This window comes from Chitinophaga sedimenti, assembly GCF_023156195.1.
Taxonomy (GTDB): Bacteria; Bacteroidota; Bacteroidia; order Chitinophagales; family Chitinophagaceae; genus Chitinophaga; species Chitinophaga sedimenti.
On sequence record NZ_JAKUKA010000001.1, the window covers coordinates 2,656,119 to 2,713,789 of the forward strand.

Annotated in this window: 63 protein-coding genes and 2 pseudogenes (2 of these 65 cut by a window edge); 51 read left to right on the forward strand and 14 right to left on the reverse strand. The window is 51.5% G+C overall.

The features are described 5' to 3' along the window. Window positions 1-322, reverse strand: partial view of a MocR-like pyridoxine biosynthesis transcription factor PdxR gene (pdxR, locus tag MKQ70_RS15155; protein ID WP_248072310.1) — the 5' end (the start) only. Its footprint begins 1,145 nt before the window's first position; the window shows 322 of its 1,467 coding nt (coding positions 1-322); the start codon lies at window positions 320-322; its stop codon lies beyond the left edge, outside the window. 292 nt (window positions 323-614) lie between these two features. On the opposite strand from pdxR, the gene MKQ70_RS15160 reads away from it, so the two are divergent. The 3 genes from MKQ70_RS15160 to MKQ70_RS15170 are packed head-to-tail and all read left to right on the forward strand — an operon-like array spanning window position 615 to window position 2,130. Next, window positions 615-1,106, forward strand: a complete 492-nt coding sequence (locus tag MKQ70_RS15160; protein ID WP_248072311.1) for a protoglobin domain-containing protein — start codon at window positions 615-617, stop codon at window positions 1,104-1,106. A gap of 51 nt (window positions 1,107-1,157) precedes the next feature. Continuing rightward, on the forward strand, window positions 1,158-1,370 hold the full coding sequence (locus MKQ70_RS15165; RefSeq protein WP_248072312.1) for a DUF2024 family protein: 213 nt from the start codon (window positions 1,158-1,160) through the stop codon (window positions 1,368-1,370). Window positions 1,371-1,422: 52 nt separating this feature from the next. Then, on the forward strand, window positions 1,423-2,130 hold the full coding sequence (locus MKQ70_RS15170) for a YggS family pyridoxal phosphate-dependent enzyme (protein WP_248081389.1): 708 nt from the start codon (window positions 1,423-1,425) through the stop codon (window positions 2,128-2,130). Here the strand turns inward: MKQ70_RS15170 and MKQ70_RS15175 are convergent. Then, window positions 2,127-2,444: a hypothetical protein gene (locus tag MKQ70_RS15175; RefSeq protein WP_248072313.1), complete on the reverse strand. Its 318-nt coding sequence runs from the start codon at window positions 2,442-2,444 to the stop codon at window positions 2,127-2,129. The genes MKQ70_RS15170 and MKQ70_RS15175 overlap by 4 nt on opposite strands. A gap of 92 nt (window positions 2,445-2,536) precedes the next feature. On the opposite strand from MKQ70_RS15175, the gene MKQ70_RS15180 reads away from it, so the two are divergent. From MKQ70_RS15180 to MKQ70_RS15225, 10 genes are all read left to right on the forward strand, one after another. Beyond that, window positions 2,537-3,118, forward strand: coding sequence for an RNA polymerase sigma factor (locus tag MKQ70_RS15180; RefSeq protein ID WP_248072314.1), 582 nt, complete (start codon window positions 2,537-2,539; stop codon window positions 3,116-3,118). Between the two features lie 104 nt (window positions 3,119-3,222). After that, entirely contained in the window at window positions 3,223-3,507 is a 285-nt protein-coding gene (locus MKQ70_RS15185; protein WP_248072315.1) for a hypothetical protein, read from the forward strand. A 17-nt stretch (window positions 3,508-3,524) separates the two neighbouring features. Further along, window positions 3,525-4,382 carry a FecR family protein gene (locus MKQ70_RS15190; RefSeq protein WP_248072316.1) on the forward strand — a complete coding sequence of 286 codons (858 nt, stop codon included), beginning with the start codon at window positions 3,525-3,527 and terminating at the stop codon, window positions 4,380-4,382. 306 nt (window positions 4,383-4,688) lie between these two features. Beyond that, the gene (locus MKQ70_RS15195) at window positions 4,689-6,359 is read left to right on the forward strand and encodes a SusC/RagA family TonB-linked outer membrane protein (RefSeq protein ID WP_248072317.1); all 1,671 of its coding nucleotides are present in this window, start codon (window positions 4,689-4,691) and stop codon (window positions 6,357-6,359) included. After that, complete coding sequence (locus MKQ70_RS15200) at window positions 6,316-7,101, forward strand: hypothetical protein (protein WP_248072318.1); 786 nt, start codon at window positions 6,316-6,318, stop codon at window positions 7,099-7,101. Before MKQ70_RS15195 ends, MKQ70_RS15200 begins: the two co-directional genes overlap by 44 nt. Then, window positions 7,029-7,571, forward strand: coding sequence for a TonB-dependent receptor domain-containing protein (locus tag MKQ70_RS15205; RefSeq protein ID WP_248072319.1), 543 nt, complete (start codon window positions 7,029-7,031; stop codon window positions 7,569-7,571). Before MKQ70_RS15200 ends, MKQ70_RS15205 begins: the two co-directional genes overlap by 73 nt. Further along, entirely contained in the window at window positions 7,568-8,230 is a 663-nt protein-coding gene (locus MKQ70_RS15210; RefSeq protein ID WP_248072320.1) for a hypothetical protein, read from the forward strand. Before MKQ70_RS15205 ends, MKQ70_RS15210 begins: the two co-directional genes overlap by 4 nt. Window positions 8,231-8,241: 11 nt before the next feature. After that, the gene (locus tag MKQ70_RS15215; RefSeq protein WP_248072321.1) at window positions 8,242-9,612 is read left to right on the forward strand and encodes a RagB/SusD family nutrient uptake outer membrane protein; all 1,371 of its coding nucleotides are present in this window, start codon (window positions 8,242-8,244) and stop codon (window positions 9,610-9,612) included. A 16-nt stretch (window positions 9,613-9,628) separates the two neighbouring features. Further along, window positions 9,629-10,570, forward strand: a complete 942-nt coding sequence (locus MKQ70_RS15220) for a discoidin domain-containing protein (protein ID WP_248072322.1) — start codon at window positions 9,629-9,631, stop codon at window positions 10,568-10,570. Window positions 10,571-10,595: 25 nt separating this feature from the next. Next, window positions 10,596-11,732, forward strand: coding sequence for a TlpA disulfide reductase family protein (locus MKQ70_RS15225; protein ID WP_248072323.1), 1,137 nt, complete (start codon window positions 10,596-10,598; stop codon window positions 11,730-11,732). Between the two features lie 62 nt (window positions 11,733-11,794). On the opposite strand, the gene MKQ70_RS15230 is transcribed toward MKQ70_RS15225, so the two are convergent. Next, complete coding sequence (locus MKQ70_RS15230; RefSeq protein ID WP_308199472.1) at window positions 11,795-12,190, reverse strand: substrate-binding domain-containing protein; 396 nt, start codon at window positions 12,188-12,190, stop codon at window positions 11,795-11,797. After that, entirely contained in the window at window positions 12,148-12,801 is a 654-nt protein-coding gene (locus tag MKQ70_RS15235; RefSeq protein WP_248072324.1) for a LacI family DNA-binding transcriptional regulator, read from the reverse strand. The genes MKQ70_RS15230 and MKQ70_RS15235 overlap by 43 nt, the downstream gene beginning before the upstream one ends. A 446-nt stretch (window positions 12,802-13,247) precedes the next feature. Here MKQ70_RS15235 and MKQ70_RS15240 point away from each other — a divergent pair, with 446 nt between their 5' ends. The 9 genes from MKQ70_RS15240 to MKQ70_RS15270 all read left to right on the forward strand — a co-directional run bounded on the left by MKQ70_RS15240 (window position 13,248) and on the right by MKQ70_RS15270 (window position 23,300). Then, complete coding sequence (locus MKQ70_RS15240) at window positions 13,248-16,112, forward strand: SusC/RagA family TonB-linked outer membrane protein (RefSeq protein WP_248072325.1); 2,865 nt, start codon at window positions 13,248-13,250, stop codon at window positions 16,110-16,112. A gap of 11 nt (window positions 16,113-16,123) precedes the next feature. Next, window positions 16,124-17,578, forward strand: a complete 1,455-nt coding sequence (locus MKQ70_RS15245) for a RagB/SusD family nutrient uptake outer membrane protein (RefSeq protein ID WP_282456545.1) — start codon at window positions 16,124-16,126, stop codon at window positions 17,576-17,578. Beyond that, window positions 17,557-17,919 (forward strand): RagB/SusD family nutrient uptake outer membrane protein, encoded by a 363-nt coding sequence (locus MKQ70_RS38530; RefSeq protein WP_308199034.1) that lies wholly within the window; start codon window positions 17,557-17,559, stop codon window positions 17,917-17,919. Before MKQ70_RS15245 ends, MKQ70_RS38530 begins: the two co-directional genes overlap by 22 nt. Window positions 17,920-17,983: 64 nt before the next feature. Continuing rightward, entirely contained in the window at window positions 17,984-20,245 is a 2,262-nt protein-coding gene (locus MKQ70_RS15250; RefSeq protein ID WP_248072326.1) for a SusC/RagA family TonB-linked outer membrane protein, read from the forward strand. Then, window positions 20,167-21,015, forward strand: a complete 849-nt coding sequence (locus MKQ70_RS15255) for a SusC/RagA family TonB-linked outer membrane protein (protein ID WP_248072327.1) — start codon at window positions 20,167-20,169, stop codon at window positions 21,013-21,015. The genes MKQ70_RS15250 and MKQ70_RS15255 overlap by 79 nt, the downstream gene beginning before the upstream one ends. Before the next feature lie 11 nt (window positions 21,016-21,026). After that, window positions 21,027-21,407: a hypothetical protein gene (locus MKQ70_RS15260; protein WP_248072328.1), complete on the forward strand. Its 381-nt coding sequence runs from the start codon at window positions 21,027-21,029 to the stop codon at window positions 21,405-21,407. 14 nt (window positions 21,408-21,421) lie between these two features. Then, window positions 21,422-22,534 carry a RagB/SusD family nutrient uptake outer membrane protein gene (locus MKQ70_RS15265; RefSeq protein WP_282456546.1) on the forward strand — a complete coding sequence of 371 codons (1,113 nt, stop codon included), beginning with the start codon at window positions 21,422-21,424 and terminating at the stop codon, window positions 22,532-22,534. Next, window positions 22,531-22,881, forward strand: a complete 351-nt coding sequence (locus MKQ70_RS38535; RefSeq protein WP_282456547.1) for a RagB/SusD family nutrient uptake outer membrane protein — start codon at window positions 22,531-22,533, stop codon at window positions 22,879-22,881. Before MKQ70_RS15265 ends, MKQ70_RS38535 begins: the two co-directional genes overlap by 4 nt. An 11-nt stretch (window positions 22,882-22,892) precedes the next feature. Then, window positions 22,893-23,300 (forward strand): hypothetical protein, encoded by a 408-nt coding sequence (locus MKQ70_RS15270; protein WP_248072329.1) that lies wholly within the window; start codon window positions 22,893-22,895, stop codon window positions 23,298-23,300. A 34-nt stretch (window positions 23,301-23,334) separates the two neighbouring features. Here the strand turns inward: MKQ70_RS15270 and MKQ70_RS15275 are convergent, their stop codons facing one another. Both MKQ70_RS15275 and MKQ70_RS15280 read right to left on the reverse strand, forming a co-directional pair. Next, a complete protein-coding gene (locus tag MKQ70_RS15275; RefSeq protein ID WP_248072330.1) occupies window positions 23,335-23,826 on the reverse strand; it encodes a cupin domain-containing protein in 492 nt (163 codons plus the stop codon). A gap of 25 nt (window positions 23,827-23,851) precedes the next feature. Further along, on the reverse strand, window positions 23,852-24,532 hold the full coding sequence (locus MKQ70_RS15280) for a hypothetical protein (RefSeq protein ID WP_248072331.1): 681 nt from the start codon (window positions 24,530-24,532) through the stop codon (window positions 23,852-23,854). Window positions 24,533-24,579: 47 nt separating this feature from the next. On the opposite strand from MKQ70_RS15280, the gene MKQ70_RS15285 reads away from it, so the two are divergent. The 12 genes from MKQ70_RS15285 to MKQ70_RS15335 all read left to right on the forward strand — a co-directional run bounded on the left by MKQ70_RS15285 (window position 24,580) and on the right by MKQ70_RS15335 (window position 32,024). After that, window positions 24,580-24,879, forward strand: coding sequence for a hypothetical protein (locus MKQ70_RS15285; RefSeq protein ID WP_248072332.1), 300 nt, complete (start codon window positions 24,580-24,582; stop codon window positions 24,877-24,879). Next, complete coding sequence (locus MKQ70_RS15290) at window positions 24,800-25,141, forward strand: penicillin-binding transpeptidase domain-containing protein (RefSeq protein WP_248081394.1); 342 nt, start codon at window positions 24,800-24,802, stop codon at window positions 25,139-25,141. The genes MKQ70_RS15285 and MKQ70_RS15290 overlap by 80 nt, the downstream gene beginning before the upstream one ends. Further along, a complete protein-coding gene (locus MKQ70_RS15295) occupies window positions 25,141-25,371 on the forward strand; it encodes a penicillin-binding transpeptidase domain-containing protein (protein WP_248081397.1) in 231 nt (76 codons plus the stop codon). The genes MKQ70_RS15290 and MKQ70_RS15295 overlap by 1 nt, the downstream gene beginning before the upstream one ends. 63 nt (window positions 25,372-25,434) lie before the next feature. After that, complete coding sequence (locus tag MKQ70_RS15300) at window positions 25,435-25,851, forward strand: RNA polymerase sigma factor (RefSeq protein WP_248072333.1); 417 nt, start codon at window positions 25,435-25,437, stop codon at window positions 25,849-25,851. Beyond that, window positions 25,848-25,991, forward strand: coding sequence for a hypothetical protein (locus MKQ70_RS42260; RefSeq protein WP_372490117.1), 144 nt, complete (start codon window positions 25,848-25,850; stop codon window positions 25,989-25,991). The genes MKQ70_RS15300 and MKQ70_RS42260 overlap by 4 nt, the downstream gene beginning before the upstream one ends. 46 nt (window positions 25,992-26,037) lie before the next feature. Further along, entirely contained in the window at window positions 26,038-26,550 is a 513-nt protein-coding gene (locus tag MKQ70_RS15305; protein ID WP_248072334.1) for a FecR family protein, read from the forward strand. Next, complete coding sequence (locus MKQ70_RS15310) at window positions 26,547-26,954, forward strand: FecR family protein (RefSeq protein ID WP_248072335.1); 408 nt, start codon at window positions 26,547-26,549, stop codon at window positions 26,952-26,954. The genes MKQ70_RS15305 and MKQ70_RS15310 overlap by 4 nt, the downstream gene beginning before the upstream one ends. An 87-nt stretch (window positions 26,955-27,041) precedes the next feature. Continuing rightward, the gene (locus MKQ70_RS15315; protein ID WP_248072336.1) at window positions 27,042-30,170 is read left to right on the forward strand and encodes a SusC/RagA family TonB-linked outer membrane protein; all 3,129 of its coding nucleotides are present in this window, start codon (window positions 27,042-27,044) and stop codon (window positions 30,168-30,170) included. Continuing rightward, on the forward strand, window positions 30,067-30,420 hold the full coding sequence (locus MKQ70_RS15320) for a hypothetical protein (RefSeq protein ID WP_248072337.1): 354 nt from the start codon (window positions 30,067-30,069) through the stop codon (window positions 30,418-30,420). Before MKQ70_RS15315 ends, MKQ70_RS15320 begins: the two co-directional genes overlap by 104 nt. Before the next feature lie 20 nt (window positions 30,421-30,440). Next, complete coding sequence (locus MKQ70_RS15325; protein WP_248072338.1) at window positions 30,441-30,665, forward strand: hypothetical protein; 225 nt, start codon at window positions 30,441-30,443, stop codon at window positions 30,663-30,665. Next, window positions 30,665-30,952 carry a RagB/SusD family nutrient uptake outer membrane protein gene (locus tag MKQ70_RS15330; protein ID WP_248072339.1) on the forward strand — a complete coding sequence of 96 codons (288 nt, stop codon included), beginning with the start codon at window positions 30,665-30,667 and terminating at the stop codon, window positions 30,950-30,952. The genes MKQ70_RS15325 and MKQ70_RS15330 overlap by 1 nt, the downstream gene beginning before the upstream one ends. Window positions 30,953-30,977: 25 nt before the next feature. After that, entirely contained in the window at window positions 30,978-32,024 is a 1,047-nt protein-coding gene (locus tag MKQ70_RS15335) for a RagB/SusD family nutrient uptake outer membrane protein (RefSeq protein ID WP_248072340.1), read from the forward strand. Window positions 32,025-32,342: 318 nt separating this feature from the next. Here the strand turns inward: MKQ70_RS15335 and MKQ70_RS41265 are convergent, their stop codons facing one another. Then, window positions 32,343-33,989: an alkaline phosphatase gene (locus tag MKQ70_RS41265; protein WP_248072341.1), complete on the reverse strand. Its 1,647-nt coding sequence runs from the start codon at window positions 33,987-33,989 to the stop codon at window positions 32,343-32,345. 2 nt (window positions 33,990-33,991) lie between these two features. Further along, a complete protein-coding gene (locus tag MKQ70_RS15345) occupies window positions 33,992-34,165 on the reverse strand; it encodes a hypothetical protein (RefSeq protein WP_248072342.1) in 174 nt (57 codons plus the stop codon). A 344-nt stretch (window positions 34,166-34,509) separates the two neighbouring features. Here MKQ70_RS15345 and MKQ70_RS15350 point away from each other — a divergent pair, with 344 nt between their 5' ends. The 16 genes and pseudogenes from MKQ70_RS15350 (at window position 34,510) to MKQ70_RS15420 (ending at window position 51,467) form a co-directional block, all read left to right on the forward strand. Further along, a complete protein-coding gene (locus tag MKQ70_RS15350) occupies window positions 34,510-35,706 on the forward strand; it encodes a serine hydrolase domain-containing protein (RefSeq protein ID WP_248072343.1) in 1,197 nt (398 codons plus the stop codon). Window positions 35,707-35,893: 187 nt separating this feature from the next. Further along, window positions 35,894-37,672, forward strand: a complete 1,779-nt coding sequence (locus tag MKQ70_RS15355) for a phosphoenolpyruvate carboxylase (RefSeq protein ID WP_282456548.1) — start codon at window positions 35,894-35,896, stop codon at window positions 37,670-37,672. Next, window positions 37,636-38,505 (forward strand): phosphoenolpyruvate carboxylase, encoded by an 870-nt coding sequence (locus tag MKQ70_RS38545; RefSeq protein ID WP_282456549.1) that lies wholly within the window; start codon window positions 37,636-37,638, stop codon window positions 38,503-38,505. The genes MKQ70_RS15355 and MKQ70_RS38545 overlap by 37 nt, the downstream gene beginning before the upstream one ends. A 133-nt stretch (window positions 38,506-38,638) precedes the next feature. Further along, window positions 38,639-39,085, forward strand: a complete 447-nt coding sequence (locus tag MKQ70_RS15360) for an RNA polymerase sigma factor (protein WP_248072344.1) — start codon at window positions 38,639-38,641, stop codon at window positions 39,083-39,085. Then, window positions 39,055-39,225 (forward strand): sigma factor-like helix-turn-helix DNA-binding protein, encoded by a 171-nt coding sequence (locus MKQ70_RS15365; RefSeq protein ID WP_248072345.1) that lies wholly within the window; start codon window positions 39,055-39,057, stop codon window positions 39,223-39,225. The genes MKQ70_RS15360 and MKQ70_RS15365 overlap by 31 nt, the downstream gene beginning before the upstream one ends. Before the next feature lie 68 nt (window positions 39,226-39,293). Beyond that, window positions 39,294-40,502: a FecR family protein gene (locus MKQ70_RS15370; protein ID WP_248072346.1), complete on the forward strand. Its 1,209-nt coding sequence runs from the start codon at window positions 39,294-39,296 to the stop codon at window positions 40,500-40,502. Between the two features lie 433 nt (window positions 40,503-40,935). Beyond that, window positions 40,936-42,513 carry a SusC/RagA family TonB-linked outer membrane protein gene (locus tag MKQ70_RS15375; protein WP_248072347.1) on the forward strand — a complete coding sequence of 526 codons (1,578 nt, stop codon included), beginning with the start codon at window positions 40,936-40,938 and terminating at the stop codon, window positions 42,511-42,513. Further along, window positions 42,444-44,198, forward strand: a complete 1,755-nt coding sequence (locus MKQ70_RS15380; protein ID WP_248072348.1) for a SusC/RagA family TonB-linked outer membrane protein — start codon at window positions 42,444-42,446, stop codon at window positions 44,196-44,198. The genes MKQ70_RS15375 and MKQ70_RS15380 overlap by 70 nt, the downstream gene beginning before the upstream one ends. Further along, window positions 44,195-45,709: a RagB/SusD family nutrient uptake outer membrane protein gene (locus tag MKQ70_RS15385; RefSeq protein WP_248072349.1), complete on the forward strand. Its 1,515-nt coding sequence runs from the start codon at window positions 44,195-44,197 to the stop codon at window positions 45,707-45,709. Before MKQ70_RS15380 ends, MKQ70_RS15385 begins: the two co-directional genes overlap by 4 nt. Before the next feature lie 6 nt (window positions 45,710-45,715). Then, window positions 45,716-46,435 carry a DUF4843 domain-containing protein gene (locus MKQ70_RS15390; protein WP_248072350.1) on the forward strand — a complete coding sequence of 240 codons (720 nt, stop codon included), beginning with the start codon at window positions 45,716-45,718 and terminating at the stop codon, window positions 46,433-46,435. Window positions 46,436-46,557: 122 nt separating this feature from the next. Beyond that, window positions 46,558-46,851 carry a hypothetical protein gene (locus MKQ70_RS15395; protein WP_248072351.1) on the forward strand — a complete coding sequence of 98 codons (294 nt, stop codon included), beginning with the start codon at window positions 46,558-46,560 and terminating at the stop codon, window positions 46,849-46,851. Continuing rightward, the gene (locus tag MKQ70_RS15400) at window positions 46,842-47,279 is read left to right on the forward strand and encodes a hypothetical protein (protein WP_248072352.1); all 438 of its coding nucleotides are present in this window, start codon (window positions 46,842-46,844) and stop codon (window positions 47,277-47,279) included. The genes MKQ70_RS15395 and MKQ70_RS15400 overlap by 10 nt, the downstream gene beginning before the upstream one ends. After that, a complete protein-coding gene (locus tag MKQ70_RS15405) occupies window positions 47,240-48,025 on the forward strand; it encodes a hypothetical protein (RefSeq protein ID WP_248072353.1) in 786 nt (261 codons plus the stop codon). The genes MKQ70_RS15400 and MKQ70_RS15405 overlap by 40 nt, the downstream gene beginning before the upstream one ends. An 83-nt stretch (window positions 48,026-48,108) precedes the next feature. Further along, the gene (locus MKQ70_RS15410; protein ID WP_248072354.1) at window positions 48,109-48,969 is read left to right on the forward strand and encodes a peroxiredoxin family protein; all 861 of its coding nucleotides are present in this window, start codon (window positions 48,109-48,111) and stop codon (window positions 48,967-48,969) included. A 173-nt stretch (window positions 48,970-49,142) separates the two neighbouring features. Then, a complete protein-coding gene (locus MKQ70_RS15415; protein ID WP_248072355.1) occupies window positions 49,143-49,862 on the forward strand; it encodes a DUF5117 domain-containing protein in 720 nt (239 codons plus the stop codon). A 404-nt stretch (window positions 49,863-50,266) separates the two neighbouring features. Further along, a pseudogene (locus MKQ70_RS15420) lies at window positions 50,267-51,467 on the forward strand (zinc-dependent metalloprotease). Between the two features lie 68 nt (window positions 51,468-51,535). Here MKQ70_RS15420 and MKQ70_RS15425 read toward each other — a convergent pair. The 6 genes and pseudogenes from MKQ70_RS15425 to MKQ70_RS15450 form a co-directional block, all read right to left on the reverse strand. Further along, entirely contained in the window at window positions 51,536-52,399 is an 864-nt protein-coding gene (locus MKQ70_RS15425) for a helix-hairpin-helix domain-containing protein (RefSeq protein WP_248072356.1), read from the reverse strand. Next, window positions 52,359-53,902: pseudogene (locus MKQ70_RS15430) on the reverse strand (error-prone DNA polymerase family protein). The gene MKQ70_RS15425 and the pseudogene MKQ70_RS15430 overlap by 41 nt, the downstream one beginning before the upstream one ends. Further along, complete coding sequence (locus MKQ70_RS15435; RefSeq protein ID WP_248081880.1) at window positions 53,806-54,312, reverse strand: PHP domain-containing protein; 507 nt, start codon at window positions 54,310-54,312, stop codon at window positions 53,806-53,808. The pseudogene MKQ70_RS15430 and the gene MKQ70_RS15435 overlap by 97 nt, the downstream one beginning before the upstream one ends. Further along, window positions 54,309-54,713 (reverse strand): PHP domain-containing protein, encoded by a 405-nt coding sequence (locus tag MKQ70_RS15440; protein ID WP_248072357.1) that lies wholly within the window; start codon window positions 54,711-54,713, stop codon window positions 54,309-54,311. The genes MKQ70_RS15435 and MKQ70_RS15440 overlap by 4 nt, the downstream gene beginning before the upstream one ends. Window positions 54,714-54,737: 24 nt before the next feature. Then, entirely contained in the window at window positions 54,738-56,240 is a 1,503-nt protein-coding gene (locus MKQ70_RS15445; protein ID WP_248072358.1) for a Y-family DNA polymerase, read from the reverse strand. A 1-nt stretch (window position 56,241) separates the two neighbouring features. Then, complete coding sequence (locus tag MKQ70_RS15450) at window positions 56,242-56,973, reverse strand: ImuA family protein (RefSeq protein ID WP_248081400.1); 732 nt, start codon at window positions 56,971-56,973, stop codon at window positions 56,242-56,244. Between the two features lie 109 nt (window positions 56,974-57,082). Between MKQ70_RS15450 and MKQ70_RS15455 the strand changes: the two genes are divergently transcribed. Beyond that, window positions 57,083-57,671, forward strand: the 5' portion of a protein-coding gene (locus MKQ70_RS15455; protein WP_248072359.1) for a DUF2625 domain-containing protein. 86 nt of this gene lie beyond the right edge of the window; 589 of the gene's 675 nt are visible here — the first part of the coding sequence; its start codon is at window positions 57,083-57,085; its stop codon lies beyond the right edge, outside the window.

Below are 57,671 nucleotides of genomic sequence, written 5' to 3' on the forward strand. Positions count from 1 at the left end.
AGCCCGGCCTGACCGCTTCGCGTGTATGATCGCGGTAGGACGCTGTTTCCTGCGGCAGTTTACCGGATACAAATGTGCCCTTCTTATATACACTGGTCAGCCAGCCTTCCGCCAGCAAATCTTCATAAGCCAGTACAATGGTCTTACGGTTCACTGTAAGGCTCTCCGCCAGCTGCCGCGTACTGGGCAAGGGCGTGCCGGGTTTGAAACGTCCCCGTTTGATCTCCGCAATAATCCCTTCGGCAATCTGCCGGTACACGGGTTTATCACTGTGCACTTCTATGGAAAGGATCGTTTTCCACGGCCGCAACTTCTGGACCATATGTTTTTATCTTTTCTGGATGAACTGATGGGTCCAAATATACGCCACTTTTGTGATGTCATTTAATCACATCAACAACTAAATATATTGCATGCACCCGTTACAGTTTATCGTGAACAACAGATTACCAGGGGCCACCAAAGCAGGTTAACACCAGCCGGTTACGAGGCATCCTGAATGAACGAAAGCATCTAACTACCTAAATCAATACAACTCACATGAAAGGTTACACGTACGGCCAGGCTGGCCCCTCCCCCGTTACTTTACAGGACCTGGCGCTGTTAAAAAGACAGTGCTCTTTTCCGAAGAAGATGAAAAGAACCTCCGTCTTGCCGGGGAAGTGTTAAAAGATCAGACTGATGCAGTGCTCGATCTGTGGTATGGTTACGTTGGCAGCAACGAGCACCTCCTTTATTACTTCTCCAAAGATCAGCAGCCGGATACTGCTTACCTCGCCGCCGTACGCGCCCGCTTCGGGCAGTGGATACTGGACCTGTGCAACCGTCCGTACGACCAGGAATGGCTGAACTATCAACATGAGATCGCACTGCGCCATCACAGTACAAAGAAGAATAAAACCGACGATGCGAAGGCGGTACCGATTATCCACTACCGTTATATGGTGGCCTTCATCTTCCCGATTACCGCCACCATCAAATCGTTCCTGGCGAATAAAGGGCATGATGCGGCCACGGTGGAGGCCATGCACGCTGCCTGGTTTAAAGCCGTCACGCTCACCGTTATTCTGTGGACACATCCTTACATTAATAAAAATGAATTTTAAGATGAAAATAGCAGTCTGGGATACCTACGTAGTAAAAAAGATGGCGCTGTAATGCACTTCGACATCCCGGTGCCCGATAATATCGGGGCGACCGATACCGTATTCTCGTACGGCCGCCAATACCTGGCCAGTAAAGGACAAGACGGGCAACCGCTGTCCGCCAGGGAATGCCGGTTCTGTCATATTGAACAGGGTACGCCGGACATGATCGCTTCCATCGAAGCGCAGGGTTACCATATTATAGAAATGCAGGGGTGTAATTAAACAACCGCGATGGGCCGCGAACGGCGGTCCATCGTTTTTAATTTTTGTGCAGATGAACATAGCCGCCAATCTTGAACAGGTACGTCACCGCATTGCCCGTGTGGCAACGCGGGAGGTAAAGTTATTACTCGCCACCAAAACGGTAAGCGCCGAACATATCCGCACCGCGATTGACCTTGGCGCCACCCTCACCGGGGAAAACAAGATACAGGAACTGAGCGCAAAATGGCCCCTGTTGCAGGATACCGGCGCGGAATTCCACTTCATCGGGCACCTGCAAAGCAACAAGATCAAGGAAGCCGTCAAATACGCGTCCTGCATCCAGAGCGTGGACCGCATCGACTTAATTCATCAGCTCGACCGCCGCCTGCAGGCCGAAGGAAAGCGCATCGATATCTTTCTACAGGTAAATACTTCTTTTGAACCGAGTAAGTTCGGCGTTGCGCCGGAAGCCGCCATGCAACTCGCGCAGGAAGCAGCGAAGTACGATACGCTGAAAGTAAAGGGACTGATGACGATCGGGCTATTCAGTGCGGAACAGGAAAAGGTCAGGCGATGTTTCCGGCTATTAAAAACCACCGCCGGGCAGTTGCAGCAACTGGGCCTGCCCAATGCCGATTTCGGGGAATTGTCCATGGGCATGTCGGGCGACCTGGAAACGGCCATTGAAGAAGGAGCGACCATGGTACGGGTGGGTACTGCCATATTCGGGCAGCGGCAGTACGCCGACAGTTATTACTGGAATGAAAAAGGGGCTTAAAACCCCTTCTTCACTTCGTAATATTTTGTGCTCATATAAGTGAACACCTCGTTGCGCGTCGCCACATATTGCTTATTCACTGCACGGGTAATCATAATCCCAAGCATGCCGAACGCAGCGGCCAGTCCTTTTGGGTTATAGGTATTTACCAGCACCTTTTCTCCCTTTTTAAGAATGATGGCGCCATAAGTGCCTTTCTTCGCCAGCAGGAATTGTTTGCCCAGTAATGGTTTTTCAATTTTGTAAGTCAGGTGTGGAAGATTGGCTTCCAGGTCTGTTTTAATTTCTTCGATGGTACCGGGTTGAGTAAACATTGTTTTTGATGATTTTGCTGTCCAAGATATAAAAAGACCGCAAAATTTGAATTATGTTTACAGTACGATAACTCAACCGGACTAACCAAATCTTGGAGAAAAATGATATAAATAGAGACCGGGCGCTATTTTCCCGGATAGCTGAAGCAGATGAACAGGCATTCGAAGAATTGTTCCATCTCTACATGCCGCAACTCTATAAAATCATTTTTAACCTTGTTCCCATTGAACCCACGGTAAAAGATCTGGTGCAGGAGGTATTCCTGTATCTCTGGCTGGGCCGTGACAAACTCGCCGCCGTGGAAGAGCCGCAACATTGGATTTTCCGCATTGCCTACAACCGCACCTTTAAACACCTTAAACAACGGCAATTACAGCTGGGCGTTACCGGCGACGTTCCGCTTCAGACCAATGAAACGGAAGAGGCAGTTCATTTATCGGAAACGGTTCGTCTCATCCGCGAAGCCATTGCCGAACTGCCGCAACAGCAGCAGCGTATTTATCGCCTTAATCGCCTCACCGGCAAAAAGCCCGCGGAAATAGCCGCCGAACTGGACATTTCCGTACAGGCTGTCCGCAATTCCCTCACCCGCTCCGCCAAAGTCATCCGTGGATATCTCGTTAACCGGGGTATCGATATTCCCCTGATCCTGCTCCTTTTATACCGCTTCTAATTTTTTTCGGGGGATGTGTATATTTTCTGTTCCCGGGGTACTATATCATATAACATTGCTACAAAGGCCAACCAAATCAGTTGATATTATTTTAATTATAGATATTGAACAGGGAGATGATTGAAAGAGCCAACCAGCTACTGGAGCTTATCCGCACCGAAAAAGCCGGACCAGAACACTACGACGAGTTACTGCAGCTGATGCATGCCGACACGTCGCCTGAGCTTATTGCGCACATCCAGTCCTATTTTTCCCGCCATCCGAAACATGTTCCGGAGTCCGTTCCCTCATCCGGCAGCGCCGCCTGGCAACAGGTACTCCATAACGTAATAGAAGTCGATAAACCGCTGAGGACGCCTGTCCGCCCCTCCGCACCTGGCTGCGCATAGCCGCGGCAGCTGTCATCGTGGTCACGGCGGGCAGCATTTATTATCTGCAGCCCAGGACGCCCGACACCGGCGGGACAACAGCTGTGGTACGAACCACGCCTATCGAACCCGGAAAAGAAGGCGCCACACTAACACTGGAAGACGGTACAGTGGTAGCGCTCGACAGCCTTGGTAACGGCATGATCGCCGGCGCCAACGCTACGCTGCAAAACGGGCAGCTGGCTTACGCACCTGATGGTAAAAGCACGGCCTGGAATACCATCACCACACCCAAGGCCCGGCAGTTCCGCATCGTACTGCCGGATGGCACCACGGTATGGCTGAATGCCGCTACTTCCCTCCGTTTTCCCACCGCCTTCCCTGGCGGCGAACGGAAAGTAGCGTTACAGGGCGAGGCCTATTTTGAAGTAGCGAAAAACACAAAACAGCCCTTCCGCGTGAATTTAGGCGATACCGCCAGCGTGGAAGTACTCGGCACCGATTTTAATATCAATGCCTATACAGATGAACCCGCGGTCCGCACCACGCTGCTGAGCGGCAGTGTACGTGTGCGGCAAAAGCAGGAAGCCATACAGCTGCAACCGGGCCAGCAGGCCGTTATGCAAAAGCAATTATCGGTGGATAAAAATGCCAACATCGAAGGAGTCACTGCCTGGAAAAGTGGGAAATTCTATTTCGAAGGTGTTTCGCTGGAAGAGTTTATGCGGCAGGTAACGCGTTGGTATGATATTGAAGTGGAATATAAAGGCAGCACACCACAAATGCGGTTAAAAGGTAAACCTGGCCGCGACCTGGACCTGCAGGACCTGCTGGACGGGTTGGCCGAACTCGGTATCCGCTACAAAATGGAAGGAAGGAAACTAATCATTTTATAATGATCAGCATAACAGCACAATCATAACTATTAGTCCAACATGAGAGAAACGTAATGCAAAGGGGAAAGGCAGAAAAAAGCCGGAAGGTGCTTGGAACCACTATCCGGCGGGATTCAGCTAATCTGTAACAAGTCATCTCGCGAAAGAATCATTTGTTCATTCAATCAACCAAACTGTTACAAAAGTATGAAATTAATCGCTTTTTGTAACGGAAGGGGCGCCGCATGCTCGTCCCTCCCGACATCAACCAAATCTGGGATCGCCGCATTATTACAGTGCGATCCGGCAATTAAAAGGAAAGTTCTGATGCAGGTTAAACTGATCGCCATCCTGTTAACGGGTTTTATCTGTCACGTTTCCGCGAAGTCTTTTTCGCAAACGGTGACGGTCTCAGGCAACCATCTGAAACTCGAACATTTGCTGGCAGCCATCGAAAAGCAAACGGGGTACACTGCGCTTTATAATGAAGCGGACCTGAAGAATGCCGCGCCGGTATCGGTGTCGGTGAGAGACTTATCTTTAAAGTCTTTCCTGGACCTTGTTTTCACCGACCAGCCGCTTGATTACACCATCAGGCGTACCACTATTTTTATTCACAACAAGCCGGTACAGTCCACCAGGCAGGCCGACGAGCCAACAGCCGCGCTGCCGCCCGTGAAGGGCCGCGTAACCGACTCCACCGGCCGCAACCTGGCCGGTGTAAGCATCACTGTAATGCGTGGTACCGCTCCAATTGGGGTAGCGCTTACCGATGCAAAAGGTGAATTCACCATCGCAGTGGAAATGCAGGCCGGTGACCGCCTGTACTTCTCCTCCGTTGGCTTCGAAAGCCAGATGGTGACCGTTGGCAACAACGGCGCTACGATCAACGTAGTGTTGAAACATATTGTAAAGGCATTGACCGCTTTCGAGGTAACCACGGTGAACACCGGTTACCAGCGCATCCGTCCCGAGCAAAGCACCGGCGCGGTATCGCAGATGAACACCAAAGAATATGAATCCCGCATCAGCACCAACTTCCTGGATGGCCTGGTGAACAGGCTGCCGGGTCTGATGATCAACAATAACGTGAACTTCACCAGTAACGGCAACTCAAGACCGCTGTTCAACATCCGTGGTATCTCTACCATGTCGGCTAACGAAAGCCCCCTCATCGTGGTAGACGGCTATCCGACGGAACTGACCCTCGGCATGATCGACCCGAATGAAATTAAGTCGGTAACGATCCTGAAAGATGCTGCCGCAGCCACTGTGTATGGGGTACGGGCCTCCAATGGTGTAATTGTGATCGAAAGAAAACAGGCCGTTATCGGTAAGCCGAAGTTCGCTTTCCGCGCTACCGCCGGCATTACACCTAAAGAAGATTACAGCCGTTATCGCTGGGAAGACAATGCTTCCGAAATTGTAAGCAACTATCAGAAGAACCTGACATCCCTGAGCGTAGCTCCCGGCACCTGGCAGCAACTGGCTACCGGCACTGCGGGCAGCGTAACGCGCACCCGGCCGTTTTTCATCGAAGCCCAGCTGGCCGCCAATATGATTACGCGGGAGCAGGCCGATAAGGCTTACGCAGATCTTGCCGGTTACGATAATCTCAAAGATTACAGCCGTTTGTTCCAGCGCGCCGCCGTTACCCAGCAATACAACCTGAACGTATCGGGTGGTAATCCTAACGCGCTGTATTACATCACGGCTAACTATACTAACAACGCAGCCAATAATATTAAAAACTCTGACGACCGCCTGCTGCTCTCCGCGCGTACCACGCTGAAGTTCACGCAAAAACTCGGACTGGAATTAACCACCGACTACCCGGGAGTTCAACAACCGGAACGCCCCGGTACCGGGTATTACAGGCATTGCGCCGTACGAGCGTTTCCTGGATCAGAATGGCCAGTCACTCGCCGTGATGAACAGCGGCACACCGGCTCCTTTGTACAACGACATCCTCATCGCCAACGGCCTGTACGACCATAATTACTATCCACTGGTAGATGCTAACGAAATCACGGACAAAACGCATACGGTGAACAACCGCATCACCGCTAATTTTACTTATGACTTCGGCGGTGGATTTGATGTACAGTTTGGCGGCATTTACGAAACATCTACTTCAGATCTGGATTACTATGCATCCGAAGCATCTTCTGTAGCAAGAAGATATATGAACGCTTATGCCGCCCGCAATACCGACGGCTCGCTGAAGTTCAACATTCCGAAAGGCGGTTATCTGCGCCAGATGGGTACCAGCACTTCCAGCTACACCGCGCGCGCGCAGTTAAACTATAACCGCAGGTTCGCCGGCGTACACTCCATCAACGGCATCATCGGCGCCGAAGTGCGCAACCTGGTGAACAAAAGCAAGCTCGCGAGCTACTTTGGTTATAATGATGAAACCCTGCTGCAACAGCCTGTTGACTATGCCTCCATTGTCACCGGCGCACTCAGGGGCACCTTTAACCTTGGCGCTCCGCTCCAGAACAACATGACCGGGTTGTTTAACCAGCAGTACTCACAGGATCGCTTCCTCTCCGGTTACGCCAACCTGGTATATGCCTACAAAAGCACTTACTCTTTAACCGGCAGTATCCGTATCGACCAGTCGAACCTGTTCGGCACCAACCCGAAATATAAATACAAACCGCTGTGGTCTACCGGCGCCGCCTGGAACATCCACAACGAGGAGTTTATGCAGGACGTGACTGGATCAGGCAGCTGAAACTGCGTGCGGCATATGGCTTCAACGGTAACGTGGCTAAGATGTCGCTGCCGCAGGTGATTGCGGAAGCCAAATTCAATACCTACACCACACCTTCCGCCCCTTCATTGGTATTGTCGTCCATGGCTAACAGCAGCCTGCGCTGGGAACAAACCCGCAACTTTAACATTGGCCTGGATTACGCCGTGTTTAAACACGTGTACGGTACGCTGGATTACTATAACAAACGCAGCACCGACCTGTTAGGTAACGCGCAGATCGATCCGACCATCGGTACAAGTCCGTCCCTGATTAACCGTGCCACGATCGACAACCAGGGCGTGGAATTTGCCCTGCATGCCGATTGGATAGCCAACGATAAAATGAACTGGAACACAGGCCTGGTCCTGGCCCGCAACAAAAGCAAGGTATTGGAAGTTTACCAGCGCGGCAACTTCAACCCGCAAACGCTGAACACACGGGCTTCGTGAAAGGCTACCCGGTAGGCGCCCTGTTCGCTTATCGTTATGCCGGACTGGACACCGCTGGTTTCCCGCTGGTAATCGATCCGAAAGGAACTACTTACCGCACCAACGTAAACACGCTCGGCAACCCGGTAACGGCGCTGATGTCGAGCGATACTTCGGGGCTGACTTACTACATGGGCACCTCCATTCCTACGATTAACGCAGGTTTGAGCAACCGTGTCGACTTCGGCAACTTCTACGTGTTTTGCATGATCAACTATTATGGCGGATTTAAAGTAAGGGTACCAAGACCTAACCCATCGGCCAACCGCCCGCTCGAAGGCGCCGGCAACTACTGGAAAACAAAAGGTGACGAAGCAACCACCGATGTACAGGGGCTGGCGGCGTACAACAGCGCTAACTCGAACAACGCTTATAACTATGCGGACAAATACGTGGTAAACGGTGATTACATCACGCTGGCCGACTTAACACTGTCGTACAGTTTAGATAATACCGCGTTTATTAAACGCGCCGGTTTCAGCCACTTTGAAGTAAAGGGACAGGCGTCGAACATATTTACGGTGGGACTGAATAAGTATAATTACAGTGCGGCGACGAACGGCTATCAGAAGGCCTACCTGACACCGACATATACCATCGGCATATTTACCAACTTCTAAACCGTACACAAGTGAAACTCAATAAATATAATATTACCGCGCTGCTGCTGGGTTTCCTGGCACTGACCGGTTGCGATAAATACCTCGATGTTACGCCAAAGGGTAAACGATTATTATCGACCGTGGCGGATTATGACCAGTGGCTGAATGATGAGGCGCTGATTTACGGTCCCGGTATACCTTACGGGACCCTGAACTTCCTGGGCGATAATGTGGATGTACCCAACATTACCAATCCGCCGACACTGGCCGCAGAACTGGTATACACCTGGGGCGAACAGTTTTCGACCGATATTAATGTAGCGCCGTATTTCTGGGGCGAGCATTACTCCAGGATCAACAAATACAACACGTTGCTCATCGGCATCGATAAGGCCGTGGCAGGTACGCTCAGCCAGAAAAGATCACTGCGGGCAGAAGCGCTGTTAGGCCGTGCCTGGGAGTATTTTTACCTCGTAAATGAATATGGAAAAGCGTTTGATTCAACCACTGCCGCTAAAGATCCCGGCGTGCCCTTCGTAACCTCGAACGATGTGTCGCAGGTGGTACCGGACAGGAGCACCGTGGCGGAAATCTACAAACACATCATCGACGATACCAACGCCGCTGTCGACGACTTACCGGAAGATAACAGCGCCAACCGTTTCCGTGGTTCTAAAGCATCGGCATATAGTCTGCTGGCGCGGGTGTTCTTTTACGCCCGGAATTATACGGAAGCGAAGAAATATGCGGAAATGGCTTTAACCAGCACCAAAGCCATCATGCTGGACTACAACGGCGCCAATCCTGCATCTAACTTTTTAAGTATTCGCCAGGATGTGATTTATGGTAAGATGATCATCGGTAACAACACGGTAACGCTGGACTACATGCGTACTTTCGCCAAGACCGACCTCCGTGTGCGTAAATTCTACTACAACACAGACGGATATAACTTCACCACACGCGGCGCTACCCTGTATTTCCCTGCGCAGATGACACCGGTGTTTACTTATGAAAACGCAGGTACGTCCGTACAGGAAATGAAACTGATCATCGCCGAAAGCGCCGCCCGCGCCAACGACTTAACCGTGGCCCTGCAGCAATTGGACGAGGTGCGTAAAAACCGCTTTCCCACTGCTTCTTATGTACGTTTCGAATCTACCGACAAGGAAGCTGTGATCCAGGAAATACTGATGGAAAGATATCATGAAATGGGCTTCAATTGTACCCGCTGGTTCGAAATGCGCCGTCTCGACAAGGAAGGCCGCATGCCTGCTGTAACGCGTTATAACGCGCAGGGCACGGCTATATCCACCCTGGAGCCGCACAGCAACCGTTATACGTTACAGATCCCGGTACAGGCCATCGCCTTCAACCCAGGTATGCAACAGAATCCCTAATCACAAAACAGACATCATGCGTAAGATATTAATAGCAATAATCCTCCCGCTGATAGCCCTGGTAGCGGCTTGCAGTAAAGACGACAAACCTGCGATGCTGCCTGCGGGCAGTATTGCCTTTACCCGCGCGGCGGATAAAGACACCATTGAAATGCCGATCTCGATTTTAAAAGATTCGCTCATGGTACTGCGCCTGAACGCCGCTATTACCGGCGGCGCGGCGAAGTCGAACCACTGGATCAGCTTTGCCGTGGATTCGACCAAAATAAACGCGTACCGTGCGAAATATGGTGCGGCTGCACTGAACCTGCCCACCACCTCCTATATCTTTTTTAAGTCGATGACGCAGCTGCGTGCCGGTGAAACCCTGTCCGATTCCGCAGAGCTGAATATCGGCCAGCAAACGAAATTGATAGAGTACAGCACGTATGTACTGCCGGTGGTGATTAAATCGGTAGACGGTAACCCGGACGGCATTGCGACCAGCCGCGTATTGTACTTCGTGTTTAAAACCGGTAAACCCGCCGTGATCAACAAAACTGGCTGGACGATCGCCGGCTTCTCCTCCCAGAACGGCACCTCCGCTCCTGCCAACCTGCTGGACGCCGATAACCTCACCACCTTCTGGGCGAGCCTGATTACGCAAACCATGCCGCAATGGGTGAGCATCAACTTTAATAAAGAGGTGACATTTACCGCGGTGAATTACTACGTACCCACTGCATTAAGATACCCAACCCTGGGCGGTTACCCGACCACATTCCGGATCGAGACCAGCATGAACGGTACTACCTGGACGGACAAAGGTGTATTCAACGGCAACATCGTCAATAATATGCAGTCGGTAGACCTCGGTGTGACCACCGCACGCTACCTGCGCTTCACCGCATTGTCCTGCGTAAAATACTCAAACGCCTACGAAGCGGTGTTTATCAGCGGTATTGGACTGGTGCCTTAATTTAAAACCAACGTAAAAAAGATACATGAAAAAACAATTCATCCTCGCAGCCAGCTGCTTACTGCCATTAGCCACCATGGCACAGCAGGGCTTTACCATCAAGGGGAAGATAGGCAAGCTGAACGCACCCGCGAAGGCTTACCTGAATTACACGGACGACGGCCGGAAAGTTGCAGATTCCGCCTTGTTGAAAAACGGGCAGTTTACCTTCAAAGGACAACTGAAGAATCCGACATCGGCGTCTATCGTAATCAGGCACGATACCGGGTCGTTGGCTAAAAATGGTTATATGGATTACCTGCAGTTCTACATCGAGAACGCTAACATCACCGTAACCTCGCCCGACTCCGTGTTTCGCGCAGCAGTAAAAGGTTCCAAAACGAATGATGAAGACAGGCTGCTCGCCCAGTGGCGCCACCCTTACAAAAGAAGCGCCGACTCGCTCACGAAAGTATATTGGTCGCTCACGGCGGAACAGCGCAAAGACACCCTGGCCTGGCTGAAACCGGCGGGTATCATCATGCGCCAGACGCAGGCGGGTTATGACAGCGTAAGCAAAGTGTTTCTCGCGAAATACCCAACTTCTTATATCGCCCTGCGTGTATTCCAGGAGGTAGAGCTGTCGTATAACTTTAACCCGGACACCGCGGCTGTTAAGTTCGCGCGTTTCCCGGCCAGCATGCGTAATTCGGCCCTCGGTAAACAACTGCAAAAGGCCATCGAAACCGGTAAAAAAACCAACACCGGCGTAATGGCGATGGACTTCGAACAGAAAGATTCTACCGGCAAATCGGTGAAACTGTCGGATTTCCGCGGTCAGTATGTACTGGTTGATTTCTGGGCATCATGGTGTAAACCCTGTCGTGCAGAGAACCCTAATCTGCTGGCGGCATACAATAAATTTAAAGACAAAAAATTCACCATCCTGGGTGTATCCCTCGATGAGGAAAATGGTCGTAAAGCATGGCTGGGCGCTGTGAAACAGGACAACATGCCCTGGACGCAGATCTCTGACCTGAAAGGTTTTAACAGCGAAGCGGCGGTGCTGTATGGCATCAAAGCAATTCCTTCGAACTTCCTGATCGACCCGAGTGGAAAAATTATTGCGCGCAACCTGCGTGGCGATGATCTCTCGGCGGAACTGGCGAAGATTCTAAAATAAATAAACCATAGCAAAAGGGCTGACCAATGTATTGGTCAGCCCCCTTTTGCTATATATCTTTATCACTTCTCTCCTCCTGTCGACCTCCGCTCTATTAACCGCGACTTCAATACCACATCTGCCTTTGCACTGCCTTTCTTCTTAATAATCCGCAGCAGCTCCCTGGCAGCCGTTTCTCCTATTTCGAAAGCGGGTTGTGTAATGGTGGTGAGTGAAGGATTGAGCAATGCAGCTGTTTGCAGATTAGAGAAGCTGATGATCTTAATATCTTCCGGGATTCTTAATTGCATTTGCTCGCACACGCGATAAGCGACCACCGCGAGTTTTTCCACAGAAGCAAAAATACCGTCGGGCCTTTCGGCGAGCAGCATTTTATGAATAGCGGCAAACGCTTCATCATTATCAGTAGGACACTCTAAAACCAGCGGCGTTTTTGCTTCGCATATTTTTTGAGCGATTCCAGATAACCGTTCATGCGGATGGTGCCCACGGGGATGTTGCGATGCACTTTTAAATAGGCAATCTTTTTACAACCCTTATCCGTAAGGAGTTTGGTGGCAGTGACGGCGCTTTCATAATTGTCGGACGTTACTTTTACATTTTCCATTTTTTCGCTCACCCGATCGAACAGCACAAGCGGAATACCGTTGCGGTTCAACTGTTCGAGGTGTTCATTCTTATTATGTTCGTCGGTGATAGACAGCAATACACCATCTACCCTGCCATTGACCAACGTATTAATAAAAGATACCTCCAGCGCATGATCGCCATGCGTGAAGTATAAAAGAATGTGGTAGCCCTGTTCCTGTGTTACCTTTTCGATCCCGCTGATCACCAGCGAGAAAAAGTCGTTCACCATGTCGGGGATCACTACCGCGATTATTTTGCTTTCCTGTGCGCGTAAACCACTGGCGTTTGCATTCGGCTGGTAATTTAAACGCTTCGCCAGGGCAAACACCTTTTCTTTGGTTTTCGCGCTGATTTCGTGACTGTCTCTCAGCGCACGCGAAACCGTGGAAATGGCAAGGTTTAACTCCTTTGCCAGGTATTTAATGTCGATCTTGTTCATGAATCTGCTCCGGAAGCGTTAAAATACTACTATTCCACTGATTTATAAGGAGAAAAATGATGAGATTCACGGAAACGTTTCCGTAAAAAAAAGGTAAAAAGAACGCTTAATTTGCCTAAGTTGAACCACGGTTTTAGAATTCCACGAATGGATCAATAGTCAAAACAAAAACAACTTATGCGTATGTAATGGTTTTGCTGATAAGCAACGAAAGAAAAACTGGGTAAATGATGTAATAGTAATGATGTATTAAATGATGTAACAAGTTCCGCGTCTGTGAAGAAGGAAGTCCACGTGCGTATGCCCTGACGGGAATAATTAATCTATCTGTTGTCAATGTTTATTTTATCGCACCAACCGTGTGAACGGGTCTTTTTACGTATTCGTCAGCCAAATCGACCAATTTTAAAAACTACTAGAATAACAATTTTAGAATTCTCACGCTTATGAAAAGAACAGTTTCAAGCATGGCCCTGCTCAAGTACCAACTGTACCTGAGAGCGTCTATCGGGGTCATTATCTGTCTGTGCCTTTCGCTGGCCGCTACCGCGCAAAAGCCCGACAGTTCCGTGCTGATCAGCACCTTTAACGGCAAACAGTTATACCAGGAGGTCACCGGTGCGTTTACGCAGGTGAAGGGCCGTCCACTGGAAAATGTACCTATCATCAACAACTCCAACCGCTTGCAGGGTACACTGGCCGGACTTATCGTAATGCAAAACAACGGTGAGCCGGGTAGTGAAAGCGCTGAAATCCAGATGCGTGGCAAACGCACGTTCCGCGACAACTCCCCCATCGTACTGGTGGATGGATTTGAGCGTAGCATGGAATTTCTGGATCCGAACGAGATAGAAACCATTACGCTGCTGAAGGATGCCGCTGCAACTGCGCAGTATGGCCTCCGCGGCGGTAATGGCGTAGTGCTTGTTACTACCAAACGTGGTAAGGAAGGACCTATTAAGATAACCTTCAATGCCCGCGGCGGTGTAAAGGCGCCTACGACTACACCCAAGCTGCTGAACTCTTTCCAGTATGCTACCCTGTACAACGAAGCGCTGACCAACGATGGCGCGGCACCGAAGTACAGCGCGGCTGACCTGGAAAAGTACAAGAACGCTGCGATGGGTGTATATGAGTCGGATATAGACCGCTACCTGTACCCGAACATCAATTGGTACGACCAGTATGTGAACGAGCAAACCTGGCAGCAGCGCTACAGCGTGGATGTGCGCGGCGGCAACAAAAACGCCCGCTACTTCCTGTCGGCGGGCTACACGGGGAACAGCGGTTTGTATAAGGTGGATAAGGCTGCCAACACTTACAACACCAACGCAGATTTTAATATGGTTACCATCCGTTCCAATATTGATGTAAACGTGAACAAACGTTTCAGTCTTACATTGGACCTGGCCGGTCGCCGGGAACAACGCACCTATCCCGGCGCCCGCGGGGATGCAGCTTTACGCGTGTTCCGCACTTTATATAAAACACCACCCAATGCCTTCCCGGTGCTGACGCCGGACGGGAAACTCGGCGGTACGAAAGACTTTTCACAGAACCCTTATGGTTTGCTGAACAAGCAGGGCTACTCGCTGTACTATGTGCGCAGCATGTTCGCCACCCTGCGCGGCAAACACGAGCTGGACTTCATCACACCGGGTTTATCTATCACCGGCGCTGTTGCTTTCGACAGCTGGTACGATATGGTGACCAACCGCAGCAAGTCGTTTAAGGTATATGACCTGCGCCAGGCAAACGGTAACGTTGAGTACAACCCGAACGGCAGTATCAAGTACGTGGAAACCGGCTCCGACACGCAAATGGGTTCCGGTGTGGAATACCCCGGTACCCGCCGTATCCTGAACTACGAAGGTGCATTGAACTACCAGCGTACGTTCGGGCTGCACGCGGTTAGCGCCGTAGCAGCGGTGAACCAGCGTATCATCTCTTCTGAAAATAATGAGAACATTCCCCGCGCCTATCTCGGCTCGAACGGACGTGTATCTTACGCCTATAATAAACGTTACCTCGCGGAGTTCAACTATGGCTTCCAGGGTTCCGAGCAGTTTTTACCTGGTAACAAATTCGGTTTCTTCCCTGCGGGATCTTTGGGCTGGGTGATTTCTGAAGAGGCCTTCATGAAAGACGCGACCTGGGTGAACCTGCTGAAACTGCGTGGTTCCTACGGCATTACCGGCAACGATGATGTGGGCGGTTACTTCCTCTGGTTCCAGAAGTACCAGAGCGCCGGCGGCCCTAACTTCGGTTACACCTCCGTAGGCTACAACGGCTTCCAGGAAACAGCTTTCTCGCTCGACAACGTCACCTGGGAAAAAGTGCATAAAACAAACGTGGGTATCGACGTGACCCTGATGAAGAACAGGCTGAACTTCTCGTTCGACTACTTCTATGAGAAGAACAACGACATCATGATCCAGCCTGCGCTGCCATACATCATGGGTATCCGCTTCCCGGACTTCCCGATCGGCATCATCGAGAACAAAGGCTTCGACGCTTCCCTGCAGTATACACAGCCGGTTGGCGACGTGGAACTGTCGTTCATGGGTAACATTACCAGCGCGAAAAATAAAGTCCTGAACCGCGGTGAAGAGAAACCGCTCTTCGCTTACCAGGCGCGTACCGGCCGTCCGTTAGACGGTATTTACGGCCTGCAGGCGCAGGGACTGTTTAAAGACCAGGCGGAGATAGATGCCAGCCCGAGACAAACATTCGGCCAGGTGAAACCCGGTGATATCAAATACAAGGACCAGAACGGCGATAACGTGATCGATGCCTATGACGAGGTGTATCTCGGTCAGGGTAACTTCCCCACGATGCAATACGGTGTTGGCTTTGGCGCTAAATATAAAGGATTTGACCTGGGACTGATGTTCACTGGTCACAGTGGTCAGCAGCTGCCGCTCACCGGCGAGTCTATCTGGGAATTCCACGATAACGGCACCGTTCGCGATCATCACCTGGGCCGCTTCAACCCGGAAGATGCGACTACCTGGGAGAATGCCTCTTATCCACGACTGTCGCTCGCCAACAAGGCTAACAACCAGCGCACCTCTACTTACTGGTTAAGAGATGGTAAAATGGTACGACTGAAAACAATGGAACTGGGTTATACGCTTCCCCAGCAGATCGCTAAAAAGATCAAACTGGACAACCTGCGTATTTATGCCAGCGGCTACAACCTGTTCACCTGGTCTTCTACCGACCTCGTAGACACAGAAGCCCGCTCCGGCCACTATGTGCTGTATCCGATCCAGCGTATTATTAATGCGGGTATCAGTGTATCCTTCTAAACGTTATGACTATGCAAAAAATTAACATCAGTATATTAACCATCGCGCTCTGCACCTCGGCCGCTTCCTGTATGCGTCCGCTGGAAACCGTTCCGGTGGAATTCAAGTCGGATGTATTCGTGTTCAGCGACTCTGCCCGTGCGGAGATGTTCATCAACAACGCTTATACCGACCTCCCGGCAGATGTATCCGCCTCCTTCAACTGGCTGGATGGCAACGCGATGCTGGCTTCCGCGAGTGACGAAGCGATGCATGTATCTACTAACAAAACCGTTCCTTCTGCCGCACAACGCATGAGCGCCGGCAACTGGAACCCGTCTAATATGAGATACTGGCGCGCGAGCGATGGCGCCGGTGAAATAGGCTCCTGGATGAAGTATGGCGGTTACCATGGTAATCGTAAAACCAATACCGCCATCAAAAACCTGCACCTGCTGCCGACCACCACGACCGAGCGTTTCCGTAACCGTATGATGGGCGAAATGATTTTCATCCGCGCATTACACCATTGGTTCCTGTTCCAGCGCTGGGGTGGTATCCCCATCGTGGACCGTTCGTTCGAGGCGTCTGAAAACGTACTGACCCCGCGGAATTCTGTAAAATCTGTAGTAGATTTTATTGTACGCAGCTGCGACGAAGCATACGCCTTGTTACCGGCAGAACCTTACTATGAGCCTAACGAGGTGGGTCGTGCCGACCGCGGTTCCTGCATGGCGCTGAAAGCAAAAGTACTGCTGTACGCTGCCAGCCCGTTGTACAACCGCGCTGGTGAAGACTCCCTCACCTCTTATGGCAATGTAGATGCTAACCGTTGGGCGCTGGCCGCACAGGCCGCACAGTCAGTGGTAGACCTTAACTGGTACCAATTGTACCGCCCCGGTACAAACGGGCAGACTAACTACTCCTCATTCTTTAACGCCTGGGGCGCCGGCACTACTAACCGCGAACTGATCTTCGCCCGCTTGCGCACGCCCAACCGCGATACAGAGAACGATAACTTCCCCGCTGGTTTTACCAACGCACGCGGTGGCACCTGTCCTTCGCAGGACCTGGTAGACGCGTACGAGATGTCGAACGGAACGCTGTTCAACTGGAATAATACCGCGCAGGCAGCTGCTCCTTACGATAACAGGGACCCGCGTTTTTATGCGAGCATCATTTATAATGGCGCACGTTACGCCAAGTTTGCGGGACAGAATAACTATACGTTCCAGATTTTCACCGGTGGCGCCAATGCTACAGGTAACGCGAAAACGGAAACAGGTTACTACCTGAACAAGTTCATGGACTATGCGAATGCAAACCCGGCACAGAACACCGGCACCGTGTACCACAACTGGGTATATTTCCGTTACGCGGAAGTGCTGCTGAACCTGGCGGAAGCCGGTAACGAGGCAGGCGGGCCGTCTTACATCGTACCTGGTTCCTCAGCCCCCTTACACCGGTGCAGGCGCTGGACCTGGTAAGAGCACGCGCTGGCATGCCCGATGTGCAGACCACCTTTACCCGCCGCGGTATTCCGCTGAACCAGGAAACGCTGCGTGACCTGATACGCAACGAGCGCCGCATCGAGCTGGCATTTGAAGATCACCGTTACTTCGACGTGCGTCGCTGGATGATCATTGAATCGCTGCCGAAGTTTATTCGTGGTATGGTGACTACCCGCAACGCAAACGGTACGTTCACGTATAATCCGAATGTGAAAGTGGAAGACAAGGTGTTTGAAACCAAACATTACTTCTTCCCTATCCCGCAGATAGAAATGAACCGTAATCCCTCCATGCGCCAAAATCCCGACTGGCTCTAAAAACGCAACAGATGAAAAAATACTATTCTTCCTCCTGCTGCTGTGCGTTTCTATCACCCAGGTGATGGCGCAGGGCAAAACCATCACCGGTAAGGTGGTGAACGCGTCCGGCGAGCTGCTTATAGGCGCCGGCATTACGGAGAAAGGCACCTCCAACAGGGTGGTGACCGATCCCAAAGGCGAATTTAAATTGACATTGACCGGCACTACCGGCGTGCTACAGATTACTTATATCGGTTTTGTGGCACAGGAAGTTGCCATCCGCAATCAATCCAGTCTCCATATTACGATGGAGTCGGACGCCACCAAACTGGGCGACTATGTAGTGGTGGGTTACGGTACACAAAAGAAAGCCAGCGTGGTGGGCGCCATCTCGCAGGTAAAATCCGAAGAACTGCAACGCGCCTCTACTCCGAACCTGTCCAATGCTATCGCAGGCCGTGTTTCTGGTGTAATCAGTATAATGGGTTCCGGTAAACCGGGTGCAGACAATGCACAGATACTCATCCGCGGTATGGCTACGACCAATACTACCGCACCACTGGTGCTGGTAGATGGTGTGGAAAGAGAATGGCAGCAGATTGACCCGGTGGATATTGAAACGTTTTCTGTACTGAAAGATGCTTCTGCTACTGCCGTATACGGTGTGCGCGGTGCGAACGGTGTAATCCTCATCACCACCAAACGCGGTACCGTTGGCCGTCCTGTATTGTCACTGTCTACACAGGCCGCTGTACAACAGCCTATCCGTAAACCGGACTACCTGGGTTCTTACGACTATGCTACATTGATGAACGAAGCACTGAAGAACGAAGGCAAACCGCTGGAATACACTGCCAGCGACCTGGAACACTATCGTTTGGGCAACTCGCCATACACGCACCCCGACAATGATTTCTATGAAGATTTCATGCGCAAAGCGTCGTGGCAGCAGCTGTCGAACATGAGCGTAAGAGGCGGCAACGAAGTGCTGCAGTACTTTATTTCCGCGAACCACCTGCACCAGGAAGGTTTGTATAAGGAATTCCCGAACGCAAGATACCCGACCAATACAGAGTATAACCGTATGAGCTTCCGCTCCAACCTGGACTTCACCGTTACATCCTCTACTAAAGTGGGGGTAGACTTAACAGGCAGGTTTGAAGAAAGGAAACAACCGAACTTCGACGAGGACCTCTTCGATAAATTAAGAAGATTACCGCCAAACTTCCAAACGTATATCAACCCGGATGGCAGTATCGGTGGCCGTTCTGACGAAAGCCGCCTGTCGCCCTACGCCCTGCTGTCCCAGTTCGGTAACCGCAGGCGTAACAAGAACGTACTGGAAGGAGCCTTCACGATCAAACAAGACCTGAATAAAATCACCAAAGGCTTATCTGCCCGTGCACTCATAGGTTTTGTAAGCACCTACGAATCGCGCCGCGACATAGTGGAAAAACCACTCCTGTATGAATACACCCGCTTCGGGCAATATCTCCTGAACAAGAGCCCGACCGAACTGTCGATTTCTACCGGCAGAGGCGGCGATGCCACCAGGAGAAGGCAACACTTTGAGGGTGCATTGAACTACAACCGCAACTTTGGCGATCATGCCGTTACCGGTATGGTCTTGTATCAACAGATACAGGACTTTGTACAGGCGCAGATTCCCACCGGTTATTTAGGATGGGTAGGCCGTGCCACCTATGGCTACAAAAACAAATACCTGTTCGAAGTGAACGCGGGTTATAACGGCTCTATGCAGTTCGATCCCAGCCGCCGCTTCGGCTTCTTCCCCGCCGCTTCACTGGGCTGGGTAGCATCAGAGGAAGGATTCTGGGGTAAAAATAACTTCGTGAATTACCTCAAAATCAGGGGCTCCTACGGAGAGATCGGTAATGACAGGATTGGCAACTTTAACTACCTGTACGAGCAGCGTTATAACTACATGCCTAACGAAGACGGCTGGAGAGTGTTCTGGGGTGAACAACCCAGCTCCGAGAGAGGTATCGCAGAAGGTCAGCCTGGTAATGCTTTCGTAACCTGGGAAAGAGCGAAAAAGAGCAATATTGGTTTCGACGCACAGATGATGAATGGTCGCATTACATTAACGGCCGACTTCTTCTCCGAGCACCGCCGCGATATTCTTGCTATCCCCTACTCGCTGCCGCTGGTATTCGGTATGAATAACCCGCAGGGCTCTACGAGAACGGACGGACAAGGTCTTCCCCGGAAAACATTGGCCGCGTTCACAACAAGGGCTTTGATATGGAACTGGGCTTCTCCGATAAAAAAGGCGACTTCAACTACCTGGTCAAAGGTAACTTCACTTTCGCCCGCAACGTGATCAACAGGATCGATGAAGAAGGCAAAAGATACGACTGGCAACGCCGTACCGGCAAACGTATCGGACAACACTTCGGGTTAACCGACAATGGTTTGTATGCGCGGGAGGATTTTGAACTGACATCCAACGGTGACCTCGTACTCGAGGGCGGCTTCCCGGTACTGCGGAAAGAGCTGCCTATCCCGTCTTACGGGGTGGTTTATCCAGGCGATATCAAATACAAAGACCTGAACGGCGATGGCCTGGTAGACAGCTACGATGAAGGTGCTATCGGTATGGGTACCGTTCCGGAATTCATCTACGGCATCACCCTTGGTGGTGGCTGGAAAGGCCTCGACATCAATATGCTGATACAGGGTGGCGGTAATGCCGACATGTACTTCAGAGAAGATGCAGCATGGGAATTCAGCCAGCTGGGTAAAGTGATGCGCCATCACCTGGGCCGTTACAACCCGGATGATCCTTCCACCTGGGCAAATGCAACCTATCCAAGGCTGCACCCTTCGGAAAACACGAACAACCACCGCAAATCTTCCTACTGGTTGTATAGCAGGAATTATGTGCGCCTGAAAAACGTGGAAATCGGATATAACCTGCCTAAAGCTATGCTGTCGCGTGTTAAAATAAACGGCGTACGCTTTTTCGCAAATGGCAACAACCTGCTGACCTGGGATAAAATGCTGGGCTGGGATCCGGAATCCAACAGCGAAATCGGCAGTGCTTATCCGCAGTTAAGAACCTGGAACCTGGGCGTTAAAGTAACCTTGTAAAACAGACGATCATGAAATCGAGCATAAAAAAATTAGCTTACTTCCTCCTGCTGCTGGTGTTCGCATCCTGCAACAAAGATGGCGCGGGCCTGCTGGACAAGGCGGAGTCGGGCGACCTCAACGAGGAAAGAGTATTTGCCAGCGCGAAGTACACGAAAGAGTTCCTGACGGACATCTATCGCCGTATTCCCAACAGCTGGGACAATAACGTATACCTGGACGCCACTACAGATGATGGCGAATCGCGTCCTTGGTGGGGATGGGCAAACACCGTACACGTGGGCGCGTACAACCCTACCAGCATGCCCGATAAGTTCAAGCGCTGGGCGGACTATTACGCTGCCATCCGCGCCTGTAATCTTTCCTCAGCAAGATCGATAATGTTCCCATAGATCCGGAGCAATACATGAACACCGAAGCGGTACGTGAGCGTATGAAATATGAAGCCGTGTTGCTGCGTGCTTTCTTTTACGCGGAACTCGTACGCTGGTATGGTGGCGTGCCGATCATCACTAAAGTGCTGGACCGCGATTCTCCCGAATTGTATTCCGCCCGCGCCAGCCTCGAAGAGATACAGAAATTCATTGTGGACGAATGCGATCTCGCCGCAGCAAACCTGCCGGCTAAACAAACCGGTATCGACTTTATGCGCGTAACCAGCGGCATGGCCAAAGCTATCAAGGCGAGGCTCCTGTTGCACCTGGCCAGCCCGCTGTTTAACAGTGCGGCTGCCGGTCCGGCCAGTCCGTGGTCATGGGGCAGCTTCGACATCAACCGTTGGAAAGCGGCAGCAGATGCGGCTAAAGCGGTGATCGACCACAAAGATGAAAATGGCGCGCAGGTGTACAGCCTCGTGGTAAGAACAGAACCTGCCAACTACTTCGGCACCCGTGTTACTTATCCCGGCTCCATGAAAGCTATGGGCTGGTTCAACGTTTTCATCACCCGTGTAAATACCGAGTATATTCTCGGCTATGCAAGAAAAGGGTTGACGAATGAGCTGGACAAATGGCAGCTTCCCGGCGCCATGCAACGTACCGGCGACGCCTCTTACACCCTGCCAACCTACAACTACGCCGCCGCTTTCGAAACCAAAGACGGCTACCCGGTATACCAGACCGACGAATATGGTAATCCACTGCTGGACGCAAACGGCCAGTTCGTGGTAAACCCAGCCTCGGGTTTTAATCCGCAGAAGCCTTATGAGAACAGGGATTCCCGCTTCTACCATTCACTGTGGTATAATCAGGCCATGTTCAGCGGTAACGTTTTCAATACCTGGAGGGCCGAAGACGGTTCTATGGGCCAGGAATACCTCAACGGTTATGCGCACACAGGATTGTTCCTGCGTAAGTTCACGGACCCGAAAAACATAACCATCAACAACAGTGGTACACAGGGACAAACAAGTCATAACTTCCCCGTATACCGTTTGGTGGAAATGCTGCTGAACTATGCAGAAGCCATGAACGAATTCTTACCTGACGGAGCCGATCGTTCGGACGTGATCCGGTATTGAACCAGATCAGGACCCGCGCCGACATGCCGGATATCGCCACTACCTTCGGCCGCAATGGCTGGGTAGTAACCAACCAGCAGCAGATGCGTAAATTCATCCGCAACGAGCGCAGGATTGAGCTGGCATTCGAAGATCACCGCTTCTTTGACATTCGTCGCTGGGTAATTGGTGAGCAAACACAGAAAACCGTGTATGAACATGATGTACTGAAAAAACCGGACGGTTCTTTTGTGTACAGCATCAGGGTTTGGGAAAGAAGGGTGTTCCAGCAGAAACACAACCTGCTGCCCATCCCCCAATCTGAAGTAAACAACAATCCGAACATGCAGCAGAATCCAGGCTGGTAAATATGAACACCATGAGAAACATCTTTTTAATATTAGCCGCGGTGCTGCTGGGCTTTTCCAGTTGCAAAAAGGATAACTTCTTCGATAAATTTCCGCCGGAAGTATTGTACTACCGCGGTACAGCCGTGGAAAATCCCGATTTTGTAACCACCACCCTGGCCACCGGCGTAAACACCTGGACGGTGAAAGCCCGCGTAAGCGCACCGGTAAAACTGAAGGAAATTAAATTGTATAAAACCGTAGCAGGCGGTCCGGAAGAGTTGCTGGAAACGTACAACGAATTCAGCCTTACTCCTACTGTGTATAACGTAAACTATGCCCTAACCGGCATTACCACGGAAACTACGGTACGGATACTCGCTACCGACTTAGACGGGAAGCCTACCAGCAGAACGTTTGTCATAAAAGTAACACCTTAACCATTAAAAAGGCCGGCTCACAAAGCCGGCCTTTTTAATGCCCCCAATGCAGCTGTTCACCGGTAACCGGATCCTTATCCGGAAGCGGCAGCAAAGCTATATTTTTCAACGCACCCGGCCGTTCGCTCGGCGCGCCATAATTCAGGTCGAACTTACGATTGTCCGCATAGCCCCCAATCACATCCACATCCCGCTCCGACCCCAGGTTCTTATGCGCCACCCCGGCGGGCATAACCACCACGTCCGTTTTCCTTATGGTCAGCACCACCCCACTATGCCCGCCTATCTGCAGGTCTGTCCGCCCTTCTATGATGGCCAGCACTTCGTGGGCCGTACTGTGGTAATGATGATACGTAAAGATGCCGCCCCGCCAATTATTTCCCCAGCCATGGCGGTGGAGCAGGCGTTTTACATGGAGGGCAGAAAAGAAGACGGGCAGCTGGAGCGCCCTTTCGAAATGTAATACAGGCAGGGGGCTGTTGGGGAACAGGCCGTCGTCCTGCAGGAAGTAACGTTTCGGGTCCATGAGGGGTTTATAGCAAGAAGTGTTCCTATTGGTATAGGGACTGTACTTCTGCCATCAATTTATCAACGGCGGCTTTGTCTGCATTCGGGCCGGTGAGAGCGATAATGGCATCGAAAAGAGCAAAGACACGGTCGGGTTTAGTGTGTTCGGAGGCGTTTTTGTGAATATCTACACGCTTTCCGTCGATGATCATGGAGATGATACGGCCCGTTCCGTCAAGCGTAAACCATCCCGGATAGGGCAATCTGACTTCAGCCACGATAAGTTTTACCAGCTCAAACAGTTGATCACCTGAATGTTTTTCCAGCACCCCTTCCGACAGCATACCGGGAATAGTTGTAAGTGCCCGATCCTTATCATATCTGAGCCAGTAATTTTCCTCGAGGATGTAATACTTGAGGGAATATGCTCCTTCGCCCGCCTCCACCATTAATATACTTTCCGCCGTAAAAGAAGGCACTGTCATAAAATACAACTGGCCTTCTTTCAGCTTGTTGAAGCCGAGCAAGGTGTTAAGCCTATCATGGTAACATGCTAACCAATCCATTCCAGATGCGGTTTCATAAGGCTCGAAGTAATCATTATGCTCCATACGCTCCTTGTACTGAACGTATTGGTGATTAAAAGCCTGTAACTTTTCGGGAGTATCTAACTTTCCTGAAAAAGTTTCATAGTTACGTTTAAAACGCTCGTAGTCGACTTCCATACCTCCAAAATACTAAATATTTATCCATCACTCTTTATCTTAGTAAGATGATGCGTTACCTGATCATCCTGCTACTCTGTAGTTTTTCCGCCGCTGCCCAGATCAACACCAATATATTTAAACAACACGGCGTAACCGGCAGCACCACCATTTACGACTATCAAACTAAAAATGGCTATACAGCGACAGCTGGACGCGCAACGCGCCATGTAACCCGCATCTACCTTCAAAATCATCAACCTGTTAATAGGACTGGAAACAAAAACGATAAAGGACGAAAACGCGATCATTCACTGGCCGGGAAAAACGGACACTACGCTGTACGGCTATCGTCCCGATATCTATAAAAACATCAGCATAAAAGAAGCCTTTGAAGTGTCTGCCGGATGGGCTTTTATAGAGATGGCCAAAAACATCCCCCGCAAAACCTACCTGTCTTACCTGCGCCGCTCTGTCTATGGCAACCTTGACCTGAGCGAAAAGGGCGACGACTTCTGGAACTTCGGCCCCATGAAAGTAACACCGCAGCAACAGGTCGCGTTCCTGGTTAAAGTGTATGAGCACAAAACGATCTTCTCCCGCCGTAATACGGACATTTTAAACGGGTGATGATCACGTCGCAAAAGCCGGGTATTACCGTACGCTCCAAAACCGGCTGGACGCGCACCGAAGGCCGGCACATTGGCTGGTGGACGGGGTACATGGAGCATCAAGGGAACGTGTACTTTTTCTGTACGCGGATTATGATGCCTTTGGGGCGTAATACGGACGGTTTCGGGAAGGCGCGGAAGTTGATTACGGCGGAGGTATTGAAGGCGCTGTATGGGGTGGAAATATGATACGCTTAATATTCACATAACACTGCCTCCCTATTTTTACACCCGTTCAGCCACACGCAAACTATGCCACTCATTCAGCATACATCCGGCTTCGAGGCGTCGGTGCAGGTTTATTGGGACAAACTACTGTCCATCGCCGTTGCAAAAACGAATGCGCACGACGCGTTCGACATCGTGCAGGACGTGCTAATGGCCGCATGGGAAAAGTGGGACGAACTACCGAAAGACGAGGAACTGGAGTTTTATCTCCTGAATGCCCTCAAATACCGCATCTTCAACTACTACCGCAGTGCGGGGCGCTATAATGCCCACCTGAAGCGGCTCGAAGACATGCTTACCGACACCATCGGGGATGTATCCGGCATCGAAACGGAAGAACTTATGGAAGCAGTGCTCAACGAAGCCATTCACGCACTTTCCCCCATCAGCAGAAATTATTCGTCCTCCGGCTGCGGCATCATTACTCCTATAAGAAAATAGCTTCCGAGCTCGATATTGCCCCCGGCTCTGCCCGCGTACTGTACTCCCGCGCGCTGGAGCAGGTGAAGGACCACATCCGCGCCAATCCTGCTTTAACGGCTCACCTGGTATGCACCATGGTGTTGTTCACAATTCCTTAACCTGAAACGGGTTAACATTTCTTTTTTACCGGGTATTCTTATATGTATGGCATCACAACAATACCCGAAAGCGAAGGCGTTACTCGACAAATTTCATGCAGGCAAATGCACGCCCGAAGAACTGGCGTTGCTCAATAGCTGGTATGATGGCATTCGCAGCGAAGTCGAAGTGGAGAACATGCTGGCGCAACGGGAGCGCTTCCTGGCGGCCTTCCGTCAGCAGGTGGCCCATCAACACAAATCCAATATCAGGCCTTTCATATGGAAATGGTCAGCCGCAGCGGCCGTGTTACTGCTGGCAGGCAGCGTTTATTTTTTAGGTGGATATCATAAAGCGGCCCCGCCGGCCAATACGGCAGCAGCGGTGGAAAACATCTTCCGGGTCAGAAACACCAGCAACGTTATTAAGAAAGTGGTATTGCCGGACAGTTCCGTGATCTGGATGAACGCCAATGCCACATTGAGCTTCAGGGAAGATGCCGGCAATAAAACACGCCAGGTATCATTCCAGGGGGAAGGTTACTTTGAGGTAAACCGCAGCGCCCAATCACCTTTGTGATCGTGACCCGCGACCTGGTCGTAAACGTGCTGGGTACCTCCTTTAACCTGGAAGCCTATCCCGAAGAAAAAATGACGCGCGTATCGCTGACGTCGGGCAAGGTACAGGTGGCGCCCAAACAGAACAATTTCACTAAAACTATACTCGAGCCGGGACAGGCAGCTTCTTATTTCCGGGAAGACAGTCTGCTTGCTACTTATTCGATTGACACTACGCTCACGGCAGCCTGGATGCAAGGCGGCTTTACCGCTAACCAGCTGACCGTGAAAGACGCCTTTACCAGACTTTGTGAACGCAGCGGTTATGAGCTGAATTGGGAAAATGAACGCCATCTTCAAAAAGAATTACGATCAACTTTCCAAAACAAACTTTTGTGCAGACACTCGATGACCTCTGCTACATGACTCGTAAAAAATATAGGATCAGTAATAGGATTGTAACCATTTTTTAAAAAACAGGGATGACGACCCATCTCTGAAAATCGCTAAACCATGAACAGAACTTTTACACCCGCGGGTACCCCCGGGAGGGGCCGTACTATGCCTGTCACCAAACGCCTGCTGCTATTCGGTTGCGCCCTGTTGGTAGCCTCCGTTGGTTACGCACAGCAGCGTGAACTGACCGAGAAAGTTAAACTTGACATTTCGTCGGCGCCCTTATCCACCGTGTTAAAAGCGCTCGACAAACAAAGTCATTATTCCTTCAGCTTTATCAGTGAAGATTTTGACAAGATTACCGTACGTGACTTCCATGCCAACAACATCTCCCTCGGCGAGGCGCTGGCTATCCTGGAAAAATCAGCGGGCATTGAGTTCAGCGTGCGCAACAACGCTATTATCTTCCGCAAAGCGGCAGAAAAGCCGACAGTAGCGGCTGAAGCAACGCCTATTACCGGTCGCGTTACCATGGCGGAAAGCAACGAGCCTATTCCCGGCGTAAGCGTATGGCAGAAAGGCACCGCTAACCGTGTTATCACCAATGAAAAAGGTGAGTACAGTCTCCCGGGCGGCGACGAAAATGCCACCCTGGTATTCAGCTTCGTAGGTTTCGAAACAAAGGAGATCAGGGCGAACGACCCGGCTGTTGCCGAAGTAGCGCTTAAATCTACCCGCGAATCATTGAACGAGATCGTGGTACTCGGTTACGGTAAAGCCAAAAAAGGCGACCTGTCTGCCGCAGTAGCCACTGTTCCGGACATGGACCAGGTAAAAAGCCGTCCCGTACTGAACGTGAACGCGATGATCCAGGGTAAAGTACCCGGTGTTACCGTCATCAGCAATGGTGGTCACCCTAACTCCACTCCACGCGTAGTGATCCGCGGTATCGGCTCACGCAGCTCGGAAAACGTATTGTACGTGGTAGATGGTGTACCCGGTGCTCCCTATAACCCGGCCGACATCGAGAGCATCACCGTACTGAAAGACGCGGCTTCCGCGGCGATTTACGGCGCTTTCTCCGGCTCCGCAGGTGTAATACTCATTACGACCCGCCAGGCCAAACAAGGTAAACCAGGGATCGAATACAACACCTTCGTGGGCATGAAGCAGGCGTGGAGAACACCGCAATCGCTGACCGCTACGGAAGAAGCCAAAGTATCCAACCTGGCTTATACGAATGCCGGCCTCACTCCCCTCAGCGGTTGGGACGCCACGGTAAACCCGTATGCGCAGGTAACCCGCACCGACTGGGTAGACGAAGTGTTCCGTACCGGCATGATCCAGCGTCATACGGTGAGTGTAAACGCCGGTAACGAAAAATTCTCTACACTTTTAACGGGTCGTTACGAGAATGAAGAAGGCACTTTGCTGAACACTTACAACAAAAACGTTTCCCTGCGCTTCAACGCGAACTACCAGTTTACGGATAAGATCAGACTGCGCCAGGATGTATTTTTCAACAATAACGACAACCGTGGTACAGAAACCGCCAGCGGTTACAGCGGTGTGATCCTCTCAGCGATCTATATGCCCCGCTCTGCCTCCGTTTATTATGAAGACGGCAGCTTTGGCGGTGTAGGTCCGCGCGAGTCGGATTACCTGGGCATTCATGGCGACGCCATCAACCCGGTAGCTACTTTGCTGCGTAATAAGCCTTATAATAAAAGCAACGATCTGCAGTCCGTTACGGAAGTAAACGTAGCCGATATTGTAAAAGGCCTGAGCTTCCTCTCCCGCTTCTCTTACCGCCAAAGCAATTCGCTCTGGAAGAATTTTGAACCGAGAAGGACCGAGCCGGGTAAACCTAATAACCAGAACACCCTCTCTTATTCCACCGGTAAAAGCTACCACTGGATCTGGGAAAACACCCTTAACTACGAGCGCGTTTTCGGTAAACACAACATCGGCGCCATGGCGTCTATGACTGCACAACAGAATGGCAGCCGGTCTTTCAGCGCTGCTGCGAGAGGTTTGGAGAATGAGGAAGAATGGGCACAGTTCTTTGTAAACGCTTCTGTGTTTGACCAGAACCGTCCGGGTGACGGCGAATCGAAAGACCGTAACCTGTCGTATGTAGGCCGCGTAGCTTATAGCTGGGCCGATCGTTACTTCATTACCGGTAGCTATCGTTATGATATCGCCAGCCGCCTGCCACTGGACAACCGCGGTAAAGGTTTGCCAGGCGTCACCGGTGCATGGAAAATCAGTTCAGAACCTTTCTTTCATGTTCGTGGTGTAGACCTGCTGAAAGTGCGCGCCAGCTGGGGCCGCATCGGCAACCTCGGATCTATTCCGTTGGCTTACGGTTATCCCAAGCTGAGCTCCAACACCACCTACCAGGTAGGCGAAACAAGTCCGCAGAGCACCGCGCTGTACATGGCTGCCCGCAACAACCCGAACCTTTCATGGGAAACTTCGGAGCAAACCGACCTGGGTATCGACATCTCCCTGCTGAAGAATCGCCTGAGCATTACGGCCGATTATTTCGATAAAACCACTTTTGACCTGATCACCACGCAAACGCTGAACTGGACGAATACCTTTGGTTACGGCGCGCCGTTGATCAACCAGGGCCGCATCAGCAATAAAGGTTACGAGGTAAGTGCTTCCTGGAAAGACATGATCGGTAAAGTTGGTTACGGCATCGGCGGCAACTTCGCCACCTTGAAAAACAATGTGGAATACATTGATGGCAACGCTTCTTCGGCCTGGACAGATGGCGATGTATGGAGAGGGGTGTTAAATCCTTACCGTTCTATCGTTGGTCAGCCTATTTATTCTTACTGGCTGGTAAAATCTGCCGGTATTTTCCAGACAGATGCGGAAGCTGCCGCCTATGTTGATAAAAACGGCGGTCGTATTCAGCCTGAAGCAAAAGCAGGTGATATCAAATTCATCGATAAAGATGGTAATGGTAAGATTAATGACGGTGACCGTTATTACATGGGCAGCGCGTTCCCGAAAGTTACCTATGCTTTCAATGGCAGCGTAAACTGGAACAACTTTGACCTGGCCCTCTTCTTCCAGGGCGTAAGTGGTGCGAAACTGTTCCACGCATTTAAACAGTCTACCCTCAACGGTGCAGAACAAGGTTACAACCGCTGGAACAAGATCCCCGGATGCGTGGTCACCCACCAACACCGGTTCCGACATTCCGAAAATCTCCGCCAGCGACCGCAATAAAAACTTCCAGACTACTTCCGACTGGTATCTTGAAAGCGGTAACTACCTGCGCCTGAAAAACGTGCTGATCGGTTACACCTTTAAAAAGATGCCCCGGAACACTGGTCTGCGCGTATACGTTAGCGGCGACAACCTGCTCACCTTTACCAAATACAGCGGCATGGACCCCGAAGTAGGCGGCATGGGCATGGACGGCGGACAGTTCCCGATCTCCCGTGTATATTCTGTTGGCGCTAAACTTAATTTCTAAGCTATTAACGATCGTAAACCATGAAACAGCAATTCTTTTACATATTAGCGATGGCAGCCGGACTTACCTCCTGCTCCAAAAACTGGGTAGATACTAAACCGACAGGAGAGCCTACCACCGCATTCTTCTGGAAAAGCGACGAAGACCTTGAAAAAGCTACCGCTGCGCTGTACGTGCCCATGAAAACGAATCCACCTGGGGCCGCGACCTGTTCTGGATACAGGATGCGAGCGACGACCTGGTAGTGGGCAGGGTAAAAGCTGACGGCGAGAACATTAAAAACTTTATCCCTTCCGGCCGTGAAGGTTACCTCACCGGTGGCTGGAACGATTTGTACTGGATGCTGAACAAAGCCAACCAGGCGATCGAAGGCATTCCTAAATCGGTAAACGTATCCGAAGCGGTAAAGAACCGTTCTCTCGGGGAGGCTTACTTCATGCGTGGTTTCGCCCATTTCTGGATCGCTTACATCTGGGGACATAAAGACCCGGGGCGTTCCATTCGATGGTCCGGAGAACGCCGGTTATGGTGAGCGCATTGCGCCGCAGTTAAAATCAGTGACAGACAACTATGCACAGGTAGTGAGCGACCTCGAAAAAGCGGCAGAACTGCTGCCCTTCTTCGAAACCTATGGCGCTAACGACCGGGGCCGTGCGCACAAAGCAGCTGCATGGGGTTACATGGTAAAAGCATATGCTTACTGGGCGCAGTACGATGCCAGCAAATGGGCCTTAATTCCCGCACTGGCCGACAAGATCAAAACCGAAGGCAAACGCGCACTGATCGACGGTAAAGCCAGCGCAAAAGAGAACTACCGTGCTGTATTCAGCATCGCCAACAACTGGAGTTCGGAGTATATCTGGTCGGTTACTTCCGGCGCACAAGGTGGTTCTGAATTTCCCGGTGTAATTCTCGAAAACAAGGGCTGGGGCATTTATAATGGCTGGGGCTACTTCCAACCTACGGAAGAACTGTACGAAGAGTACGAAGCTACAGATCCCCGCCGCGAGGTGACGATCCTGAAGTTCGGCGACAAATTCACCTACTTTGGCGTAGAGCGTTCCTACTTCTCCACCAACAGCTTGTCCGGTTTCCAGATCAACAAATACATGGAGCCGTACAGCTATGGCACCGACGAAAAAGCCGGCACCAATACGAAGATCAACTCCAACGGCGACTACCCTACCACCGCATTGAACCTGCCGCTGATGCGTTATGCAGAGATCCTGCTCTTTAAAGCAGAAGCCCTGATCCAGACAGGACAAAACGGCGCAGGCCCATTGAACGAGGTAAGAGCCCGCGTAGGCCTTGGCCCTATCGCCAATCCAACCATGGCCGACCTGAAGCACGAGCGCCGTTGCGAACTGGCCTGCGAGTGGACCGACCGTTTACAGGACCTGAAACGCTGGGGCGATTATGCAAAGATCAACGCGCCGTTACACGGCCGTTCGCATGCAGTAGCCAATGATCCCGCTTCTCCCTATACCATTAAAGAGATATGGCCGGCACGTAAGTTCGATCCTACGAAACACATGGCATGGCCGATCAGCCCGGACGAAATATCCCGGAGCAACAATGCTTACAAACAAACACCAGGTTGGTAATAGTTATTATAGATTGGATTTGATGGGCTGGCCTTCGGGCTGGCCCTTTTTTATTGCGGGAAAAGACCGTCATCTCAGGGATTATCGAATAGCGGGGAGTGAGACCCGGTTGGGCATCTTTTAAGCATCCTTCGTTCATCCTAGGTTCATCCTAGGTTCAACCTAGGTTCATTCTAGGCTCGTGAACCTAGTTCGAACCTAAATTAAACGAAGGATCAACGTAAGATGAACGAAGGATGCTTAAAAGATGGTTATAACATCATCTATACATAAAAAAACCGGGGCCATAGCCCCGGTTTCCAATTCGTATCTCAATTGTTACTTTCCGAGCAACTCCAATACCTTCAACGTAATTTCATTATTCTGAATAAACCCGACAAACCATTCTGCACCGGGTCCGTAAGATAACAACGGCACCGGAAGACCGGTATGGTCCGTCGTAGTGAATGTCCCCGTTACTTTACCCGTTTGATAACTGCCATCATACACGATCATACCACCTGTTTCGTGGTCGGAAGTAACCAACACCAGCGTTTCACCATCCGCGTCCGCGAACTGCATGGCCTTACCGATCACCTTATCAAAACTCAGGTATTCATCTATACACTGATTGATTTTATTACTATGTCCACCACCATCGATTTTGGAACCTTCCATCATCAGGAAAAAACCTTTGCCTTTGCTTTGCGTTTTAAGGTAAGCCACGCTTTTATCAAACGCTTCTTCGATTACGCGATGGTTGTTCTCATAATTGTCCTCATCGAAGCACAACACCCGCTTGCCGGTAAACGCAGTAATGCCTTCCTGGATAGAAAAGCCTTTTTGCTGTAAAGCACTATTCAACTGGTCGTTAAACGCACTGTGTTTGCCACCGATCAGCAGGGTTACCTGGCTGTTCAGCAGGTCATTCGAAATTTTATCTGCATCGTTACGCTCAGCCTGGTGCGCGAAAAAGGCGGAAGGCGTGGCGCCTGTTACTTTATCATTGCTCACAATGCCGCTCGGAATACCTTTCACGGCCAGTTGATCTACGATATTCAACAGTGGCTGACCTAACGTATCTACACCAATATGGCGGTTATCCGTTTTCTTACCCGTAGCCATAGCGGTGGCTCCTGCGGCAGAATCGGTGTTATAGTCATCCGCGGAAGCGGTTTTCGAGAACCCGATATGTTTAAAGTTCGTGGCGTTCAGCTGTCCCCGGTTAGCCGTAGCCGCCGCCCATAACTGCGAAAAACCGGCGCCATCGCTGATCAGGAGGATTACGTTCTTTGGCTTTTTGCCGGCAACATCGGTTTTATAAGTAGGCCTGTATGGCGTGTGTGCGACAGGTGCGGTATAGGTATTATCCGGCAGGCTATTAAGGAACAATGCCATTTCACCGGGCTTGTCGGTATTCAGGAAGTCGATGTTCAACTTCATGCTCGCCAGCCAGGCCGTACGCGTATCGGGCACACCCCAGAAACGAACGGGCTTGCCGGCAGTATGTACAGAATCAACAAAACGTTTCACTTTAGCTTTTTCCGCCTCTACCAATCGACCTAAACCGTTCCATTTGGTAAAGTCGGAAAATGGTGTACTCACGAAAGCGATACGTTTCAGTTGATCGGGCGTATAATTCACGCCGGGCCTGCCATCGAAAAAGAAGATCGGATCGTAGTTACCGTAACGCGCCGGATCGGGCATATCGCCACTGATAACAAGTCGCACCGCATTCGGATTTCTTTCCGTATCAAAGTACTGGCGGATCGGTTGCAGTTTCCTTTCCAGCACCTTCAGGGCGGTATCGCCATTATTTTTCAGGTCGATCATGAATTGCAGCCTGTCGCCGTTGCTGTATGGCTTTCCGCCGTTCAGGCGCAGTTCGCGCAGTAAAGGTTCGATGTACAGCGATTCGATGGTGCGGAGCGGGGAGATTTCCTTTTGCGTATGTGCAACGAGCAGCTGATCGCCGCGTAGAAACACATCTATCTCAATAGAAAAAAATGATTCGCGTGGGCGAGGTAGAAAGGCTGTGGTTGCAGGTAGTCGTTGTGTGAATGCGCATTGGTATTCACCTTATACTGCTGTGCATCGGCACTACTATAAGCGCCTGCCAGCAGCATCGACGCCATCAGCATTTTGTTGAGTCCTGGATTCATCTGATCAAATTTCACATGGTTTTGAAACTATAAAGATATAGCGTAGATGGCTCCGGAATATTTAGTTTAGGTTAAGATTTACTACGCCTGGCCGCCCCGGGGTCGAGATAATTTAAAACCAGGAATAGGTTTGCAGTTAACAATTTTCTGAATTACACCGCTTGGGGCAACACTTTCAAATGAAAAACTTGCATACGCTGGGGCGGTTGTATACTCATATCAGTTAAGATACATTCAATGGATTTTATAAAACTTCACTTATTAAACGATAACTATAAAAACCGGGCAAAACAGGTGAGCTATTATTCAAAATTTACTACCTTAACCCTATAATCCGCCAATTTATGCGCTTACCCCTCCTCCTGCTTTGCATCGGCCTGCAAACCCATGCACAAACCATTAAACGGATCGATGGCTCCCACATCTCCACCGCCGCATTATCGCAACAGATCAAACACCTGATGGACACCGCACACGTGCAGGGAATGGGCCTCACCATCTTCAACAATAACAGTGTGGTATTCAAGCAAACTTTCGGCTATAAACAATTTGACACCAGGGCGCCACTGACAGCCACCACCAATATTTACGGCGCATCGCTCAGCAAAGCGGTGTTCGCGGTCATGGTCATGAAACTTGTACAACAGGGCCGCCTCGAACTCGATAAGCCCCTGCAATCTTACCTGGACAAACCGATTTATGAATATCCCACCCGCACCAAGTGGCAGGATCATTACGAACATTTTAAAAACGACACGTTATACCGCCTCATCACCGCGCGCATGTGCCTGTCGCACACAAGCGGATTGCCCAACTGGCGGTGGGACATGCCCGATCAGCAGCCGCGCATCCGCTTCCAGCCGGGTTCACGCTATGGTTACTCCGGTGAGGGCATGGTGTACTTACAAACAGTACTGGAACGCATAACCGGCAAATCGCTGCAACAGCTGGCGGAAGAGCTGGTTTTTCAACCGCTGGGCATGAAAAACTCTGCTTATCAATGGCTGCCAGCCTACGAAAACGACTATGCCTTCGGCCATCAACCAGATGGAAAGCTGTATGAGAAAGATAAAGACAACGAACCCCGCGCCCCCAGCACGCTGGAAACCACGCTCGATGATCTGACGCTGTTTGTACAAGCTGTATTGCAGCAAAAAATACTGAATACGGCCAGCACCAAAGAAATGTTCCGGCCCCAGATCCCGTTGCGCAGCCAGTTCCAGTTTGGGCCGGACGCATGGAAAGATACCACCGGGCACTATCATGAAACGCTTCAGTTAAGCTACGGTTTGGGCTGGGGGTTATTGAAAACGCCTTATGGCTGGGGTGCGTTCAAAGAAGGCCATGGCGATGGGTTTCAGCATTACTGTATTATTTTCCCGGTAAAGAAAATGGGCATCTTGATCATGACCAACAGCGATAATGGCGAAAGTATATACAAAGCATTGCTGGAAACCGCCATCGGTGATAAGTATACACCCCGGCAATGGCACCGTTATATACCTTATAATTTACATGCCGGCCCAGAGATAACAAAATAAAAACATGTGTCATTTTCGAGCAGCCTCCCATTTCCGCTTGACAAATAGTAACCAAACCTGCACATTTTTTCGAAAACAACTAAAAATGAAACGGCCGAACCCGCCATCCACCTAATAAATAACACCTTAAATTAAACAAAATGTAACTTTTCGAATATCTTTTATAGTTTTGTTTAAAATTTAGAGGATGTTAGTAAACCAGTCTGGCAGTCAGCAGGAAGTGTACAAACGCGAGGTCATCACCCGATTTGAGCTGTACAATAGTTTATTTCTGACGCTTCCCTTTTACCAGGTGAAGGATACGGGGATTCTGCTTCCCTTTTTCACATCGCATTGTGAAAAGGGCGTGGCGCAACTTAAATCGCCGGACGAGATCATCTCCTCTTTCTTTAAGGAACGTGTACCCGAGATCGATGAGCAGGAGCAGATCAACCGCCTGTTCCGCTTTATTCAATATATAGAAAGACAGGTGGTACTTTTCGATGCGATAGAAGATTCGTCCTTCAGCAAATTGAAACGCACCACCGGGAGCGGCACCCTCCAGGGCCTGCTACAGCAGCTTTCCGAAGAAGAAGGCCTTCGCGACGCCGTGCGTGAAAAGTTGCAGAACTTTTCGCTCCGCCTCGTGCTCACCGCCCACCCTACCCAGTTTTACCCAGGCACCGTACTCACGATTATCACCGATCTGATCGAGGCGCTGCGGTCGAACGACATTAACGCCATTCATCTTTTACTGCAACAACTGGGCAAAACGCCCTTCTTTAATAAAAAATCGCCTACGCCGGTAGACGAAGCCGTGAGCCTCATCTGGTTCCTCGAGCATGTATTCTACCAGGCGCATTTCGAAATCCAGTTTAAGCTGAACGAGGTATTCGGCCTGCAGGGCGATGCCGCCAAACTGCTGGAAATGGGCTTCTGGCCCGGCGGCGACCGGGATGGTAACCCGAACGTGGTGACCAGCAGCACCCGCAAGGTAGCGTCCACCCTCCGTCAGACCATCTTCCGCTGTTATTACCGCGACTACCGTAACCTCAAACGCCGCATTACTTTCCGTGGCGTGGAAGAACCGATGGAGAAACTCGGGCATATCATGTACGATAACGCCTTTAACCCGGACGCCGCGCCCGAAAACCTGGCCGACACTATGAGCAGCCTGCTCGCGGAAATCCGCGAAATCGTGGTACGCGACCACCACAGCCTGTTCGTGACGCTGGTCGACGAGCTCGCACTCAAGATCCAGCTCTTCGGCTGTTACTTCGCGCGCCTCGATATTCGCCAGGACAGCCGCGTACTCCGCAAAGTGTTCCGGTACGGACTTACAGAGGCCGGCCTGGGCAAAGGTTTAAATGCAGACGCTTACGAAGCACTGGCGGAAGCTGACAAACTGCAGCAAATTCCGTTCGACGAAGCCGACTACCCTTGCCAGGAAACGCCCGATGAAGGCACAGATCCCGGCATAAACGATACCCTCTGCACCATCCGCCTCATTAAGCAGATACAGGCGCAGAACGGCGAAAACGCCAGCCACCGCTTTATCATCAGTAACTGCCAGCAGGCGTCGGATATCCTGCAGCTCATGAACCTGTTTTTGTGGAGCGGCTGGACTAAAGAAGACCTGACCATCGACTTCTTACCGTTGTTCGAAACGATCAACGACCTGAAAATGGCAGCCGGCGTAATGGAACAGCTGTACACCCACCCTGTGTACAAAGCCCACCTGGCGCGCCGTGGCAATAAGCAGATGATCATGCTCGGCTTTTCGGACAGCACGAAAGACGGAGGTTACCTGCGCGCCAACTGGTCTATTTACCAGGCAAAAGCCGAACTCACGGCCATTACACGCAAATACGACATCGATCTTACCTTCTTCGATGGTCGTGGTGGCCCCCCTCACGCGGCGGCGGTAAAACACACCGCTTTTACGCGGCCATGGGCAAGGAAATCGCGAACGATCATATACAACTGACCATCCAGGGACAAACCGTAAGCTCCCTGTACGGTTCTGTAGAAACGGCTAAATTCAATATCGAGCAGTTGGTGAACGCCGGCGTAAGCGCGGTGTTGCACCCGGGACTGCAGGACCAGCTGGGCGTCAAGGAAAAACAACTGATCAGCGACATGGCGGAATTTAGCTTTACGAAATTCGTAGCGCTGCGCGAACATCCGATGTTCACGAAGTACCTCGAAGATCTGAGCCCGCTGAAACTCCTGTCTAACATCAACATCAGCAGCCGTCCGACCAAACGTAACGCCGGTGCGCCATTGAAACTGGAAGACCTCCGCGCGATCAGCTTTGTAACGGCCTGGAGCCAGCTCAAACAAAGCGTACCTGCCTTTTACGGTGTAGGCGGAGCGTTACAAGATGTACGTGATAAGGGCAACTGGGAGTCTGTACGTTCCCTGTACAAAACCTCCGGCTTCTTCAAAACCATGATCGACAACTGTATCATGTCTGTTACAAAATCCGACTTCCGGATAACAGCGCATTTGCAGCACGATGAAACGTTTGGCGAATTCTGGATGCTGCTGAAAAAAGAATACGATCTCACGGTAAAAATGCTGCAGGAGCTCATCGGTTGCCAGGAACTGATGGCGGAGTATCCCGTAGACCGTGCTTCCATCGGCATCCGCGAGCGCATCATGTTACCGCTGGTAGTGTTGCAGCACTATGCATTGAAGAAAAAGCCAAAGAGCACACCGATGAAACTTTACAAAACGCGTATAAAAACTGGTGATCCGCACCGTTTACGGTATTGTAAACGCGGGCAGGAACCTGGTGTAACATACGCCTGCAAATAACGTAAGGGGCTGCATCTTTCATCAGATGCGGCCCTTTTTTGTCAACAGAACTACAACATGCCCTTGTGAAAACAGGATTTTACCTATTTTTATACCCGGATGCACCTGCGGAAAGTGCCGTACTAAATCGAGTTTGCCAGCCATCACCACATACGACGAACAGGAACTGCTGACCCGCATTGCGGAGCGGGATGCCGGTGTATATCCGTATCTGCACGATACGTTTTACAATGCGCTTGTCTATTTTTCTTTTAGTATGATACAAGACCAGCAACAGGCCGAGGATATCGCGATCGACTCGCTGGTAAAGCTCTGGCAGTCGCCGGCCCGCTTTGAATCTGCCGGCAAACTGCGTGGCTACTTGTTTACCCTGGCCCGTAACGCCAGCCTGAACCACCTCAAACACCTAAAAGTGCGCGAACGCAGCGAGCAGGCACTCTCCGACCCCGAAGCCATGATAGACGCCCGTTTGGAAAGCTTGCTCGTGGAATCGGACCTGCTGCGCCTCATCTACCAGGAAATTGCCCGCCTTCCCGAATCTTACCGCCGGTGGTGGAGTTATTGTACCTGCAGGACCTGAGCTCTGCCGAGGCCGCCGAACAACTGGGCATCAGCATGGAAAATCTCCGGCAACGCAAAGGCAGGGCTATCAAAGAGTTAAAAGCAGAACTCATCCGCAAGGGCCTTAGCGAAAAGCTGTTTTCTCTCTTCTTTTTCTAAATAGCTATTTTTTTTGAAAAAAGTGTCACGTTCCCCTGTCCTCGGTTGTTCTACTTGAAACAACCCAAATGCCACAGGAGGATTTTTCCCGTATCGATATTATTGCTCCCTTATTACACCGGCAGTTCATCGGCGAAACGCTGACGGCGGCCGAACAGCAATTGCTCGACCAGTGGACAAACGCCTCCGAACATAACCAGTCGCTCGCAAAGCGATTGCAATCGCCCGAAGCAGTGCAGCAGATGCTCACTACCTGGCAGGCTATTGACCAGCACCGCGAAATCAATAAGCAGAAGGTCTTAGCCCGCATTGCAGCCCTATCCGAAGAAACAGATAACGTACGTCCCTTATCAATATGGCGCCGTAAAACGCTGCGTTACGCGGCCGCAGCAGCTATTGTACTGTCGGCCGGATGGTATATCTGGTCTGCACAGCACCCAACACCCAAGCCTCCCCTGGTGCTGCACGAAATCATTGCTCCCGGCCGCGAAGGTGCGGTGCTTACCCTGGCCGATGGTTCTACCATGGTGCTCGACAGTGTGGCAAATGGCATATTAACCACGCAGGGCGGCGCACAGGTAATGTTGCAGAATGGGCAGCTGGCTTACAATACAACCGGCAATAACGAAAGCATCACCTACAATACCATCGCCACGCCAAAGGGCCGCCAGTTTAAACTGCTACTGCCCGATGGCAGCAAGGTTTGGCTCAATGCCGCCAGCAGCGTAACGTTCCCGACGACATTCACGGGAAAAGAGCGCCGGGTAAAGCTGGAAGGCGAGGCCTATTTCGAGATCGCGCAGCATGCGCAGCAGCCGTTTATAGTAAACATCGGCGAAACGGCAGAAGTAGAAGTGCTAGGCACCAGCTTCAATATCAACTCTTATAAAAACGAGGCATCCATTAAGGCAACCCTTTTGCAGGGCGCTATCAGACTATATGCATATCAACAGTCGGCCGTATTAAAACCAGGACAACAGGCCGAACTGACAACATCCAAAGCGCAACTCTCCCTCATCCAACACCCCGACTTAGACAAAGTAATTGCCTGGAAAAATGGCCTGTTCAATTTCGACGGCGCCAGTCTTGAAGAAGTAATGCGCGAACTGGAGCGCTGGTACGACATTGATGTAACGTACATGAACGGGGTACCTGCCGCGCGTTTCGGTGGAGAAATCAATAAGCAGAACAGTTTACAGGAGGTATTACAGATCCTGCAGGGATCAAACGTACATTTCCGGCTGGAAGAAGGCCGCAGGCTGGTCGTAATGCCATAATCAACCAATGCCAATTTAAATCGTATACAATAAACAGCTTTACATGGAAACGTAACAACTACCGGGAAGCTCAAAAAAGAAGCCGGAAGCGCTTGCAACACTCCCGGCGGATGGCAGGGCCGAACCCGTAAACAATTTTTCGTTCGAGAATAACCGCTTATTTATCAACCCAAACCAGACGTAAGTTATGGATTTTACAGCTTATCCCAAGCCGTGCGTGACTGCCATGCCTTTGCGGCAGCACACGGCGGGGAGCCTATCAACCAAATCGCTGTCCGCGGTGGCCATATGCAATAGACGCCGCCATCGCCGCCATGCAGCATCAATTGTTCTTGCAATGAAACTGACAATTGTTCTTTTAATCGCCGCACTTATGCAGGTGCAGGCAGCTGTGGTCGCGCAAACAGTTTCTCTATCGGGAAATAACATGCCAGTGAAAAAGATTTTCCAGACCATTAAACAGCAAACCGGGTACGTTACTTTCTACAACCAGGAAATGCTGGCCGATGCCCGCCGCGTTACACTCGACGCACGCGGTGTATCGCTGAACGAAGTACTGGAACTGATTTCGAAAGACCAGCCTTTCAAATTCGAGATCAAGGAAAACACAAAAACGATCGTGCTCTCACCACGACCAGCCGGCACGCCGCGCGTCGATGTGAACAGTGCTGTATTCAAAGCCATTAATGGCCGCGTGGTCGACAGTACCGACGGTGCTCCCATGCCCGGCGCTTCTGTACGCGTGCAGGGAAAATCGACCAGCGTATCCACCGATGCACAGGGCCAGTTCCAGATCGATGCGGAGCCTGGCGACGTGCTTGCCATTACGTACGTGGGCTATCGCCCGGTGTACCATACCGTACGCGATAACAAACGCGCCATTACCATCACGATGGCCCCGGCCATATCGACCGTTGGCAATGTGGTGGTAACGGGCATCTTCAACAAATCGAAGGAGAGTTATACCGGCGCCGCCAAAGTGATTACGGCCAAAGAGCTGCAACGCTTCCAGGGTCGTAATATCTTTGTGACCATCGGCAACATCGACCCTTCGTTTTATATCATGCCGAACAACCTGGCCGGTGCGGACCCTAACCAGGTACCTGACATACAGCTGCGCGGTACCAGAAACCTGCCCAACATCGATCAGCTGCAGGACAATACATCCGCTGCCCTCAACACACCACTCATTATCCTGGATGGTTTTCCGACCACCATGCAAAGGATGATGGACCTGAACAACAGCGAAATCGAATCGATCACATTATTAAAAGATGGCTCTGCCACTGCATTATACGGCTCACGCGGTGCGAACGGGGTAGTTGTTATTACCACCAAAGCACCGGCTGGCGGCAAACTGCGCCTCAACTACCACGGCGGTCTTAACCTGAGCATGCCCGACCTGAGCAGCTACGAATTGTTGAACGCCCGCGACAAACTTGAACTGGAGCGTCTTTCCGGCTATTACGCCAGCAGCACCAAAGAAGCAGCCGCCAACATCGGCCTGCAACAATATTATAACCAGATAAAAGAAGCAGTAGAAAGCGGCGTTAATACCGACTGGATGGCGAAACCTTTACGCACCCAGGTAGACCAGAACCACGCCCTGCGTCTCGAAGGCGGCGAAAACGCTTTCCGTTACGCGCTGGAAGGTCAGTACAACCGTATCAACGGTGTGATGAAAGGCTCTAAACGCGAAACGCTGAATGCCACCATGGACATCGCTTACCGCATGAGTAAACTGAACTTCCGCAACGTGCTGATGATCGGTAACATGAAAGGTCATCAGTCGCCCTGGGGTTCTTTTTCCGACTATGTGAAATTAAATCCTTACTGGACGCCTTACGACAGGAACGGCAACATCGTAAAAACTTTTCGCCGTATAACTGGGATTACTGGTCGCAAACCAGTAAGTATGGCAACTCACCCTATCCGAACCCTATGTTCGACGCTACGCTCAACACCTTTGACCGTACCGCTTACAATTCGATCAACAATAACTTCCAGATAGAATGGACGCCGGTTAGCGGCCTGATGCTGCGCGGCGGCCTGGGTATCATGACGCAGAACAATACTGCAGATATCTTTAAGCCAGCCTCCCACTCTACTTTTGCGGGATACAGCTCGGCAGATATCATGCGGAAAGGCACCTACGAATATGCGAGCGGTGCACAATCCAGCTACACTGCCAACCTCACCGCCAACTACTTCAAAAAGGTGGCACAACATGCTATCACCCTGGGCGCATCCATCGACCTGAATGAAGACAAAGGCCAGGAGTACCGGTTTAAAGCAGAAGGTTTCCCGGATGAAAGCATCGACTTCCTCGGCATGGCATTACAATATGTGCCCAGCGGCAAACCGGAAGGCAGGGAAGCCACTACGCGCAGAGTAGGTGTGGTAGCCAATGCCAACTACATTTACGATGAACGTTACTTCGCCGACTTTGCTTACCGCCTTGATGGTGCTTCGCAGTTTGGCCTGAACAAAAGGTTTGCACCCTTCTGGGCTACCGGCGTGGGTTGGAACATGCACTACGAATCGTTCATGAAACCGATCCAGCATGTGATCAATCGCCTGAAAGTACGCGCTTCTTATGGTGTGACGGGCAACCAGGCGTTCTCCGCTTACCAGGCGCTGGCCACTTACTCCTACATTGTAAATGATCACTATAAAAACTGGCTGGGCGCCACGCAAACCACGCTGGGCAATCCCACCCTGCAATGGCAGAAAACAGGTAAATACAACCTGGGCGCGGAAACGGAGTGGCTGAATGGCAGGATCATTTTACAGGCGGATATCTACCGCGAGAAAACCTCTAACCTGCTGTCGTCGCTGGAACTGCCTTACGCCAACGGATTCTCCAGTTATGTAGAAAACATCGGCAAACTGGACCAGCATGGCTGGGAGATGATGGCGAGCGTGATGATCATCCGCAACAACCAGAAACGTATTAACTGGTCGGTGACGGGCAACATTGCTTACAATGAAGACAAAATCGTACAGCTCTCGCAGGCCATGAAAGCGGCGAACGACAAACTCGCACTGCTCACGAACGGTAACTCGCCGAACCGGATCATCCGCGAAGGCGCCTCTCAGAATACGATTTACGCCGTGCGTTCGCTGGGCATTGACCCCAGCACGGGTAAAGAACTGTTTCCGGATAAAAACGGTGAGGTAACGTACCAGTGGAACCCGGCAGACAGGATCGCCGCGGGTATCGGGCAGCCTAAATACCGTGGCAACTTCAGTACGTTGTTCCGTTACGGCTATCTGTCCGCCAACGCCTCGTTCGGCTACCGTTTCGGCGGACAGCTGTACAACCAGACGCTGATCGATAAAGTGGAGAATGCAGATAAACTGATGAACGTGGATGCGCGCGTGTTTTACGACCGCTGGAAACAGCCGGGCGATAAAACCTTCTTCCGCGGCATCAACGAAGTAGTGAGTTCCTATCCTTCCTCCCGCTTTGTGCAGGACGAAAGAACGCTTACCTGCCAGAACATCAACATATCGTACGAAATGAACAACCGTCCCTGGTTAAAGTATATCGGGATGAAGTCGCTGACCGTCACGGCCAATAGCGGCGAGCTGTTTTATGTTTCCAGCGTACGGCAGGAACGTGGGCTCGACTACCCGTTCACCCGCCAGGTATCCTTCCGGTATTTGCCATTTTTTAATCAGACATCAACATGAAGAAAATATTTTTATCTACCATATTAATCGGAGCCCTTACGGGCAGCGGCTGCAACAAGTGGCTGGACGTGAAGCCTGTGGCGCAAACGACCAAGGACGAGCTGTTCCAGACCCAGAAGGGCTTTCGCGATGCGCTTACCGGTGCTTATATACACCTGAAAGACAATAAGGCCTATGGCAATTCGCTCATGTGGGGTAACATCGAATACATGGCCCGCAACTGGGAAGTAGCCTCTTCGTCCAACGTGCCGCTGATGAACCTCGCCAACGCCAACTATACCGATGCCACCGTGCGTGGCTGGCTGGATGGCAGTTATGAGCAGCTGTACAAAATAGTAGCCGACGCGAACAGCATCCTCGAAAAAATCGATGCGAAGCAATCCATTTTCACCGATAACAACTATGCGCTGATCAAAGGGGAAGCGCTCATCCTGCGCGCCTTTGCACATTTCGATGCGCTGCGCATGTATGGTCCGTTGCCAGGTGCGCCCGGCACTACGGCGGTACTACCTTATGTTAAAGCCGTATCGTCGCAGATCGTGGAGCCTGTTACCTTTCAGCAATTTGTGCTGGAAGTGATCGCTGACCTCGATGCAGCGGAAGCACTGCTGAAAACCACCGATCCGCTGACAAAGTATTCTTTAACAGAACTGAATCCGCCTGCCAGCAGCTCGCTGCCACCGGTATTGGACGATGACTTCTACATGTACCGCCAGATCCGTTTCAACTACTATTCCGCACTGGCCCTCAAAGCCCGCGTGTATACCTGGATGGGGCTTACAGACGAAGGCAACCGCGCCAATGCTGCCAAATATGCGCAGATGGTGATCGATGCAAAAGACCGTACCGGCCAGCCTACATTTCGTTTGGGCAGAGAAAGCGACCGTGCATCGGGGGATTTTACCATGTCGCCGGAACACATTGCGGCACTGCACATCTACAACCTGAACGATGTGGCGAATGGCGCCTTTGGCGAAACGGGCAGCCTGATGCGCTACGACCTGAACGTGACCGATGGCTATTATTACCTCAACAACCTGTTCCCGGTAAGTGAACGCGGTTCTGATGTAAGATGGCTCGGCATGTGGGCGTACAAAACCACGGCGAATATGACGAACTACGTGGCGTACAAGAAGTACATCCAGCGCCCGAACGAAAACCAGCGCGTGCTGCAGGTACCCTTGCTGCGTTTAAGCGAAATGTACCTGGTGCTTACCGAAGCGGCCAAAACAAAAGAAGAGGCCGAAACCTGGTACCGCGCCTTCGCGGCGCAGAAAGGCGTTCCTTTTACGACCGGCTTCAGCACCACCGGGTGGGAAAACGACCGCAAGAACAAAATCATCCGCGAATATGTGCGCGAGTTTTATGCGGAAGGACAAACCTTTTATACCTACAAACGATTTAACGTCACCACACTGCCGGCCAGCTGGACCTATACCTACTATAGCGCCACCGCCGCCCGTTACCTCGTTCCGAAACCCGATCGTGAAATCAATTATCACAATAACTAATTACCGATGAAAAAATTGATTTTTTATATATCGATAGCGCTGACCATGGCCGTGTCCTGCAAACAAACGGAGGGCCTGCTGTACAACGATATCTACCGCGTACAGCTGCCGGATACTACGGCACTGGGCTTCACTTTTGTATACGCAAATGCCAATATCGTCAGAGATACCGTAAAAATCGCGGTAAACACGATCGGCGGCATTACGAACTACGACCGCCCGGTAAAACTGGAGCAGGTACAGGAATACGACTACACGGTGGTACGCGATCCCGTAACCAATGCGATCAAAGACACCGTGTATACTGCAAAACCCTTCACTGCTAAACCCGGTGTACACTACGTAGCCTTCGACGATCCGGCGATGGCGGCAGTCATGGTCATTCATGCCAACAAGGCGACAGACAGCATCCCCGTGGTACTGCTGCGCGACGCCAGCCTGGCCGACAATAGTTACCGGCTGCGCGTACAGCTGGTCGCCAATGAACAATTCGGGCTGGGTGAAAGCAAAGGCCGGGCACGTACCATCCAGTTTTCCGACCGGCTGGAACGCTTTGCCGCATGGGCGGTAGACAACACCACCGCTCCCGCGTTCATCACCTTTGGTAAGTACAGCGTAGGCAAACACCAGTTTATGATCGATGTGCTGAAAACGAACATTGACCAGGCTTGGTGGTACAAGCGGCCCGGCAGGCCGGTGCGCTCACGCATTACAGCAACTATATGAAAGACGCATTGAAGCAGTTCAACGAAAATCCGGCTAACGTAGCGAGCGGCAAAGCGCCTATCCGCGAAACCAGTTCGGCTACCAGTCCTGCCATCAGTTTCTAACCAAACATCTGCATCAACATGAAAAAAATATATACCATCGCCGCCAGCCTGCTGTTGCTGGCAGCATGCAGCAAAGATGACAGCACCGGCGCAGACCATCCGCTGCCGGCCGTTGAGGTAGCTAACTTTAATGTCAGCTATTCCGTATACACCTACCAGGACACGCTGCGCATCAAACCACAGGTAGCTAACGAAGCCCTGTACGATTACTACTGGACCACCTTCTCCACCAACTTCGTGCAGGGAACCGGGAAAATACCTACCGGCGATACCATCGCACGGAGCAAAGACCGGATTTCGAGGTGCTCATGAATCCCGGCACTTACCACCTTGTGTTTAATGTAAAACACAAAGCTACCGGCGTGGTCAAAATGCTCACGGCTAATCTTGCGGTAGCCACGAGAACCATGAACGGATGGTACCTGCTGAAAGACGACGGCGTTAATACGGAATTCGATTTTATTCACGCCAGCGGCCGGATCAACAACTTCATTTCGTACTTCAACAAAGGCCGCACGATGGAAGGCAAAGCCGTGAAAGCGGTATTCATGCCATCGCACAAAACGTCGCTTGCCTCCACCGACTTATTCGGCGCATTGCTGGTCTTATCGGAGAAAGACGCGCTGATTTGCCGGGTAGACAATGGCCTGGTCGTGAATTCGTTCGACGACATGTTTTTACCAAACCGGAAACACGCAAGTTGCAGAACGCGTTTCAGCCGATGCAGACCAACTTCGTGACGCTGATCAACGACAACAAGGTATACTCGCTGAACAAGGGCGCCCTGTTCGCCAACTTTGCACCATCTACCTATAAAATATCGTCGGTAGCCGGTGTAGCTGCGCAGGACGTGGGGTTTGACCTCAACTCAAAATCTGTATTATGCTTCAACGGCGCTAATTATGCACCACTGGGTACCAATGCGCCGGAGTTAAAAAACATGAATGCCGAAATGACCTGGGTAGGCGGATATGCCGGCGGCCGCAGTATCGTGATGGCCCTGTTCCGCAAAGCAGATGGCTCGGGTAGTTTGATGAAACTGAACGGACAGTATGGCTTCCTCGCAGGCTTCTCCTCTCCGCTGATCATGAGCCAGCAAACACTGACCGCCACGCACGGGCTGATGCAGTCGAGCCTGGTAGCGGGTAACTACGATGGCGACTATGTATACTATGTAGTGGGCAACAGCATTTACCGCACGGATGTGGCCACGGCCGCAGAAACATTGCAGATCACGATTCCAGCAGGCGAAACGGTGACCTGCATGCAGCACATCAAATATCCGCAACCGGCTTCCGCGTCGGTCGTGAATACGCTGAATTATATGGCCATCGCCACCTACGCCAACGGGCGCTACAAGGTATGGCTGCATAACATCAGCTCCACCGGCAACATTGAACCGCAAACGGCGCCCAGGTTTGAGGGCGAAGGGCGCGTGAGCAATGTGACCTATATGGAACAAGGTATGGGCAGCCGCACTTTTTAAGCACATCATCATGCACGAAGATCGTCCCTAAGCCGCCTGTTTGCAGGCGGCCGGGCGGTCTTGTGTCTAAATCTTTTCTTTTTATGTTGAAACACGTACTACTGGGCCTCGCCTGCACATGCAGCAGTCTTGCCCTCCACGCACAAACCGATACGGCGCTCGTAGCCGCACAGCAGGCTGAATTAAAACAGTACCTCTCCGTCATTGATGCCAAACTGGAAAAGCGGCAGCAGGACTGGCTGAGCGCACAGCAGGTAAAAGTGAAATACGATACCATCGGGCTGGCGGTATACCGTTACGAGATGCGCCTGTTGAAGCAGGAGCGTAAAGCACAGGAACTGGTGTTCATCAAACAACATCCCGGCTACTACGCCAGCCTCGACGCGTTGAAAGACGCCATCGGCCCTATTCCGGACGACATTTCCGTGTACGAACGAATGTTCCGCAACCTGAAAAAACCGGTACGTGAAAGTGCAGCAGGACAAAAACTGAAGAAAACGATCGACGGGTATATGACGGTACGACTGGGCGCCATCGCGCCCGGCTTTACCGCGAATGACACCTCCGGCAAAGCCGTGCAGCTAAAAGATTACAGGGGCAAGTATGTGCTCATCGATTTCTGGGCCAGCTGGTGCGGCCCGTGCCGCGAGGAAAACCCGGTAGTCGTAGCGGCTTATCATCAGTTTAAAGAAAAGAAGTTTGATATACTCTCCGTATCCCTGGACCAGCCGGGCAAACGCGACGCCTGGCTGAAAGCCATTTACCAGGACCAGCTCAGCTGGCAGCACGTATCCGACCTGCAGTACTGGGACAATGCCGTGGCAAAGCTGTACATGGTACGCTCGATCCCGCAGAACTTCCTGCTGGACCCGCAGGGAAAGATTGTAGCAAAAGACCTGCGCGGCGAACAACTTGTGAAAAAACTTGAAGAAATACTCAAATAAACCATGCTTAAACTCAACTTCGCCTTATTTGCGCTGCTGGGCCTTTCCGCCGCCGCTTACGGGCAAAAACGAACACACCGGCCGATAGCGCGTCCAGGAAAACAGATACCCTTCCTTCCGCCATCAAACCCTATGGGCAGGTAATAACCGCGAAAGCCAGAACTTACGCGGGCATGTTCAAAGTACACCAGCTGAATAACCGCTACTACTTTGAAATTCCTGACAGTCTGCACAACCGCGCTATCCTGGTGGTAAACCGTATTGCCCGCGCAGCGGCGGGGCTCAGACCGCAAATGAGCAATTACGCCGGCGACCAGATTGCCGAAAACGTGATCCGCTTTGAGAAAGGACCGGATGATAAAGTGTTTATGAAACTGATGCGCTTTAACGAGCGCTCGGCGGATAGCACACCAAATGGTCTTTACCGTTCTGTACTCAACTCTAACTTTGAACCGATTGCCGCGGCCTTCCCGGTGAAAGCGTACAACAAAGAATCAAAGAGCAGCGTGATCGACGTAACGGATTACCTGAGTACGGAAAATGAGATCTTCTATTTTTCCAGCCAGATGAAATCCGTACTGAGCATCGGCGCCATTCAGGCAGACCGTTCCTACATTTCCTCGATCAAGGCGTTCCCGATGAACATCGAGATCCGCACGGTTCGCACCTACCTGAAATCCGGCGCCGCCGCAGCATCGACCATCCCGGACACGTATGAGCTGAACAGCTCTATGGTACTGCTTCCGGCCGTGCCTATGCAGCCGCGGTATTACGATGCACGCGTAGGCTTCTTTGCAAGGGGCTATGTTGACTTTGATGCCGATCCACAAGGCGTAAAAGAGCAATACCTCATTACCCGCTGGCGCCACGGAGCCGAAAGACGAAGACATTGAAAAATACAAACGCGGCGAACTCGTAGAGCCGAAAACCGATTATTATCTATTACATTGATCCGGCTACTCCGAAAAAATGGGTACCGTACCTGATTGCCGGAGTAAACGACTGGCAGAAAGCCTTTGAACAGGCGGGTTTCAAGAACGCGATTAAAGCATTACCCGCACCGGAGAACGATTCTACCTGGAGCATCGAAGATGCACGCCACAACGTGATCGTATACAAACCTTCTGCCGTAGCCAATGCCAGCGGTCCCCACGTACACGATCCCCGCAGCGGTGAGATCATTGAAACGCACGTAAATTGGTACCACAACATTATGCAGCTGGTGCACAACTGGTATATGATACAGGCCGGCGCCATTGATCCCGGTGCACGCAAACTGGAATTTGATGAGGAACTGATGGGACAACTGATCCGTTTTGTGTCTTCGCACGAAGTGGGCCACACCCTGGGACTGGCGCACAACTTCGGTTCCAGCTCCACTATCCCGGTGGAAAAACTGCGTAACAAAGCGTACGTGGAAGCACATGGCCACACCCCTTCCATCATGGATTACGCCCGTTTCAACTATGTAGCGCAGCCGGAGGATCATATTGGCAGGGAGGGTATTTTCCCGCGCATCGGCGAATACGATACCTGGGCCATTGAATTCGGTTACCGCTGGTATCCGCAGTTCACCACCGCAAAATCAGAAGTAAACTATTTGAATAAGTTGATCGTAGACAGCCTGGCCGCCAATAAACGCCTGTACTTCGGCAACGAATTCAACAGCGCCGATCCCCGTGACCAGAGTGAAGACCTGGGCGACAACGCCGCCTTGGCCGGCAAATACGGCATCAAAAACCTGCAACGCATTCTCCCGCAACTGAAAACCTGGACCCGTGAGCCCAATGAAGGCTACAACGGCTTGAAGGTGATGTACGAGGAACTGTTGAAACAATACCGCCTGTACACGGTACAGGTATTGAAAAGCGTGGGTGGCGAATACCGCACTATCCGCAGCGTGGAGCAACCCGGTGTTACATATGCCGGTAGAGTACCAGCGGCAAAAAGAAGCGATGAAGTTCCTGAACGATTACCTGTTCACGACACAGCGTTGGGTGTTCAATGATACGATCACCGCCCTCACCGGCACCGATCCTATTTTGTACCTCAACTCCGCCCATTCCGCGGCACTCATGCGCTTACAAGGCTCCGGCACCCTGATGACACTCATCAAAGCCGAAGAAATGAACAGGGGCCGCAAAACGTACACCGCTACCGAGTTCATGGAAGACCTGAAACAAAGTGTGTGGACTGAACTCTATTCCAACAAACCCATCGACATCGTTCGCCGCAACCTGCAGAAGATGTACCTCGAAAATTCATTTAAAGCATTTATACAGATGAATGAGATCGTTGGTCGCAATAATGGTAACGGCACCATCTTTTATGTAAATCCGGACCCAGTGTCGAATGACGTATCGAGCCTTACACGCGTGCACCTCACGGCCCTGCGTCAGGATATCCTGCGGGCTATCCCGGCACAGACGGGTGTATCGAAAGCGCATTTGCAGGATATGGAGAAACGTATCAGCAGGGCGTTGGAGGGAAAGAAATAATCGATATACCAACCATACCTTTCACTAACTAGGGGCCTTCTCTTCGGAGAGGGCTTTTCTTTTCCCCCTTACCTGAAATTCCTCGCCTGCGGCAACACAATATCCGGCCCATCTTTTTCATCCGCCCGTGATAACGTCAGCAATGGTGGCTCGTCCACCGGCGTATCCGTTAATTGCTTCAGCAGGCGGGAAATGTTATAACAACGCTGCACCACCACATGAATCACCTCTCCTTCGCGTTGCAACTTGCCTTCTACCATCAGCAGTTTGGATTGAATGATCTCTTTGCGGTATTTAGCGAAGAGATTTTCGAACACCACCAGGTTCGCCGTCCCGGTTTCATCTTCGAGGGTAATGAAACAGATACCACTTGCTGTGCCGGGGCGTTGCCTTACTAATATTAATCCGGCTACTTTAATGGGAATACCATCTTTTTTCAGTGCCAGGTCACGGGCAGGTGTGATGTGCAGCTGGGCTAATTTCTCGCGGACAAAACTAACAGGGTGCGCTTTCAGTGATAAGGAAGCGGTGGCATAATCCTGTACCACATGTTCGGATAAGCGCATAGCAGGCAGCGATATTTGCTGCTCTACCTGTTGCTGCCCGGTAAACATGCCGTTAGGACGGCCCTCCCGGACAGACACTTCCCACAAGGCCTGGCGCCGATCGTGTCCGATGGAACGGAATGCATCGGCATCCGCCAGTCGTTCCAGTACTGCATCTGGGATGCCTGCATCACGCAGCGCATTCACATTTGCGTAACCTTCTCCGCGATGCGCCACGAGATAATCCGCATCTTCCTGCTTCATGCCTTTGATCTGCCGCAGTCCCAACCGTAATGCGAAGTAACGGCCGTGCATGGGTTCCAGCGTGTTATCCCAACCTGAATAATTAATGTCGGCCTCGCGCACTTCCACACCATGCCTGGGCATCGGTAATGATCTGTGCGGGTTGATAAAAACCCATAGGCATGCTGTTCAGCAGTGAACAGGCAAATACATCCGGGTAATGACATTTGATCCAGGAGGATATATACACCAGCAGGGCGAAGCTGGCGGCGTGACTTTCGGGGAAGCCATAACTGCCGAAGCCTTCGAGTTGTTTAAAGATGCGTTCTGCAAATGCCTGTGTATAACCGTTGGCGGTCATACCATCAATCAGCTTATCCCTTAATTTGGCGACCACGCCTTTTGCTTTAAAAGTCGCCATGCTTCTGCGCAACTCATCTGCTTCGTAAGGTTTGAACTTTGCGGCCTGTATCGCGATTTTCATTGCCTGTTCTGGAACAGGGGAACGCCCAATGTTTTGTTCAGGATCTCCCTTAACTCATCTGATGGGTATTCCACCTTTTCCTCCTTATTACGCCGCCGCAAATAAGGATGCACCATGTCGCCCTGTATGGGGCCGGGCCGCACGATCGCGACCTCTATCACGAGATCATAAAACACTTTGGGCCTTAATCGCGGTAACATCGATTGTTGCGCGCGGCTTTCGATCTGGAATACACCGATGGTATCTGCACGGGTTATCATTTCGTACACCTCATCGTCGTTGTTTTTAAAGCCAGCCAGCGTCCATGTTTTACGGTGGTGCTGTTTACCCAGGTCAAAGGCTTTGCGGATACAGGTGAGCATGCCAAGCGCCAGCACATCGATCTTCATGAAGCCGAGGACATCGATATCGTCTTTGTTCCATTCGATACAGGTACGGTCTTCCATACGGGCGTTCAGAACGGGGCACAGGTCTACCAGTTTACCGCGGGTGATCACGAATCCGCCGGTGTGCTGTCCCAACTGCCTGGGAAAGCCGATAAACTGGCTGGTGAGGTCCAGCACTTTCATGAGGTGTATATCGCCGGGATCCAGGCCCTGTTCGGTGAGTTGTTTCTCTTCAAACCGCGTTGCCGCGTATTCCCAGATGCTGGAGGATAAACGGTTAATCGTATCAACCGTCAGTCCCATGGCTTTCGCTACATCACGCAGTGCGCCTTTCTGGTGTTGCTGCGTGACCGTGGCCACAATGGCGGCGCGATCGCGGCCGTATTTCCGGTAGATGTACTGGATCACTTCTTCGCGGCGTTCGTGCTCAAAATCCACATCAATATCGGGTGGCTCGTTGCGGGCAGAGGAAATGAACCGCTCGAACAACAGGTCTATCTGTGTGGGATCTACAGACGTAATGCCCAAACAAAAACAAATGGTGGAGTTGGCAGCAGAGCCGCGGCCCTGGCAAAGAATGCCCTGCTCCCGCGCGAACTTTACAATATCGTATACAGTGAGAAAATAAGAGGCATAATTCATTTCGTCTATGAACTTCAGCTCGTGCAAAATTGCCTTCGTTACCTTCTCCGGTATTTCCTTTCCAAAGTGACGATGCGCGCCTTCCCAGGACTGGTATTCCAGTTCTTCCTGCGGTGTTCGACCTTCGGTAGTAATCTCTTCCGGATATTCATATTTGAGTTGGGACAGGCAAAACTGGCAGGCGTCCGCAATCTCCTGCGTTCTTTCCAGCGCGTCTGGTAATGACGGAAAAGGCGCTGCATTTCCGGGATGGGTTTGAGGTAACGTTCGGCATTGGGATGCAGGCGGTAACCGGCATTGTAGATCGTGCATTTCTCGCGTACACAGGTAACCACATCCTGCAACTCGCGCCGCTCCGGGTGATGATAGTGTACATCGTTCGTTACTACTAAGGGTACCTGCAAACGCGATAAGGCATAAAGATACTTGTTATCATCGCCCTGGTAGTAACGGGTGGCGGCGAGGTATAAATGAGTGCCCAAATGCTGCTTGTACTCCCGCAGCGACCTGCGAAAATCTTCTTCAAAGCTGAAGTCTTCGGTCAATGTGGGCGGGGAATCGCGATAAACTTCATGCCTTCCGCGTATTCGTACACGTCTTTTTTATACAAGTGGCAGTCGCCTTTATCCGCCCGCAGGTTGCCGGTAGACAAAAGCCTGCATAGTCGTGAATAAGCTGCAAGATTAGTGGGATAGGCTAACAAACTGGGACCATCTTGTAAGTCGAGGCGGCAGCCGACGATCAAACGCACCCGCGGACCCGCGCTTTCGATTTCTTCGCCATCTTCTCCCCGTACTTTCTTTATCGTTTCGGCATAAGCACGAACAATTCCCGCCAGTGTATTACGATCTGTTATGGCAATGGCCGGATAGCCCAGGGCCTTCGCCTGCGCCACCAGCTCCTGCGGATGCGACGCACCCCGCAAAAAACTGAAGTTCGATGTCACCTGTAATTCTATATACCCCATACCCTACGCAAAAAAACCGTGCACAAACCATTTATAGGTGCGCTCTGCATCGTAGTGTCCTAAACGGAACACCCAATACCTTGCGCCATTTTCATCCTCCACCGTGTAATAGTCGCGGTGTTGCCCATCCTGCAACCACCACTCCTGCTCTATACGCTCCGGGCCATCAGCTTTTACCACGCGGTGTAATATGCCTTTATAGCGAAAGTTCATCGGTGGGTAATCGGGAATCGGGGCGGCTACTTCTATCGGCTCGGGCCTGGCTAACAACTGTAAAGGCCGGGGCCTGTCGAGCCGCCAGGCGGAGGGTGGTGTTTGGTGAAAAGAATCGGCGGATTTGAGAGACCGTTCGGGCCAGTAATGCTCGTCCGGCCAGTACCGCAAAATATGTCGTTCGCCTATCCGTCCTGCCACCCGGTCGAGCAACTCCGACAACCCCGTATCATCGAGCCCGCCTTCCCGCTCCCACATCGTTTCCTGTACATGTTCCTGCTCCTCTACTTTAGAAGCTTCCAGCACAAACAGCTCAATGCCCAGGTCGGGACGAATCGTTGCAATTTTATGATCAAAGAGTTTAAGGAGATGTTTTACGTGATGCGATGGCCGGTTGGTTTGTATGCCAATCGTTTCTACCCTGCCATCCACACAATACGCCTTTAGCTGCCCGATGCGCAGCCCCTTTTGCTCCTGCTTCAACCGTTCGCATAAAGCCTGCAGCAACTGCTCCAGTGCTATGGCAATGCCTGTTGCCGACACTACGGGCTCCAGGCAAGGCAGGCGCTCTTCGTACAGGGCAGGCGGTATTACCGGCACGAGCAATTCCGCTTCGGCGCCCATCGCCTGGTCCAGCCGCAATAAAAACGACGCCCCGAAACGTTTGCGTAGTGCCTGTCGCGGCATGCCCACGAACATCCGCACTTCTCTCAGGCCCAGCTTCAGCAATCTTTCTGCTGCTGCTGGTTCCAGCCGCAGGGCTGCCGGTGGTAAGGGCAGTAATGCCGCCAGCTGTTCGCCGCTTTTCACGATGGCCGCTTCCTCGCCATACCGCGCCACGGCCCAGGCAGCACCGGCAGTATCCGCCATGGCCACCCGCAATTGGTAGCCCTTCTGGCTAAGGCGTGTAAGAATATCCGTTAGGTAAGGCCGTTCGCCCCTCCACAAGTGCGTGCAACCGCTGGCGTCCAGTAATAATCCGTCCGGCGCATCCACTGCCGCCACCGGCGTGTAACGGATGCACCATTCACCAATGCCCCGCAACAGTTTATCGCTTAAGCCCGGTTTATCGTCCAGCACCTCCAGTGCCGGCAATAAGGCCCGGGCATCGGCCACTACCATACCCACATACACCCCTTCTGCCTCCGCCAATGCATTCGCCGCGGTAATCACCATACGACCATGTTCCGGGGTCGCCAACACAAACGCGAGGTCTTTTAATCGCGGTTGTCTCAGGGTAAACCAGTCTGTTTTCAGGTAACGGAACCATATCGATACAAAACGCTTCGGCATGTTATCCCGCTTGTTTTTGCACCTCCCGTGGCGAAGTTTTCGCTGCCGGCAGATGCCTGAACCTTCCAGCCGACCACTCCATATCCCACACACCCGGCCGGCCATTCCGCACCTTCAGCAAACTTACCTTCCAACACGGATGCCCCACACCGGGCATACCTTCCGGTAATGCGCTCGGTAGCGGACTTATCCGCCACCGCGTTACACAGGCAGTAGTGCCCACCGAACGCGGATCGCGCCTGATGATAAATCCCGTTACTTTACTCTGCTCCACCGCCAGCTGCAATCTTCGCGATGCCGTAAAACTCAGTTCCCGCAACTCGCCGATCACCGCTGCCAATCCTTCGCAGCGCAACGCTTCTTCCATTACCCACATCAATTCCATCTCCTGTTGCGCATCTATAAAAATGATTTTATCGGGCGGAATGCCATATGCCTTCAAGGCCGGCGGATACAACATTTTGTACGCCCCTATCCACAATACAACACCACCTTTCCGCATCAAACCGGATAAAATGCCCGCAATGAAACCATCCGTCGCCGCCTCTTCTTCTATGCCTTTGCAGATGAATTCATGCACCACACCCAACGGGAATACCGCATTGGGAAACGCCTGCTTCATCGGGCCCAAAGCAAGGTCCACAGCCGGACTGCTTAATTTCGGCCTGAACCCCTGCAAAGGCAGTATGTCCTGTTGCAAACGGGCGATGATCTCTGCTTTCGTTGCGGGCATCACAAGTGTCTTTTATAGTATTGCTTATTTATTTAGCAAAAATACTAAAATATTTAGCAGAGCCAAAGTAATTTTATGCACATTGGAAACGAAATCTTTACTTTACAGTATGAAACCAGTGAATGAACTGATAGATACGAAAGAACCCGCCTGGTCGCTCGTACTCGAGTGGATCGATGAGGCGACCAACCAGCTCGACATCCTCCCCTGCGACCCCGCAAAGGCAGATGCCGCGCTGTACGAAACCCAGGTAACAACCCGCTCTCCCATGGGCGCTATTATACACGCCACCGGCGGTATTCTTGTTGATCATGGCTGGCTCCGCATCCTCGGTTCCGGCAGCACCATGATCAACCGCAGCCTGCCGCAATGGAACCTGCATAAGTCTTATGAAAAACCAGGCGATGCGCCTACCTTCCTGCTCGTGGCAGATGATGCCGTAGGCGGCTTCTGGGCCATTAACGGCGGGGCTTTCGGCGAAGATACTGGCAACCTGTACTACCTCGCCCCCGATACACTCGAGTGGGAAGAAACAGAACTCAATTACAGCGAGTTCCTGCACTTCTGCTTTTATGGCGACCTGGAAGAGTTTTACGGCAACTTCCGCTGGAAAGGATGGGAAAAGGAAACAGGGGTATTAAACGGCAACGAAGTCATTCAGTTTTATCCTTTCCTGTGGACGCAGGAAGGTGCAGATA

What these genes read in the sequence shown, in the direction of transcription:
- MKQ70_RS15280 (WP_248072331.1), bottom strand. Translation starts at nt 24,532, where the DNA reads ATGGAAGTCGACTACGAGCGTTTTAAACGTAACTATGAAACTTTTTCA.
- MKQ70_RS15410 (WP_248072354.1), top strand. Translation starts at nt 48,109, where the DNA reads ATGTTGAAACACGTACTACTGGGCCTCGCCTGCACATGCAGCAGTCTT.
- MKQ70_RS15445 (WP_248072358.1), bottom strand. Translation starts at nt 56,240, where the DNA reads ATGCCGAAGCGTTTTGTATCGATATGGTTCCGTTACCTGAAAACAGAC.
- MKQ70_RS15370 (WP_248072346.1), top strand. Translation starts at nt 39,294, where the DNA reads ATGCCACAGGAGGATTTTTCCCGTATCGATATTATTGCTCCCTTATTA.
- MKQ70_RS15385 (WP_248072349.1), top strand. Translation starts at nt 44,195, where the DNA reads ATGAAGAAAATATTTTTATCTACCATATTAATCGGAGCCCTTACGGGC.
- MKQ70_RS15245 (WP_282456545.1), top strand. Translation starts at nt 16,124, where the DNA reads ATGCAAAAAATTAACATCAGTATATTAACCATCGCGCTCTGCACCTCG.
- MKQ70_RS15255 (WP_248072327.1), top strand. Translation starts at nt 20,167, where the DNA reads ATGGAACTGGGCTTCTCCGATAAAAAAGGCGACTTCAACTACCTGGTC.
- MKQ70_RS15165 (WP_248072312.1), top strand. Translation starts at nt 1,158, where the DNA reads ATGCACTTCGACATCCCGGTGCCCGATAATATCGGGGCGACCGATACC.
- MKQ70_RS15250 (WP_248072326.1), top strand. Translation starts at nt 17,984, where the DNA reads ATGGCGCAGGGCAAAACCATCACCGGTAAGGTGGTGAACGCGTCCGGC.
- MKQ70_RS15170 (WP_248081389.1), top strand. Translation starts at nt 1,423, where the DNA reads ATGAACATAGCCGCCAATCTTGAACAGGTACGTCACCGCATTGCCCGT.
- MKQ70_RS15350 (WP_248072343.1), top strand. Translation starts at nt 34,510, where the DNA reads ATGCGCTTACCCCTCCTCCTGCTTTGCATCGGCCTGCAAACCCATGCA.
- MKQ70_RS15240 (WP_248072325.1), top strand. Translation starts at nt 13,248, where the DNA reads ATGAAAAGAACAGTTTCAAGCATGGCCCTGCTCAAGTACCAACTGTAC.
- MKQ70_RS15175 (WP_248072313.1), bottom strand. Translation starts at nt 2,444, where the DNA reads ATGTTTACTCAACCCGGTACCATCGAAGAAATTAAAACAGACCTGGAA.
- MKQ70_RS15235 (WP_248072324.1), bottom strand. Translation starts at nt 12,801, where the DNA reads ATGAACAAGATCGACATTAAATACCTGGCAAAGGAGTTAAACCTTGCC.
- MKQ70_RS15380 (WP_248072348.1), top strand. Translation starts at nt 42,444, where the DNA reads ATGTTCGACGCTACGCTCAACACCTTTGACCGTACCGCTTACAATTCG.
- MKQ70_RS15260 (WP_248072328.1), top strand. Translation starts at nt 21,027, where the DNA reads ATGAAATCGAGCATAAAAAAATTAGCTTACTTCCTCCTGCTGCTGGTG.
- MKQ70_RS15450 (WP_248081400.1), bottom strand. Translation starts at nt 56,973, where the DNA reads ATGCCCGCAACGAAAGCAGAGATCATCGCCCGTTTGCAACAGGACATA.
- MKQ70_RS15345 (WP_248072342.1), bottom strand. Translation starts at nt 34,165, where the DNA reads ATGAATCCAGGACTCAACAAAATGCTGATGGCGTCGATGCTGCTGGCA.
- MKQ70_RS15300 (WP_248072333.1), top strand. Translation starts at nt 25,435, where the DNA reads ATGCCACTCATTCAGCATACATCCGGCTTCGAGGCGTCGGTGCAGGTT.
- MKQ70_RS15285 (WP_248072332.1), top strand. Translation starts at nt 24,580, where the DNA reads ATGATGCGTTACCTGATCATCCTGCTACTCTGTAGTTTTTCCGCCGCT.
- MKQ70_RS15325 (WP_248072338.1), top strand. Translation starts at nt 30,441, where the DNA reads ATGAAACAGCAATTCTTTTACATATTAGCGATGGCAGCCGGACTTACC.
- MKQ70_RS15315 (WP_248072336.1), top strand. Translation starts at nt 27,042, where the DNA reads ATGAACAGAACTTTTACACCCGCGGGTACCCCCGGGAGGGGCCGTACT.
- MKQ70_RS15195 (WP_248072317.1), top strand. Translation starts at nt 4,689, where the DNA reads ATGCAGGTTAAACTGATCGCCATCCTGTTAACGGGTTTTATCTGTCAC.
- MKQ70_RS15220 (WP_248072322.1), top strand. Translation starts at nt 9,629, where the DNA reads ATGCGTAAGATATTAATAGCAATAATCCTCCCGCTGATAGCCCTGGTA.
- MKQ70_RS15425 (WP_248072356.1), bottom strand. Translation starts at nt 52,399, where the DNA reads ATGCCCAGGCATGGTGTGGAAGTGCGCGAGGCCGACATTAATTATTCA.
- MKQ70_RS15265 (WP_282456546.1), top strand. Translation starts at nt 21,422, where the DNA reads ATGAACACCGAAGCGGTACGTGAGCGTATGAAATATGAAGCCGTGTTG.
- MKQ70_RS15275 (WP_248072330.1), bottom strand. Translation starts at nt 23,826, where the DNA reads ATGGACCCGAAACGTTACTTCCTGCAGGACGACGGCCTGTTCCCCAAC.
- MKQ70_RS15415 (WP_248072355.1), top strand. Translation starts at nt 49,143, where the DNA reads ATGTTCAAAGTACACCAGCTGAATAACCGCTACTACTTTGAAATTCCT.
- MKQ70_RS15390 (WP_248072350.1), top strand. Translation starts at nt 45,716, where the DNA reads ATGAAAAAATTGATTTTTTATATATCGATAGCGCTGACCATGGCCGTG.
- MKQ70_RS38545 (WP_282456549.1), top strand. Translation starts at nt 37,636, where the DNA reads ATGGGCAAGGAAATCGCGAACGATCATATACAACTGACCATCCAGGGA.
- MKQ70_RS15355 (WP_282456548.1), top strand. Translation starts at nt 35,894, where the DNA reads ATGTTAGTAAACCAGTCTGGCAGTCAGCAGGAAGTGTACAAACGCGAG.
- MKQ70_RS15295 (WP_248081397.1), top strand. Translation starts at nt 25,141, where the DNA reads ATGATCACGTCGCAAAAGCCGGGTATTACCGTACGCTCCAAAACCGGC.
- MKQ70_RS15270 (WP_248072329.1), top strand. Translation starts at nt 22,893, where the DNA reads ATGAGAAACATCTTTTTAATATTAGCCGCGGTGCTGCTGGGCTTTTCC.
- MKQ70_RS15225 (WP_248072323.1), top strand. Translation starts at nt 10,596, where the DNA reads ATGAAAAAACAATTCATCCTCGCAGCCAGCTGCTTACTGCCATTAGCC.
- MKQ70_RS15305 (WP_248072334.1), top strand. Translation starts at nt 26,038, where the DNA reads ATGGCATCACAACAATACCCGAAAGCGAAGGCGTTACTCGACAAATTT.
- MKQ70_RS15395 (WP_248072351.1), top strand. Translation starts at nt 46,558, where the DNA reads ATGAAAAAAATATATACCATCGCCGCCAGCCTGCTGTTGCTGGCAGCA.